54 protein-coding genes (1 of these 54 only partly in view) are annotated in these 56,194 nt (G+C 65.4%); 26 read left to right on the top strand and 28 right to left on the bottom strand.

Going from position 1 to position 56,194, the window contains the following annotated elements; translation table 11 throughout:
- The 12 genes from CRO48_RS02095 to CRO48_RS02040 all read left to right on the top strand — a co-directional run.
- On the top strand, window positions 1–592 hold the 3' end of the coding sequence (locus CRO48_RS02095; protein WP_097135933.1) for an adenylate/guanylate cyclase domain-containing protein. Its footprint begins 773 nt before the window's first position; 592 of the gene's 1,365 nt are visible here — the last part of the coding sequence; its start codon lies beyond the left edge, outside the window; its stop codon occupies window positions 590–592.
- Window position 593: 1 nt separating this feature from the next.
- Entirely contained in the window at window positions 594–1,547 is a 954-nt protein-coding gene (locus CRO48_RS02090) for a polysaccharide lyase (RefSeq protein ID WP_097135931.1), read from the top strand.
- A 149-nt stretch (window positions 1,548–1,696) separates the two neighbouring features.
- A complete protein-coding gene (locus CRO48_RS02085; RefSeq protein ID WP_097135929.1) occupies window positions 1,697–3,586 on the top strand; it encodes an ABC transporter ATP-binding protein in 1,890 nt (629 codons plus the stop codon).
- Window positions 3,583–5,493, top strand: coding sequence for an ABC transporter substrate-binding protein (locus CRO48_RS02080; RefSeq protein ID WP_097135927.1), 1,911 nt, complete (start codon window positions 3,583–3,585; stop codon window positions 5,491–5,493). Before CRO48_RS02085 ends, CRO48_RS02080 begins: the two co-directional genes overlap by 4 nt.
- A 3-nt stretch (window positions 5,494–5,496) precedes the next feature.
- A complete protein-coding gene (locus tag CRO48_RS02075; protein WP_097135926.1) occupies window positions 5,497–6,495 on the top strand; it encodes an ABC transporter permease in 999 nt (332 codons plus the stop codon).
- Window positions 6,492–7,667 (top strand): ABC transporter permease, encoded by a 1,176-nt coding sequence (locus CRO48_RS02070; protein ID WP_097135923.1) that lies wholly within the window; start codon window positions 6,492–6,494, stop codon window positions 7,665–7,667. The genes CRO48_RS02075 and CRO48_RS02070 overlap by 4 nt, the downstream gene beginning before the upstream one ends.
- 70 nt (window positions 7,668–7,737) lie before the next feature.
- The gene (locus tag CRO48_RS02065) at window positions 7,738–8,946 is read left to right on the top strand and encodes a glycosyltransferase family protein (protein WP_097135922.1); all 1,209 of its coding nucleotides are present in this window, start codon (window positions 7,738–7,740) and stop codon (window positions 8,944–8,946) included.
- Between the two features lie 6 nt (window positions 8,947–8,952).
- Window positions 8,953–10,197, top strand: coding sequence for a glycosyltransferase family 4 protein (locus CRO48_RS02060; protein ID WP_097135920.1), 1,245 nt, complete (start codon window positions 8,953–8,955; stop codon window positions 10,195–10,197).
- Window positions 10,197–11,387, top strand: coding sequence for a glycosyltransferase family protein (locus CRO48_RS02055; protein WP_097136077.1), 1,191 nt, complete (start codon window positions 10,197–10,199; stop codon window positions 11,385–11,387). The genes CRO48_RS02060 and CRO48_RS02055 overlap by 1 nt, the downstream gene beginning before the upstream one ends.
- A 366-nt stretch (window positions 11,388–11,753) precedes the next feature.
- Window positions 11,754–14,468 (top strand): ABC transporter ATP-binding protein, encoded by a 2,715-nt coding sequence (locus tag CRO48_RS02050; RefSeq protein WP_097135918.1) that lies wholly within the window; start codon window positions 11,754–11,756, stop codon window positions 14,466–14,468.
- 50 nt (window positions 14,469–14,518) lie between these two features.
- Window positions 14,519–14,980, top strand: coding sequence for a cyclic nucleotide-binding domain-containing protein (locus CRO48_RS02045; protein WP_097135916.1), 462 nt, complete (start codon window positions 14,519–14,521; stop codon window positions 14,978–14,980).
- A 379-nt stretch (window positions 14,981–15,359) separates the two neighbouring features.
- Window positions 15,360–16,277 (top strand): MBL fold metallo-hydrolase, encoded by a 918-nt coding sequence (locus CRO48_RS02040; protein ID WP_245423384.1) that lies wholly within the window; start codon window positions 15,360–15,362, stop codon window positions 16,275–16,277.
- Window positions 16,278–16,323: 46 nt separating this feature from the next.
- Here the strand turns inward: CRO48_RS02040 and CRO48_RS02035 are convergent, their stop codons facing one another.
- Both CRO48_RS02035 and CRO48_RS02030 read right to left on the bottom strand, forming a co-directional pair.
- The gene (locus tag CRO48_RS02035) at window positions 16,324–17,079 is read right to left on the bottom strand and encodes a polysaccharide deacetylase family protein (RefSeq protein ID WP_097135914.1); all 756 of its coding nucleotides are present in this window, start codon (window positions 17,077–17,079) and stop codon (window positions 16,324–16,326) included.
- Complete coding sequence (locus tag CRO48_RS02030; RefSeq protein WP_097135913.1) at window positions 17,076–18,173, bottom strand: glycosyltransferase family 4 protein; 1,098 nt, start codon at window positions 18,171–18,173, stop codon at window positions 17,076–17,078. The genes CRO48_RS02035 and CRO48_RS02030 overlap by 4 nt, the downstream gene beginning before the upstream one ends.
- A gap of 171 nt (window positions 18,174–18,344) precedes the next feature.
- Here CRO48_RS02030 and CRO48_RS02025 point away from each other — a divergent pair, with 171 nt between their 5' ends.
- Entirely contained in the window at window positions 18,345–19,319 is a 975-nt protein-coding gene (locus tag CRO48_RS02025) for a polysaccharide lyase (RefSeq protein ID WP_097135911.1), read from the top strand.
- A gap of 377 nt (window positions 19,320–19,696) precedes the next feature.
- Here CRO48_RS02025 and CRO48_RS02020 read toward each other — a convergent pair whose 3' ends face one another.
- Window positions 19,697–20,659 carry a glycosyltransferase family 32 protein gene (locus CRO48_RS02020; RefSeq protein WP_097135909.1) on the bottom strand — a complete coding sequence of 321 codons (963 nt, stop codon included), beginning with the start codon at window positions 20,657–20,659 and terminating at the stop codon, window positions 19,697–19,699.
- 196 nt (window positions 20,660–20,855) lie between these two features.
- Here CRO48_RS02020 and CRO48_RS02015 point away from each other — a divergent pair, with 196 nt between their 5' ends.
- Entirely contained in the window at window positions 20,856–21,695 is an 840-nt protein-coding gene (locus tag CRO48_RS02015; protein WP_097136074.1) for a carbon-nitrogen hydrolase family protein, read from the top strand.
- A gap of 309 nt (window positions 21,696–22,004) precedes the next feature.
- Here CRO48_RS02015 and CRO48_RS02010 read toward each other — a convergent pair whose 3' ends face one another.
- A complete protein-coding gene (locus CRO48_RS02010; RefSeq protein WP_097135906.1) occupies window positions 22,005–22,730 on the bottom strand; it encodes a hypothetical protein in 726 nt (241 codons plus the stop codon).
- 226 nt (window positions 22,731–22,956) lie between these two features.
- The gene (locus tag CRO48_RS02005; RefSeq protein ID WP_097136073.1) at window positions 22,957–23,457 is read right to left on the bottom strand and encodes a YcgN family cysteine cluster protein; all 501 of its coding nucleotides are present in this window, start codon (window positions 23,455–23,457) and stop codon (window positions 22,957–22,959) included.
- A gap of 272 nt (window positions 23,458–23,729) precedes the next feature.
- Here CRO48_RS02005 and CRO48_RS02000 point away from each other — a divergent pair, with 272 nt between their 5' ends.
- From CRO48_RS02000 to CRO48_RS01990, 3 genes are all read left to right on the top strand, one after another.
- Window positions 23,730–25,889, top strand: a complete 2,160-nt coding sequence (locus tag CRO48_RS02000; RefSeq protein ID WP_407071881.1) for a transglycosylase domain-containing protein — start codon at window positions 23,730–23,732, stop codon at window positions 25,887–25,889.
- A gap of 364 nt (window positions 25,890–26,253) precedes the next feature.
- Window positions 26,254–26,841: a DUF1214 domain-containing protein gene (locus CRO48_RS01995; RefSeq protein ID WP_097135903.1), complete on the top strand. Its 588-nt coding sequence runs from the start codon at window positions 26,254–26,256 to the stop codon at window positions 26,839–26,841.
- Window positions 26,834–27,394 (top strand): DUF1254 domain-containing protein, encoded by a 561-nt coding sequence (locus CRO48_RS01990; protein ID WP_097135901.1) that lies wholly within the window; start codon window positions 26,834–26,836, stop codon window positions 27,392–27,394. The genes CRO48_RS01995 and CRO48_RS01990 overlap by 8 nt, the downstream gene beginning before the upstream one ends.
- 211 nt (window positions 27,395–27,605) lie before the next feature.
- On the opposite strand, the gene CRO48_RS31565 is transcribed toward CRO48_RS01990, so the two are convergent.
- Window positions 27,606–27,794: a hypothetical protein gene (locus CRO48_RS31565; RefSeq protein ID WP_102025994.1), complete on the bottom strand. Its 189-nt coding sequence runs from the start codon at window positions 27,792–27,794 to the stop codon at window positions 27,606–27,608.
- A gap of 511 nt (window positions 27,795–28,305) precedes the next feature.
- On the opposite strand from CRO48_RS31565, the gene CRO48_RS01985 reads away from it, so the two are divergent.
- Window positions 28,306–29,277 (top strand): hypothetical protein, encoded by a 972-nt coding sequence (locus tag CRO48_RS01985; protein WP_141402000.1) that lies wholly within the window; start codon window positions 28,306–28,308, stop codon window positions 29,275–29,277.
- Between the two features lie 98 nt (window positions 29,278–29,375).
- On the opposite strand, the gene CRO48_RS32035 is transcribed toward CRO48_RS01985, so the two are convergent.
- The 5 genes from CRO48_RS32035 to CRO48_RS01965 form a co-directional block, all read right to left on the bottom strand.
- A complete protein-coding gene (locus CRO48_RS32035; protein ID WP_176526621.1) occupies window positions 29,376–29,525 on the bottom strand; it encodes a hypothetical protein in 150 nt (49 codons plus the stop codon).
- 46 nt (window positions 29,526–29,571) lie between these two features.
- Entirely contained in the window at window positions 29,572–29,955 is a 384-nt protein-coding gene (locus tag CRO48_RS01980; RefSeq protein WP_097135896.1) for a DUF1491 family protein, read from the bottom strand.
- A 303-nt stretch (window positions 29,956–30,258) separates the two neighbouring features.
- Window positions 30,259–31,143, bottom strand: a complete 885-nt coding sequence (locus tag CRO48_RS01975) for a calcium-binding protein (RefSeq protein ID WP_097135895.1) — start codon at window positions 31,141–31,143, stop codon at window positions 30,259–30,261.
- A 218-nt stretch (window positions 31,144–31,361) separates the two neighbouring features.
- A complete protein-coding gene (locus tag CRO48_RS01970; RefSeq protein WP_245423383.1) occupies window positions 31,362–32,333 on the bottom strand; it encodes a peptidoglycan-binding domain-containing protein in 972 nt (323 codons plus the stop codon).
- On the bottom strand, window positions 32,290–33,879 hold the full coding sequence (locus tag CRO48_RS01965; RefSeq protein ID WP_245423382.1) for a sensor histidine kinase: 1,590 nt from the start codon (window positions 33,877–33,879) through the stop codon (window positions 32,290–32,292). Before CRO48_RS01965 ends, CRO48_RS01970 begins: the two co-directional genes overlap by 44 nt.
- Before the next feature lie 506 nt (window positions 33,880–34,385).
- Between CRO48_RS01965 and CRO48_RS01960 the strand changes: the two genes are divergently transcribed.
- Window positions 34,386–34,826 (top strand): DUF5330 domain-containing protein, encoded by a 441-nt coding sequence (locus CRO48_RS01960; RefSeq protein ID WP_176526627.1) that lies wholly within the window; start codon window positions 34,386–34,388, stop codon window positions 34,824–34,826.
- 309 nt (window positions 34,827–35,135) lie between these two features.
- Entirely contained in the window at window positions 35,136–35,555 is a 420-nt protein-coding gene (locus CRO48_RS01955) for a SufE family protein (protein WP_097135887.1), read from the top strand.
- A 38-nt stretch (window positions 35,556–35,593) separates the two neighbouring features.
- Here CRO48_RS01955 and CRO48_RS01950 read toward each other — a convergent pair whose 3' ends face one another.
- The 10 genes from CRO48_RS01950 to CRO48_RS01905 all read right to left on the bottom strand — a co-directional run bounded on the left by CRO48_RS01950 (window position 35,594) and on the right by CRO48_RS01905 (window position 43,996).
- Complete coding sequence (locus CRO48_RS01950; RefSeq protein WP_097135885.1) at window positions 35,594–36,424, bottom strand: DUF6456 domain-containing protein; 831 nt, start codon at window positions 36,422–36,424, stop codon at window positions 35,594–35,596.
- A complete protein-coding gene (locus tag CRO48_RS01945; protein WP_407071880.1) occupies window positions 36,417–36,926 on the bottom strand; it encodes a helix-turn-helix domain-containing protein in 510 nt (169 codons plus the stop codon). The genes CRO48_RS01950 and CRO48_RS01945 overlap by 8 nt, the downstream gene beginning before the upstream one ends.
- A gap of 268 nt (window positions 36,927–37,194) precedes the next feature.
- Window positions 37,195–37,632: a MucR family transcriptional regulator gene (locus CRO48_RS01940; RefSeq protein WP_097135883.1), complete on the bottom strand. Its 438-nt coding sequence runs from the start codon at window positions 37,630–37,632 to the stop codon at window positions 37,195–37,197.
- Window positions 37,633–38,062: 430 nt separating this feature from the next.
- Window positions 38,063–38,401: a monovalent cation/H(+) antiporter subunit G gene (mnhG, locus tag CRO48_RS01935; protein WP_097135880.1), complete on the bottom strand. Its 339-nt coding sequence runs from the start codon at window positions 38,399–38,401 to the stop codon at window positions 38,063–38,065.
- Between the two features lies 1 nt (window position 38,402).
- Window positions 38,403–38,780, bottom strand: coding sequence for a cation:proton antiporter (locus tag CRO48_RS01930; RefSeq protein ID WP_097135878.1), 378 nt, complete (start codon window positions 38,778–38,780; stop codon window positions 38,403–38,405).
- Window positions 38,780–39,253, bottom strand: a complete 474-nt coding sequence (locus tag CRO48_RS01925; RefSeq protein WP_097135876.1) for a Na+/H+ antiporter subunit E — start codon at window positions 39,251–39,253, stop codon at window positions 38,780–38,782. The genes CRO48_RS01930 and CRO48_RS01925 overlap by 1 nt, the downstream gene beginning before the upstream one ends.
- Window positions 39,253–40,818, bottom strand: a complete 1,566-nt coding sequence (locus tag CRO48_RS01920; protein ID WP_097135873.1) for a Na+/H+ antiporter subunit D — start codon at window positions 40,816–40,818, stop codon at window positions 39,253–39,255. Before CRO48_RS01920 ends, CRO48_RS01925 begins: the two co-directional genes overlap by 1 nt.
- A 6-nt stretch (window positions 40,819–40,824) precedes the next feature.
- Window positions 40,825–41,202, bottom strand: coding sequence for a Na+/H+ antiporter subunit C (locus CRO48_RS01915; protein WP_097135871.1), 378 nt, complete (start codon window positions 41,200–41,202; stop codon window positions 40,825–40,827).
- A complete protein-coding gene (locus tag CRO48_RS01910; protein WP_097135869.1) occupies window positions 41,202–41,618 on the bottom strand; it encodes a Na(+)/H(+) antiporter subunit B in 417 nt (138 codons plus the stop codon). Before CRO48_RS01910 ends, CRO48_RS01915 begins: the two co-directional genes overlap by 1 nt.
- Window positions 41,615–43,996, bottom strand: coding sequence for a putative monovalent cation/H+ antiporter subunit A (locus tag CRO48_RS01905; protein WP_097135867.1), 2,382 nt, complete (start codon window positions 43,994–43,996; stop codon window positions 41,615–41,617). Before CRO48_RS01905 ends, CRO48_RS01910 begins: the two co-directional genes overlap by 4 nt.
- Before the next feature lie 251 nt (window positions 43,997–44,247).
- Here CRO48_RS01905 and msrB point away from each other — a divergent pair, with 251 nt between their 5' ends.
- Window positions 44,248–44,655 (top strand): peptide-methionine (R)-S-oxide reductase MsrB, encoded by a 408-nt coding sequence (gene msrB / locus CRO48_RS01900; RefSeq protein ID WP_097135865.1) that lies wholly within the window; start codon window positions 44,248–44,250, stop codon window positions 44,653–44,655.
- 358 nt (window positions 44,656–45,013) lie between these two features.
- Here the strand turns inward: msrB and CRO48_RS01895 are convergent, their stop codons facing one another.
- The gene (locus CRO48_RS01895) at window positions 45,014–45,562 is read right to left on the bottom strand and encodes a GNAT family N-acetyltransferase (RefSeq protein ID WP_097135863.1); all 549 of its coding nucleotides are present in this window, start codon (window positions 45,560–45,562) and stop codon (window positions 45,014–45,016) included.
- Window positions 45,563–45,603: 41 nt separating this feature from the next.
- Between CRO48_RS01895 and CRO48_RS01890 the strand changes: the two genes are divergently transcribed.
- A complete protein-coding gene (locus CRO48_RS01890; RefSeq protein ID WP_097136071.1) occupies window positions 45,604–46,176 on the top strand; it encodes a helix-turn-helix domain-containing protein in 573 nt (190 codons plus the stop codon).
- Window positions 46,177–46,200: 24 nt separating this feature from the next.
- Here CRO48_RS01890 and trhA read toward each other — a convergent pair whose 3' ends face one another.
- From trhA to CRO48_RS01875, 3 genes are all read right to left on the bottom strand, one after another.
- The gene (gene trhA / locus CRO48_RS01885) at window positions 46,201–46,851 is read right to left on the bottom strand and encodes a PAQR family membrane homeostasis protein TrhA (RefSeq protein ID WP_097135861.1); all 651 of its coding nucleotides are present in this window, start codon (window positions 46,849–46,851) and stop codon (window positions 46,201–46,203) included.
- A gap of 287 nt (window positions 46,852–47,138) precedes the next feature.
- Window positions 47,139–47,459, bottom strand: coding sequence for a TraR/DksA family transcriptional regulator (locus tag CRO48_RS01880; protein WP_097135860.1), 321 nt, complete (start codon window positions 47,457–47,459; stop codon window positions 47,139–47,141).
- Between the two features lie 163 nt (window positions 47,460–47,622).
- Window positions 47,623–48,033, bottom strand: coding sequence for a universal stress protein (locus tag CRO48_RS01875; RefSeq protein ID WP_097136069.1), 411 nt, complete (start codon window positions 48,031–48,033; stop codon window positions 47,623–47,625).
- 284 nt (window positions 48,034–48,317) lie between these two features.
- Here CRO48_RS01875 and CRO48_RS01870 point away from each other — a divergent pair, with 284 nt between their 5' ends.
- Entirely contained in the window at window positions 48,318–49,196 is an 879-nt protein-coding gene (locus CRO48_RS01870; protein WP_097135858.1) for a VOC family protein, read from the top strand.
- A 57-nt stretch (window positions 49,197–49,253) separates the two neighbouring features.
- On the opposite strand, the gene CRO48_RS01865 is transcribed toward CRO48_RS01870, so the two are convergent.
- On the bottom strand, window positions 49,254–49,640 hold the full coding sequence (locus CRO48_RS01865) for a DUF930 domain-containing protein (RefSeq protein WP_407071883.1): 387 nt from the start codon (window positions 49,638–49,640) through the stop codon (window positions 49,254–49,256).
- A gap of 199 nt (window positions 49,641–49,839) precedes the next feature.
- Between CRO48_RS01865 and CRO48_RS01860 the strand changes: the two genes are divergently transcribed.
- Window positions 49,840–50,991, top strand: a complete 1,152-nt coding sequence (locus tag CRO48_RS01860; RefSeq protein WP_097135855.1) for an AI-2E family transporter — start codon at window positions 49,840–49,842, stop codon at window positions 50,989–50,991.
- A 24-nt stretch (window positions 50,992–51,015) separates the two neighbouring features.
- Here CRO48_RS01860 and CRO48_RS01855 read toward each other — a convergent pair whose 3' ends face one another.
- Together CRO48_RS01855 and CRO48_RS01850 are read right to left on the bottom strand one after the other, a co-directional pair.
- A complete protein-coding gene (locus tag CRO48_RS01855) occupies window positions 51,016–53,058 on the bottom strand; it encodes a C1 family peptidase (RefSeq protein WP_176526620.1) in 2,043 nt (680 codons plus the stop codon).
- 294 nt (window positions 53,059–53,352) lie between these two features.
- Window positions 53,353–54,084, bottom strand: a complete 732-nt coding sequence (locus tag CRO48_RS01850; RefSeq protein ID WP_097135852.1) for a polysaccharide deacetylase family protein — start codon at window positions 54,082–54,084, stop codon at window positions 53,353–53,355.
- A gap of 506 nt (window positions 54,085–54,590) precedes the next feature.
- On the opposite strand from CRO48_RS01850, the gene CRO48_RS01845 reads away from it, so the two are divergent.
- Window positions 54,591–55,190, top strand: a complete 600-nt coding sequence (locus CRO48_RS01845) for a cytochrome b (protein ID WP_097135849.1) — start codon at window positions 54,591–54,593, stop codon at window positions 55,188–55,190.
- Entirely contained in the window at window positions 55,187–55,771 is a 585-nt protein-coding gene (locus tag CRO48_RS01840) for a YceI family protein (protein WP_097135847.1), read from the top strand. The genes CRO48_RS01845 and CRO48_RS01840 overlap by 4 nt, the downstream gene beginning before the upstream one ends.
- Window positions 55,772–56,194: the final 423 nt, after the last annotated feature.

Genomic DNA, 56,194 nt, shown 5'->3' with positions numbered 1-56,194 from the left:
CCGGAACGGCGGAGAGATCCTGTCCTTCATCGGCGACGGCTTCCTTGCCGTCTATCCCTGCGGCCGGCACCGCGAGCCCTCGCAGGTGGCGGCCCAGGCGGCGATGTCCGCCGTCCGCCACGCGACGATGCGCATGGGCGAGCTCAACGCCAAGCGCCGCAAGGATGGCCTCGCCGACATCCGCTACGGCATCGGCCTGCATGTGGGCAATGTCATGTTCGGCAATGTCGGCTTGAGGGACCGGCTGACCTTCTCCGCCTTCGGCTCGGCGGTCAACGAGGTGCAGCGGCTGCAGGGGCTGACGAAGAAGTATTCGAAGCCGATCGTTGCCAGCCAGACGTTCGCCACCTATTGCGGCGGCGAATGGACGACGCTCGGCGAGGAAAAGCTGCGCGGGGTCCGGCAGAAGCTGACGGTGCTGCTGCCGGGGCAGACCAACCTCAAGCTCGACCGCGCCGAAGCGCTCGATGGCGAAGGCCGCGACGGACGCTCGGAGGCCGAGCAGGTGATGCTGCTTTATCGCGACGCGCGTTCCACTCCCGGTTCGGACCGGCGGACGACCATTCCGATGATCGCTCGCGGGCTGAACTGACATGGCGGGCGGCTCTTCCCAACGGGATGATGCCGCGCAGCTCCGCCCATTCGAGACGCCGCTTTTCGACGGATTCGAAGGCACCACCTTCTCGCCCGCCGGCGGGCTCTACTATCGCGACAACCCCGAGCAGCGCGCCGGCCGCGTCGAGTTCCAGAGTGCAGTCACGCACCGCAGCGCCGGCGCACTGAAGCTCAGCGTCCGCCCGCTCTGGGGCGGCGAGAGCGGCCGCAGCGAACGGGCGGAGATCTGGGAGCGGTCGCGCCTGCGCGTACCCTATGACCGCGCCGTCTGGTACGGCTTCTCGGTCCGCTTCGCCGATCCGGTTCCGCAGGACGACACGCGTCACCTGATTGCCCAGTGGAAGCGGGAGATCGGCCCCACCGCCCAAGGCGACTACAGCCCCTTCTTCGCCCTGCGGCTCGTTCGCGGCAAGCTGTTTGCCACCGTGGAGACCATGCTACGCCCGGGCGACGGCGACGGCGACGCTGCGGGCAACGCCGATGCCGGCGCGCCCGACGCCGCCGCTCCCGTCTGGCTGCGGCCGGAGAAGCACCAGATGCGCGCGCTCGTCGCCACCGACGGGCGATGGGACGTTCTGGACGGAAAGCCCTTCGGCACACGCACCGGTCGCATCCGGGTGATCGACCGGGGCAACCGGCTGCCTGTGCCCGAAAGCGGCTGGATCGACTTTGCCGTCATGACCCGCCCGGGGCCGGACGGCAGCGGCCATGTCGAGCTGTTCGCAAACGACCGCTGGATCGTCACCGTGAAAGGGGCCATCGGCCACGACGATCCGGGGCTCGGACCGCGGCAATACTTCAAGTTCGGCCCCTATCGCGCGGCCGCGAGCGATGAATGGACGCTCTACTTCGACAACTTCCGCCGCTCGCTGAACGCGGCCGACATTCTGGGCCGCGAAGCACTGTCCGCGCTCGCTGCAGACGCCCGTTGAAAATCGCGGCCGCGCGCGTTTATGAACAGGGTTTGTCACACAACCTCAACGGCTTCGGCCTATGGCAAATGTCATGGACAGGCCCAATGGCCTCCGCTAGTCTGCTGTACTTCTGGTGGTAACAAAAAGTAACAAAGGATACTCCGGGCATGATCTTAGGGGCAGATCTGTTGCGGATAGAAGATCTCAGCATCTCGTTCGCAATGCTCGGGGGCAGGGTCGACGCCGTACGCAAGGCGAGCCTGCGGGTTTCGCCTGGCAAGGTGACCGCGCTCGTCGGTGAATCCGGCTCGGGCAAGTCCGTCCTCAGCCAGGCGGTCATGGGCATCCTGCCAAAGATCGCAGTCGCCAGCGGCCGCATCCTTTTCAACGACCCGCTCGACGACACGCAGACCGACATCCTGAAGCTGTCGCATGACGGGCCGGATATCCGCGCCATCCGCGGTCGCCGCATCGGCAAGATCTTCCAGGAGCCAATGACCTCGCTCTCGCCGCTGCACACGATCGGCGATCAGGTCAGCGAAGTGCTCACCATTCACGAGGACATGTCTAAGGACGAGCGCTACGAGCGCACCATCGAGATGCTGCGCCTTGTGGGCTTCCCCAAGCCCGAGCGCGCCTTCCGCATGTATCCCTTCGAGCTTTCCGGCGGCATGCGCCAGCGTGCCATGATCGCGCTCGCCCTGATCTGCCGCCCCGCGCTTCTGATCGCCGACGAGCCGACGACCGCGCTCGACGTGACCATCCAGGCGCAAATCCTTCGCCTGCTGAAGGACCTGCAGCAGGAATTCAACATGGCGATGCTGCTGATCACGCACGATCTCGGCGTCGTTGCCAACGTCGCCGACGAAGTGGTGGTGATCTACCACGGCGAGGTGATGGAGGCGGGTACGGTGGAGGACATCTTCCGCCGCCCGACGCATCCCTATCTGAAAGGCCTCATGGCCGCCGTGCCGCATTTCGACATGAAGCCCGGCGAACGGCTGAAGGCGTTGCGGGAGGTCCCGGTGAACGCCTCGCAGCTGCTCGGCAAGTCTGGCGGGAAGGAACCGCCGGGGCCGGAAATCCTTCTGTCGGCGCGCGACCTCTCCAAGTCGTACAAGGTCCGCAAGGCCGGCTTCTTCCGGCAGCCGGACGAGACGCCGATGCGTGCCGTCGACGGTGTCAGCTTCGACATCCGCCGCGGCGAATGCCTGGGCCTCGTCGGCGAGAGCGGCTGCGGCAAGACCACCGTCAGCAAGATGCTGATGCGGGCGGTGACGCCGGATGCCGGATCCATCCTCTTCCACGACCGGCAGGGGCCGATCGACGTGCTGCGCGCGGAAGGCGCGCAGCTGCAGCGCCTGCGCAGCAAGATCCAGATGGTGTTCCAGGACCCCGTCTCCTCGCTGTCGCCGCGCATGACGGTCCAGAACATCCTGTCCGAGCCGCTCGAGATCCACAAGCGCGGCACGCCGAAGTCGCGGCTGGAGATGGTCAGCGCGCTGATGGAGGTGATCGGCCTCAACAGCCGCTATCTCAACCGCTACCCCCACTCGTTTTCCGGCGGCCAGAGGCAGCGCATCGGCATTGCCCGGGCGCTGGCACTCGGGCCGGAACTGCTGATCTGTGACGAGCCGGTGTCCGCGCTTGACGTGTCGGTGCAGGCACAGATCCTCAACTTGCTGAAAGACCTGCAAAAAGACCTTGGCTTGACGTACCTGTTCATTTCGCACAATCTGGCTGTAGTCGACTATATGGCCGACCGGATCGCGGTGATGTGCGCGGGACGGATAGTCGAACTCGCGCCGCGTGAAATCCTCATGGGTGCGCCCGTTCACCCCTATACGAAGTCGCTCCTTGCAGCCGTCCCCTTCCCCGATCTCGATCGGCCGCTGGATTTTTCGGCGTTGCAGGCGGCGAATGCCAGCGACATGCGGAACTGGTCAGCCCCGTTCCGCGAGGACGACGACGGCCACGGCCTGGCGACCGCCGATCTCGGCGACGGCCATCTCGTGCTCGCCCGTAACAATGCGGATGTAAGAGAGTTGCGCCCGTGATCACGCGTCGAACCGTACTCGGCCTGCTTGCAGCAACCTGCCTGTCCCCGCCGCTGGCGCGGGCAGCGCTCGCCCTGCAGGAACCGGAATTCCTGAAGGAGAAGCTTGCCGACGGCACCCTGCCGCCGATGGCGGAGCGCCTTCCGAAGGTGCCGCGCGTCGTCAATCTCGCGGCGATGGACCGCAAGCCCGGGCAATATGGCGGCTCAGCGCGGATGATCATTGGCAGCCAGAAAGACATCCGCCTGATGACCATCAACGGCTATGCGCGTCTCGTCGGTTTCGACGAGCACCTGGCGCTGCAGCCGGACATCCTAGAGAGCTTCGAGCAGGTGGAAAACCGGGCCTATACGTTCCGCCTGCGCGAGGGGCACCGCTGGTCGGACGGCCATCCCTTCACCGTGGACGACTTCGTCTACTACTGGGAGGACGTGCTCAACAACAAGGAGATGCGCCCGCGCGGGCTGCCGCTCGACCTTCTGTCAGAAGGAAAGCCGCCACGTTTCGAACTGATCGATCCGCTGACGGTGCGGTATACCTGGGATGTTCCGAACCCCGATTTCCTGCTTCGCCTGGCCTCGCCGCAACCGCTGACCCTGGCGCTGCCCGCGCACTACATGAAGCAATTCCATCCGAAGTATGCCGAGCCCGAGGCGCTGAAAAAGCTGATCGAGGAAACCGGCTCCGACGACTGGACCAGCCTCCACATCGACATGTCGCGCACCTACCGGCCGGAGAATCCCGAGCTGCCGACGCTCGACCCGTGGCGCAACCTGACGAAGCCGCCGGCCGAGCAATTCATCTTCGAGCGCAATCCTTTCTACCACCGCGTCGACGAGACGGGACAGCAGCTTCCCTACATCGACCGGATCTTCCTGAACGTCTCCGCGCCGGGCATCATTCCGGCCAAGGCGGGCGCCGGCGAGACCGACCTGCAGTCCGGCGGCCTGGACTTTGCCGACTACACCTTCCTCAAGGATGCCGAGGACCGCTATCCGATCCGCGTCAGCCTGTGGGAGCGCACCCAGGGCTCGCGCATCGCGCTCCTGCCCAATCTCAACTGCGGCGACAAGGTCTGGCGTGACCTGTTTCGCGACGTCCGCTTCCGCCGGGCCCTGTCGGTGGCGATCGATCGGGAGGAGATCAACAAGGCGAGCTTCTTCGGCCTCGCCCGCGAGAGCGCCGATACCATCCTGCCGCAGAGCCCGCTCTTCAAGCCCGAGTACCAGCACGCCTGGGCGCAGTTCGACCCCGACCTCGCCGACAAGCTTCTCGACGAGGTCGGCCTGACGGAACGGCGCAGCGACGGCGTGCGCCTTCTGCCGGACGGGCGGCAGGCCAGCATGATCATCGAATCCGCCGGCGAAAGCACGCTGGAGACCGACGTCCTCGAACTCGTCACCGATCACTGGCGGCAGGTGGGGCTGGCGCTCAGCGTCCGGACCTCGCAGCGCGACGTATTCCGCAGCCGGGCGCTCGGCGGCGAGATCATGCTGTCGGTACAGCAGGGTATCGACAACGGTATTCCCACCCCCGACATGTCCCCGTCCGCCCTTGCACCGACGGGCGACGAGCAGCTGCAATGGCCGGTCTGGGGCCTGCACTACCTTTCCGCCGAGCAGAAGGGCGAGGCGCCGGAGCTGCCCGAGGCAAGAAGGCTGGTTGAGCTGATGCGACAGTGGAAACGTTCAAGCTCGACCGCCGAACGCGAGACGATATGGACGGAGATGCTGACGATCTACACCCAGCAGGTGTTCTCGATCGGCATCATCAACGGCACGCTGCAGCCGGTCGTGATCAACCGGAAGATCAGGAACGTGCCGGAAACGGGGCTTTACGGATTCGATCCCACAGCCTTCATGGGTGTCTATCTGCCCGATACGTTCTGGTACGACGGGAGCGCCTGATTGATGCTGCGATATATCCTCTGGCGCATCGCCGTCATGGTGCCGACGCTGCTCCTGATCTCGATGCTCGTATTCACCATTATCGAGCTGCCACCCGGCGACTATTTCGAGAGCTACATCTCCGAACTGCGCGCCATGGGCGAAGCTGCCGACATGGAGGAGATCGAGGCGCTGCGCGAACGCTACGGTTTCGATCAGCCGGCGCCGATCCGCTACATCCAGTGGGTCGGGGGCATGCTCCAGGGCGACTTCGGCTATTCCTTCGAGTACCAGCTGCCCGTTTCCGAAGTGGTGGGCGACCGGATGTGGCTGACGGTGCTCGTCTCCTTCGTCACCATCCTCGTCACCTGGATCATCGCCTTCCCGATCGGCATCTACTCGGCCACCCACCAGTACAGCTGGGGCGACTATGGCCTGACCTTCCTCGGCCTGCTCGGGCTCGCTGTCCCGAACTTCATCCTCGCGCTGATCCTGATGTACTTCGCCAACATCTGGTTCGGCACCTCGATCGGCCACCTGATGGACCAGAAGTACCTGAACGAGCCGATGAGCTGGGACAAGGCCAAGTCGATCCTGGAACACCTGTGGATCCCCGTCATCATCATCGGCACGGCGGGGACGGCCGGAATGGTGCGGCGCCTGCGCGCAAACCTTCTCGACGAACTGCAGAAGCAGTATGTCGTCACCGCGCGCGCCAAGGGCATGAGCCCGTTCCGGGCGCTGGTGAAGTACCCGCTGCGCATGTCGCTCAACTTCTTCATCTCCGACATCGGCTCGATCCTGCCGCAGATCATCTCGGGCGCGGAAATCACCGCGATCGTTCTGTCGCTGGAGACGACCGGGCCTATGCTGATCAAGGCCCTGCAGAGCCAGGACATGTATCTCGCGGGCTCGTTCCTGATGTTCCTTGCCTTCCTAACCGTCATCGGCGTGCTGGTTTCCGATATCGCGCTCGCCCTGCTTGATCCGCGCATCAGACTCCAGGGCGGGAGCACGAAATGACCGTATCGCTTCCCCCCTCAGGCGCGCCGCTCAACCACTACGTCTCCACCGCCCCCTTCGACCCGCATTCCGTCGAAGCGATGACGGCGGGACAGGCCAAGATCTTCCAGGCCTCGCAGCTGCGGCTGATGTGGTGGAAGTTCAAGAAGCACAGGGTCGCGCTCGCCTCGGGCATTTTCCTGCTGGTGCTCTACATGATGATCGTCATCGCGGAGTTCCTGGCACCCTACAACCTGCACACCCGCAACATGGACTTCATCCATGCGCCGCCGCAGCGCGTGCGCCTGTTCCACGAAGGACAGCTCGTCGGTCCGTTCGTCTACGGCCGCACGATGACGCTCGATATGGACACGCTCAGGCGCGTCTATGCCGACGACAAGACCAACGTGCAGCGGCTGCGGTTCTTCTGCTCGGGTGACCCCTACAAATTCTGGGGAATATGGGAGGCCAGCACCCATCTCGTCTGCCCGGCCAAGGACGGCGAGTTCTTCGCGCTCGGCACCGACCGCCTCGGCCGCGACGTGCTCTCGCGCATCATCTACGGCGCCCGGATCTCGCTGACGATCGGCCTGATCGGCATCGCGGTGAGTTTCACGCTCGGCATTGTCATCGGGGGCATTGCCGGTTATCACGGCGGCGTCATCGACCTCGTGGTGCAGCGCATCATCGAGGTCCTGCAGTCAATTCCCAGCATCCCGCTGTGGATGGCGCTTGCGGCGATCATGCCCGTGAGCTGGAGTCCCATTCTTGTCTATCTCGGCATCACAGTCATTCTCGGCCTGCTCGACTGGACCGGGCTTGCACGCGCCGTCCGCTCGAAGCTTCTGGCGCTGCGCGAGGAAGACTATGTGCTGGCGGCGCAGCTGATGGGGGCCAAGAGCAGCCGCATCATCGGGCGCCATCTCGTGCCCGGCTTCATGTCGCACCTGATCGCATCTGCCACGATCACAATACCCGGCATGATTCTCGGCGAGACTGCGCTCAGCTTCCTGGGCCTCGGCCTGCGGCCGCCGATCACGAGCTGGGGCATCCTTCTGACGGAAGCGCGCAGCGTGAGCGTGATCGCTTTTTATCCTTGGCTCTTGTACCCGATGATACCCGTCATACTTGTCATCCTGGCGTTCAATTTCCTCGGAGACGGCTTGCGCGACGCCGCCGACCCTTACAAGTAACGCGAAAATGTGCGATGCATAAGCTATCTGGAGAATTCGGTCGTTTGACCCGTACGAAGAGCCAAGTGCGATGACGCGACGTCTGGAAGACGCCCGAATTCTGATGTACAGCCATGACACGTTCGGTCTTGGCCACCTGCGTCGTTGTCGCGCGATCGCGCATTCGCTGGTGGAAGAATTCCGCGGCCTCAACATCCTCATCATCTCCGGATCCCCGATCGCCGGCGCGTTCGACTATCGCGCGCGCGTCGATTTCGTGAAGATCCCGAGCGTCATCAAGCTGCGCAACGGCGAATACACGTCAATGGAGCAGCACATCGACCTGCAGGAAACGCTGAAGATGCGGCAGGCGATCATCCGCCACACCGCCGAAAGCTTCCAGCCGGACATCTTCCTCGTCGACAAGGAGCCGATGGGGCTGCGCGGCGAGGTCGAGGACACCCTCGCCTACCTGAAGGCCAGCGGCACGACACTGGTGCTCGGCCTGCGCGACGTCATGGATGCGCCGCACCTGCTCGACGCCGAGTGGAAACGCAACGACATCATGCGCAAGATCGGGCGGTACTACGACCGGATCTGGGTCTACGGGCCGCCGGACTTCTACGATCCGCTGGTCGGACTGGACGTGCCGCCGCAGGTTCGCGGCCGCATGGATTTCGTCGGCTTCCTCCAGCGCAGCGTCTCGCACGAGCCGGCACCGGAGCACCGGCCAAGGGGCGACTACATTCTCGTGACCACCGGCGGCGGCGGTGACGGGGCGTCGCTCATCCACGACGTGTTGCACGCCTACAAGGAAGATCCGGAACTGACGCACAAGGCACTGATCGTGCTCGGTCCCTACATGCCGGGCGAGCAGCGCCAGAAGCTCCTGAAGAAGGGGGCGAAGATCCCGTACGTGGAAGTGATCGAGTTCGACAACCGCATGGAGGAACTGATCGCCGACGCCAAGGCGGTCGTCGCGATGGGCGGATACAACACCTATTGCGAGATCCTCTCGTTCGACAAGCCGGCCCTGATCGTGCCGCGGGTCAATCCGCGCGAGGAACAACTGATCCGGGCAAGCCGCGCCGCCGAACTCGGACTGGTGCAGATGCTGTCCTCCGACGATTCCTGCGATCCGCAAGTGCTGTCGCGGGCGCTGAAGGAACTGGTCCACCGCCCGCCGCCCTCGCAGACCTCGCAGGCGCTGCGACTGGAAGGGTTGCGCAACATCTCCCAGATCGTCGGCGATCTGCTGGAAGACCGCGCGCGCGCCCATCTCACCGTCGTAAAGGGCTGAGAAAACTTGAAATCGCAAAAGAAAATCGTCGTGATCCTGAAAGGGTATCCACGCCTTTCGGAGACATTCATCGCCCAGGAACTCCTCGGGCTGGAGCGGGCGGGCTTCGATCTGACGCTGATCTCCATGCGCCACCCGACCGACGCCAAGCGCCACCCGATCCACGACGAGATCAAGGCGCCGGTCCACTACCTGCCGGAATACCTATACCAGGAACCGCTGCGCGTGCTGCGCGGCATCGCCAGGAGCCGGAAGCTGCCGGGCTTCTGGGCCGCCGTCCGCGCCTTCCTCAAGGACCTGCGCCGGGATCCGACGCCGAACCGCGTGCGCCGTTTCGGGCAGGCTGCCGTGCTTTGCGCCGAATGGCCGGAGGGAGCCAACTGGCTGCATGCCCATTTCATCCACACGCCCGCCTCCGTCGCCCGCTATACGAGCATGATGAACGGCACGCCGTGGACCTGCTCGGCGCATGCCAAGGACATCTGGACCTCACCGGACTGGGAACTTGCCGGCAAGCTCTCGGAGACCCGCTGGACGGTGACCTGCAACCAGCCGGGCTTCGACCGGCTTCGGATTCTCGCCAACGGCAAGGAGCATGTCCACCTCAGCTATCACGGCCTCGACCTCGACCGTTTCGCACCGTTTGCAGGCACGCATTCGCTGCGCGACGGTTCGGATCCCGGCAATCCGGTGACGATCGTCAGCGTCGGCCGGGCCGTCGACAAGAAGGGCTACGACATACTCCTGAAGGCGCTGACGCTGCTGCCGGCGGACCTTTCGTGGCGCTTCGTCCATATCGGCGGTGGCGCCAACCTCGCGGCACTGAAGGCGCTGGCCGGGAAGCTCGGCATCGCCGATCGCATCACCTGGCACGGCGCGCTCGACCAGAAGGACGTGCTCGAACATTATCGCCGTTCCGATCTCTTCGCGCTGGCCTGCCGCATCACCGCGGACGGAGACCGCGACGGCCTGCCCAACGTGCTGGTCGAGGCCTCCAGCCAGCGGCTCGTCTGCGTCTCGACGAACATTTCCGGCATTCCCGAACTGTTGCAGGACGGCGAGAACGGCCGCGTGGTCCCGCCGGAGGACCCGGAAGCTCTTGCCAAGGCACTGGAGACGCTGATCCGCGATCCGGGCCTGCGCAAGCGGCTTGGCGACGCGGCGGAACGGCGGGTCAGGACCGAATTCGACCATCACGTCAGCATCCGACAGTTGAAGGACCTGTTCGAGACCGAGTGGCGGGCGGCGTGATGAGCGCAGCCAATCCATACGGTCTGCGCGTATTCTTCTATGTCCAGCACCTGCTCGGCATCGGCCATCTGGCCCGTGCCAGCCGCATCTCGCACGCGCTGGCCGCCGACGGCTTCGACGTGACCATGGTGACGGGCGGGACGCCGGTGAAGGGCTTTCCGGGCGCCGGCATCCGCCATGTCGAGCTGCCGCCGGTAGTCGCCGGCGACGCCGGTTTTTCCGGGCTTTGCGACCTGTCCGGCAATCCCGTCGACGAAGCCTTCAAGGCAAGTCGCCGGGAGATGCTGCTTGACACATTCCGCCAGGTCCGCCCCGATATCGTCATCATCGAGGCCTTTCCCTTCGGCCGCCGGCAGGTCCGCTTCGAGCTCATTCCGCTTCTGGACGAGATCGCGGCGATGCCCGAAAGGCCGCTCGTCCTCTCCTCGCTACGCGATATCCTGCAGGAGCGCAGCAAGCCTGGCCGCGACGAGGAGAGCGTCGCGCTGGTCAACGCGCGCTTCGACGCCGTGCTCGTCCATGGCGATCCCCGGTTTGCCCGGATCGATGACAGCTTTCCGCTTGCCGGCCGGATCGCCGGCAAGGTGATCTACACCGGCCTGATCGCCGCCCCGCCGCCCGAGCCTGCCTCCGAACGCTTCGACATCATCGTTTCGGCCGGCGGAGGCGCTGTCGGGGCCGCGCTGAACGAGGCGGCGATCGCAGCGGCACGCATGCTCGAGCCGGCGCTGCGGTGGCTGGTCATCGCCGGGCCGAACCTGCCGCAGCCGGCCTTCGACGCGACGGTCGCGGGGGCGGGCGCCAATGTCACGGTCGAGCGCTTCCGGACCGACTTCCCGAGCCTTCTCACCGCCGCGCGGCTGTCCGTCTCGCAATCGGGCTACAATACGGTCTGCGATATCCTGCGGGCAGGATGCCGAGCGGTATTCGTGCCGTTCACCGCCGGCGGCGAGACCGAGCAGACCGCGCGCGCGATGCGGCTGGAGCGGCTCGGGCTTGCAAGGACGGTGCGCGAAAGCGAACTGTCGGCTTCCGCCCTCGCCCGGGCGATCGGCGAGGCCCTGGACAGCCCGGCCTCCCCGGTGCCGCCGCTGGACCTCAACGGTGCGCAAGCCACAGCCGCCCTCCTGCACCGCCTCGCCGCCGGTGCCCCGCCCGGCGCGCTTGCCGCCGAGACCGGCAAGCGCTGAGGCCAGGGGCACGCAATCCGTGCGGATCGCCGCCGCGCATCCACGAAGCGGTGCAAGGCCGCGGCGGACGGCCTGTAGAGCCTTGCAATCAATGCAAAAACGCTTTTCACTGTGATGGGGGCTCCGAGGCCTCCCACGACGGCGATGTCCGTGGAGAGCGGCGCAGCCTTTTCATGTATCGATTTCCAACGAACGGGTTGCGATTGGGGATTTGTGACACGGCCGGTCTTTCGGGGAGCGCAAGCCATGCCTATATCGCCGGGCATACACATGATGGCGCCACCGTCCCGCATGACGGTTGCAGTTGCCTCCGACGACGGTCGACGCGCAGACCGCTCGGCTTTTTCGGCATGGAATGATCGATAGATGGAAAAAGGCCTAACCCATTACATCTGGACGCACACGCGCAGGCAGCAGCTTTGGATCCTTCTGATCGTCGCACTGTCGATGATCCCCTACTTCCTCTCCTTCGACCTGCCCAAGCAGATCGTCAACGGCCCGATCCAGGGCCAGGGGTTCGAGGGTGAAGCGGCGCGCCAGATGTTCATGCGCATCGAGTACAACCTGCCCTTTGTCGGCAACGTCGTGTTCTTTCCCGGCCTCGAGCTGAACCGGCTGCAGATGCTGATCGCGCTCAGCATGGTCTTCCTCGCGCTCGTCGTCGTCAACGGCATGTTCAAGCTCTACATCAACACCTACAAGGGCCGCCTCGGCGAGCGGCTTCTGCGCCGCATCCGCTTCGAGCTCGTGGATCGGGTGCTGCGCTTCCCACCCGCGCAGTTCAAGCGGGTGAAGGGGGCCGAGATCGCCAGCATGATCAAGGACGAGGTGGAGCCGATGGGCGGCTTCACCGGCGATGCCTTCGTTGCCCCCGCCCTGCTTGGCGGGCAGGCGGCGACCGCCCTGTTCTTCATCTTCGTGCAGAATATCTGGCTCGGCATGATCGCCGGCGTCATCGTCGCCGTGCAGGCAGTGCTGATCCCGCGCATGCGCCGCCGCCTCCTCGTGCTCGGCCGCGAGCGCCAGCTGACCGCGCGCGAACTCGCCGGACGCGTCAGCGAGATCGTCGAGGGCATCGGCACGATCCACGCCTATGACACCACCAATTTCGAGCGCGCCGATGTGGCCTCGCGGCTCGGCCGGATCTTCAAGATCCGCTACGACCTCTACCAGTGGAAGTTCCTGGTCAAGTTCATCAACAACTTCCTGGCCTCCGTCACGCCCTTCCTGTTCTACCTGATCGGCGGCTATCTGGCGCTGCAGGGCCGGCTGGACATCGGCCAGCTCGTCGCCGTCATCGCCGCCTACAAGGATCTGCCCGGCCCGCTGAAGGAGCTGATCGACTGGGATCAGGCGCGGCAGGACGTGCAGGTGAAGTACAACCAGGTTGTCGAGCAGTTCAAGGTCGACAACATGGTCGATCCGGCCATCCAGAAGATGTCAGTCGAGGAGGCCGCGGCACTGGCGGGAACGCTTGCGGCGGTCAACCTGACAATGGCCGACGACAGCGGCGCGCGCACGCTGGAACATGTGTCCGTCCAGTTCGCGCCGAACGAGTTCGTCGCAATCATCGGCGGTGCGGCAGCGGGCGGCGACGCGCTGGCGGAAGCCATCGGCCGCACCGTGTGGCCGGAGTCGGGGCGGATATCGGTTGGCGACCGGGATCTCTTCGAGCTGCCGGAGTCCGTCAGCGGGCGCCGCATCACCTACGTCTCCTCGGACGCCTACTATTTCTACGGCACGCTGCGCGACAACCTGCTCTACGGGCTGAAGCACGCTCCCCTGCGCGACGCCGTCTACGACGACGCACATCTCAACTTCCGCGCCTGGGAGAAGGACGAGGCACGGATGGCCGGCAATCCGGACTACGACGTGCACAGCGACTGGATTGACTATCGCGGCGCCGGCGCCACCGGCCCGGAGGACCTGTTCCGGTCGGTCACCTCCGTTCTCGACTGCGTCTACCTGACCAAGGACATCATGGAACTGGCGCTGCGCTCCACCGTCGACCCGACGCAGAACGAGGCGCTGGCCCGGCATATCGTCGGCATGCGCCACACCTTACGCGAAGAGCTGGACAAGGCGAACCTCAGCAACCTCGTCGTTCCCTTCGAGCCCGACCGCTACAACATCGAGGCGACGGTGGGCGAGAACCTGCTGTTCGGCACGGCGATCGGGGAGGAGCTGGTGGGCCGCGCTATCGGCCGCAATGCCTATTTCCGCGAAGTGGTCGGGCGCAACGGTCTCGACCGGATGCTCTACCAGATGGGCTACGAAATCGCTGAAAACGCCGTCGAGCTGTTCGCCGGGCTGCCGCCGGACCATCCCTTCTTCCAGCAGCTGACGTTCATGACGCCGGACGACATTCCGATGTACCAGCAGTTGCTGCAGAAGCTGAAGGGCAAGGATTTCTCCGAGACCAGCGACGACGACAAGCACAAGATCATTCGCCTGAGCTTCGCCTATATCGAACCCAGGCACCGCTTCGGTCTCCTGACCGAGGAACTGATGTCGAAGATCGTGGACGTGCGACTGCAGTTCCACGAAAACCTGCCCGATGGCCTGAAGGGCGCGATCGACCGCTACGATCCGCACAGCTACATGGCGTCGGCCAGCATCATGGACAACGTCCTGTTCGGTCGCGTCAGCCATCGCCATGCCGATGGTCCGGAGCGCGTCCGCGCGATGGTCATTGCGCTCCTCAGCGAGCCCGGCCTCTATGACGAGGTGCTGTCGATCGGGCTGGAATTCAACGTCGGCTCGGGCGGCCGCCGCCTGACGCAGGTGCAGCGCCAGAAGCTGAACATGGCCCGCGCGCTGCTGCGCCGATCCGACTACTACGTCTTCAACCGGCCGCTGCCGGCGCTCGATGCCCGAAGCCAGGAACAGATCTGCCGCGACGTGCTGGCCCTCGTACGCGACCGGGAGAACGGAAATGCCGCGGTGATCTGGGTGCTGTCGAACACCTCGCTGACCGATCTTTTCGACCGCGTGTTGATCTTCGACAAGGGCAGGCTTGTCGGGGACGGCAAACTTACGGATCTCGCAGACAATGCGACATTCAAGGAATTGGTGTCATAATAATGCAATACCGCTAAACTAGCAGGCGGACCGAGGGGACGGACACGACGATGCTGTTGAAAGACGAAGTACAGATGTTGCGGCGGGTGCCGCTGTTCTCCGGGGTGGATCCGACGAAGCTCAAGCTTCTGGCATTCACCTCCGATCGCGTACACTACGCCGCCGGCGAGATCCTGTTCCGCCAGGGCGACACCGGCGATGCCGCCTATGTCATCCTGACCGGCCGCGCCGATATCCTGGTCGAAGCTCCGGGGGGCCAGATCAAGGTCGCGGAGGTGGAGAACAATTCCATCGTCGGCGAAATCGCCATCCTGTGCGACGTGTCGCGCACCGCGACGGTGAAGGCCGCGACCAGCCTCGAGGCCTTGCGCATCAGCAAGGAGCACTTCCTCAAGCTCCTGACGGACTTTCCGGAAATGACGATCGAGATCATGCGCGAGCTCGCAAGCCGCCTGAGCCGGACGACGATGGAACTGACAGACGAGCGCGCCCGCGCCAGGAAGCCGGATTGACCCTGCCTGCCGCATATCCGGTTTCGCGCGTAAAAGCGCTCCCAAAGCTCCGTCACGGAACATTTTCGGCGGTGAAGCGTTGCAATGGCAGGCCGGAGAATGCCGCGTGCGATGACCGGCCGTCGCCACAGAAAGGCATGAGATACGCGCCTCAACTTCGTACTCGCAAAATAGTTTCACATTCGCTACGCTTGGGACAATCGTTGTGCCTGGGGCGTGGCGGGGAACTGTGGAAGGTTAGAGTGACGGATGCGCAGTTGACGGCGATCACGGGTCACGCAAGGGGCCGGTTTCGCCAGCCCGCGAGCCCCGTCGGATTGTGCATCCGCCACTCCAACGCCATCGCCAATGAAGGCGAGCTGGAAGAGGCCAGGCAGAAATGAACATGATCGGAAGGCCGCCGCATTCGCGCCGCAGAACGGAGCCGCCGCGCCAGCTCAAGAAGAGCATCGGCGCGAACGATATCCTGACCGTCAAATTCTGGGGGACTCGCGGCAGCATTCCCGTTTCAGGCGAACAGTTCGCCCGTTTCGGTGGCAACACGATCTGCGTCGAAATGCGCTGCGGCGACGAGATCCTGGTGTTCGACGCCGGTTCCGGCATCACGCCGGCGGGCCTTGCGATGAAGGCCGAGGGCGTCAAGCGGGTCGACCTCTTCTTCAGCCACTGCCACTACGACCACATCATCGGCCTCCCCTATTTCAAGCCGCTCTACAACCACGAATGCGACGTAAAAATCTGGTCCGGCCACCTCGCCGGACAGATGACGACCTGCGAGATGGTGAGCGAGTTCATGCGGCCGCCGTGGTTCCCCGTCGATCCCAGGATGTGCCGGGCGCATCTCCACTACGGCGATTTTCGCGCGGGCGACATACTCGAACCGCGCCGGGACGTGAGTATCCGCACCGGCATGCTGAACCATCCGGGCGGCGCGATCGGCTACCGTGTCGACTGGCGCGGCCGCTCCATCGCCATGATCACCGACACCGAGCATGTGCCGGGCGTGCTCGACCCGGAAGTGCTCAAGCTGATCGCGGGCGTCGACCTCTTCATCTACGACTGCTGCTACGTCGACGAGGAGATGGAGATCTTCAAGGGCTACGGCCATTCGACCTGGCAGCAGGCGATCCGGCTCGCCCGGGCGGCGAACGCCAGAAACATCGCCTTTATCCATCACGCGCCCTGGCGCACCGATGCGGAACTGGATGAGATCGACCGGCAGGCCTCGGCAGAATTCGCCGATTCCTTCTCCGCCCGCGACGGACAGGTGATCGAATTCGTCGCGGTGGACAGCTAAGGCCTTCCCCGTCGCCGGCTTTCGAATGCCGGGGCGGGTGCAACATTCAGCCGATCCCCCGCTCAGCCAGGATGGTCGACAGCGCCGCCCAGCGGCACGCCGGATGTCGCGCGGTCCGCACGAACAGCGCTTCCAGAAACGTCCACACCGCCTCGTCGTGAACGAGATGATGGGTCAGAAGGCCGAGCGTGCCCTCGCCAGCCTCGACCTGCCGCAGCCTTGCCGCCATTTCCAGCGCAAGCGTGCCGGTGTCGCGGCCGCCGCGCGTGCCGTGCCAGTCCATGACGTCGACATGGGTATTGACCGCCGGCAGTCCGCGGTCCTTTTCCGGCCCGAAGACGGACAGGGCCTGCAAGCCGATCCCGCCGAGCGATGGGATCAGGGCCGGATCGATGCGGTTCCACGGCGGCACCAGGACCGGTGTCAGGCGCGGGCCATGAAGCTGGCGGAGGCGAACGAAACCCTGCTCCAGCGAGGCCAGCACATGGTCGGCGGGTCGGTGGGCTCCAAGCTCCTGTTTCTTTTCGCCGGCGGGAGCGAAATTCTCGTGCGACCAGCCATGCACCGTCACCTCGACATGGCGCGCAGGCAAGAGCCTTTCCGCCAGCGCCTCGCCGGTGAAGGCGGGGATGACGGCGAGCGCCAAGGGCACGGAATGGTTCGCCGTCAGCGCCAGCAGGCGTTCCAGCGCCGGCGTCGGCTCGACGGCGTCGTCGTCGCGCAGCCAGAAGGTCGCCGCGCGGCCGGCCTGCCGCCAGCGGTCGAGCTCGCCCATCAGCGGCTGCCAGGCATCGCCGGTCATCCGCGCCCTCCCACGTCTTCGTTCAGGATTTCGTCCAGCCGCAGGGCAGCGCCCTCGATCGAGCATTCGTCGCTCACGAAGCGGCGCGCGGCAAGCGCCATGCGCCGCCGCTCGTCTCCGTCCGTCAGAATGTGCACAAGCGCGGCGGCGTAGGCTTCGACATCGCCGGCGGGCGTCAGCATTCCCGTCACTCCGTCGCAAACTACCTCGGGAACGCCGGCGACCCGTTGGGCGACGACGGGAAGTCCCGCCGCCTGGGCCTCGAGATAGGCGAGCCCGTAGGCCTCGCCGGTGCCGGGCCAGGCATAGACCGCCGCGCGGGAGAGGATTTCGGCGATCTCCGCCGGGCCGCATTGACCGTGCCAGACGATGCGCTCCCGAGGCAGCGGCGAGAACAGCGCCTCGACCGCGCTCCGCAGCGCCCCGTCGCCAACGATCGAGAGTGTCCACGGCAGGCTTTCCGGGAGGCGGGCGAGAGCCGCCGCCAGCATCCGGTAGCTGTCGAACTTGTCGCCGGGCCGCATCATGGCGACGGTCACGATCCGGCCGGGCTGCGCCTCCGGTTCGACCGCCAGATACGCGGACGGATCGATGAATGGCCGAAGCAACCGAAAGCGGCCGCCGGGAATGCTCTGTTCCAGCCCGTCGCGATCGCGCCTGGTAAAGCAGAGATTGACAGCCGCATGCCGGACGGTCTCCGCCAGCATCCGCTGGTTCTCCGTCCAGAGACCGCGGTTGCGGCGCTGCGAATAGGACGCTTCTGCCGTGACATAGGCGATCGCAAAACGGCGGGCGAGTTCCGGGCCGATCAGGTCCGGCGCCTTGTAGTAGGGATGATAGCAGAACCAGACGTCCGGGGCGCCGCCCGTCCGCCACAGGCGATCGATGCGTTCTATTTCCGCCGCAGCCGCAGCGTCGATCGCCGCGCGACCGTCGTCCTCGGGACCGGCGAGGAACGTACGTAGTTCCGAGGCGACGTCGACCACATGCCCCGCCCTTCCAAGCGCCGCGATCAGAAGGCGCGCCATCAGGCGGTCGCCTGAGGGGACCGGATGGTTGGGCGACTTCAGCGGCGAATGGAAGGCGATCTTCATGTCATGCCTCTTAGCCCAGATCGCCGGGATTCGGAACGCAGATGAGCATGCCCGCAATCCCCCAACCCTCAACACCTTGAAAAACACAGGACCTCTCGCACAGAATTGAATGCAATGTCGCGCCGGCGCAGATACAGTCGCCGTATCCGAACCGACAGCCAGAAAGACCCCATGGCCCTCCTTCCCCGCTCTGCCCTTGCCGCCCTCATCGTTTTCGGCACGTCGCTGGCTTCCGCTCATGCGCAGGATGCCGCCTCGACCAAGCTCTACGACGGGTTCGACGGAACGACCTTCGCCGACACCGGCGGGCTCTACTACCGCAACAATTCCGAGCAGCTGGCCGGCACCGCCACCTTCCAGAGCGCGGTCAAGCGCGTCGGCAGCGGCGCCCTGATGCTGAGCGTGCGCCCGCTCTGCACGCCCACCAGCGAAGGCTGCAGCGAGCGGGCCGAGATCTGGGAAAAGACCGAGCTGCGTGTCCCCTATGACAAGGGCGTCTGGTTCGGTTTCTCGGTCAAGTTCGCCGAGCCCATCCCGCAGAACGACCATCGCTACCTGATCGCCCAGTGGAAGCGCGAGATCGGCCCGGATGCGGAGGGCGACTTCAGCCCGTTTTTGGCGCTTCGCCTCGACAACGGCCGGCTGTTTGCCACCATCGAGGGCAATTTCCGTCCGGGAACACCGGCAGAGGAGAAGGACGGCGCCTTCACATGCCCCACCGGACAGACTTCCGTATGGCTGCGCCCGGAGGTGAACCAGATGCGCTCGCTCGTCGCCCATGACGCCAACTGGCGCCCCGAGGACGGCAAGACGTTCTCGAGCTGCACCGACGAGCTCGTGCTGACCGCCCGTGGCAATCCGCTGCCGGCACCCGATAGCGGCTGGATCGACTTCGCCATCTATTCGCACCCCGGTCCGGACGGCGACGGCCGCGTCGAGCTTTTCGCGAACGGCCAATGGATCGTCACCGCCACGGGCCTCATCGGCCACAACGATCACGGTCTTGGAGAGAACCAGTATTTCAAGTTCGGTCCCTACCGCGCCGCCGGCGAAGGCGAGTGGACCCTCTACTATGACGACTTCCGCCGATCGCCCGACTGCATCGACGTCCTGCGCGACGAGAAGGCCTGCGCGCTCGTGGATTGAGCGGCAGCGGGGAACGGTGGTGCGATCGCGGAGAAGCCCAGCACTTCGCTCTACCGGTCGAGCGAGCTTCAAAGTGGCCCCTCATCCGCCCTGCCGGGCACCTTCTCCCCGCAGCGGGGTAAAAGACGGACGACGCGACGTCATACGCCCTGCGGCGGAGTACAGGGACAACAGCGCCCGGAGAACATCAAAACTAAAGGCCGGTGCAGGTGAAAGGCATCTTGCAAAAGAAGCGGACCGCGTCCCAGCCCGCGACGCGTCCCCTCTCCCCGCCTGCGGGAGAGGGTTAGGGTGAGGGGCGGCAGCCTTTGCCACGGCTTCTGGACCAAGCGTTGCGACCCACGCGACGTGAACTCCGAAAAGCGATCGCCCGCCGCCTACCAGGGCTTCCAGGCGAGGAGCAGCCCGCCGTCGTCGCGCTCGGCCTTCTCGCACAGCGGCAGCACGGCCTCGAACGGCGTGCGGCGGGGCACGGAGCCGGCGACGATGGCCGCGTCCGCGACGGTGACAGCACCGCCGCGGCAGACGACGGTAAACAGCAGCGGGCCGGTCGACCACCAGGCGGGCGCTCCGGGCAGGGCCTGCGCGGCCTGCGGCAGGGCCTCGAGCAGGCGGCGGATGGCCGGATGCGCCGGTGGCGCGGCGATGAAGGAATTGGTCAGGAGCAGGCTGCCAGCGCCCGTCTCGCGCGGGATGTCCTCGGCCAGCGCCGTCAGTCCCGTCAGCGGCAGGAGATCGTGAAAGGCGATGCCGGGGCGTGCCGGGTACCAGTCGCAATCGAGGTAGATACCGCCGAAGCGCTCCAGGATCAGGTAGCGGGCGACGTCGACCGCGCCGGGCAGGTCGCCGATCGCAAGCATCGCCGTGAAGACGGGATGACGGTCGATGCCCTCGCGGGCAAGATCGGCCTCGCGCCAGAGGCGGCAGCCGTAGCCGTGCCGGGTGGCGTGCTCCGCCCAGGCCGCAGTCGATGCCGGCAACGCGGCCGAACCGATCCAGACCATGTGCAGCACGCGCGGCACCGGCTGGCGGCCCGCTTGGGCCAGGGCCGCCCGTTCCGTTGCCGAATAGCGGCCGAAGGGGGCGAGCACGGCCGGCGGCGGCACGAGCGTATGCTGATAGCCGATGCGCCGAAGCATGTCGCCCTGCCGCTTGGCGACCTTCAGGAAGGCCGAATGCAGCGGGCGCGGCAGTCCGAGCACCGTCGGCGGGCCGAGGAGGGCGCTTTCGGGATCGGCGGCGATCGCGTTCAGGATGTCGATCGCCGCGTCGAAACGCCCCGCCTCGCGCAGCACCTCGGCGTCCTTCAGCCGCGCCTTGAAGATGTCCCTGCCACTCATGCGCCTGCTCCCTGCGGCCGCTCCGGCCGATCGCCATGGCAACGGGCTAGCGCGGAATGGCGATGGCCGTCAACGGCGGGCCGAAGGCTGCCAATCCTACAGGTCCCGGTACCCCCACGATTGGCGGTTTCGCTTTGCAGTGATCGCATGGACAATCGTGAACCAGATGAACGAGTCGATGAACGGAGAGGCAAGCTTGAGGATCGCAGCGGCGCAGACGATCGTGACGCCGGACATCGGCGCCAATGGCGAGCACATCCGCGCCATGATGGTCGCTTCTTCGGCGGCGGGCGTGCGGCTGGTGCATTTCTGCGAGGGCGCGCTTTCCGGCTATGCCAAGGCCCAGATCGGCCATCCCGCCGAATGGGCGCGCTTTGACTGGCAACGACAGGAGGCAGAGCTGCGCACAATCGCGGCGCTGTGCGGCCAACTGCGGCTGTTTGCCGTCGTCGGAGGCGCGCACCGGCTTGCCGCTTCCGCCCCGCCACACAACAGCCTCTACGTGCTTTCCGATCAGGGCAGCCTCGTAACCCGATACGACAAGCGCTACCTCTCCAACAGCGAGCTGGACGGCTGGTATACGCCTGGAACCGAAGCCATCACCTTCACGGTCGACGGATACCGGATCGGCTGCGCGATCTGCATCGAAGCCCAGTTTCCCGAGGTCTTCGCCGAGTACGAGCGAAGCGGGGTCGATGCGGTCCTGTTTTCCTCCTATGGCATTCCCGGCCGTTTCGACACCGCGCTGCGCGCCCATGCAGGGCTGAACTGCCTGTGGATCAGCGCCGCCACGCCGGCGCAGACCGTCCCGGACCGGGCGCCTGCCGCGATCGTCGGGCCCGACGGCAAATGGGCGGTGCGCTGCCTGCCGTCGGGCGCGGCGGGCTTCGCCGAGTTACTTCTGGACCGGCAGGACCCGGCCTACGACATCGCGCTGAACAAGGCGCGTCCGTGGCGGCGACTGGCGCGCGAGGGCGCGATCTACCGGGAAAGACTGTCCGACGATCCGCGCAGTCGGCGCAGGGACGAGTTCTGAACTCGAGCAAGCCTGGTGAGATCCGTTTGCTCGGACCTGCTCTTGTGCATCGTTCTTGCAGCGCTCTTTCACGTCAGGCGACGCCGTTTCGGCTGGAGGGCGATTGCTGGCCCCCCTTTCCGGCGGCCAGCGCTTCAGGAGCGAAGAGACGCCCCGCCCGGGGCTCTTGGCGGAGACACAGCGGTTGCGGGCAGCAGCCGGCACAAACCGCAACAACCGCGGGGCAAACCCCGCGGCCGGCAACACAGTCAGCCAAGACAAACCTGTAAAAGGGCCGAGCTCGGCGCGCGTTCAGGCGGCGATCAGCGATCAACGCATGCCGCGATGCTTCCCGCGGTTAGGCATGAGCATGCGCTCGATCGTCTCCTTCTGTCCGGGCTCGAGCACCGCTTGCAGCGCCTGCTTGGCCTGCTTCAGCTTCTCGGCCTTCTCGGCCCGGTTCTCGACGCGCGCAATCATGCGGTCGAGCATGTCGAAGCCGGAGGGCCGCATGCGATCTTGGCGGGCCTCGCCGGCGGGACCGGGCGGCGGCGGCGGCGGGGTGCCGGCATCTGCACCCGCCGGTGGCGGCGGAGCCGGAGGTTGGGCGTCCCCGGGCATGTCGCCCGGGCGCGACGGCGTTGCGAAATCGACCAGTGCCGCCGTGAAGGTCCGCCAGGCGTCGAGCTGTGCGGACTTGATGCCGGCCGCCGTCTCCGCCGCCGCAAGCCGCATCGCCAGTCGCTCGCCCGACCATTCACGATGATGCCAGCGGCGCTGCCCGCGATCACGGTCGCGATCGCCGCCGCGCTCGCCCATCATCATGTGCTGGCCGTGATAGCCGCGCCCAGCCCTGTCTCCATCCGGCCTGTCTCTATCCGGCCTGGCGCGATCAGGACCGCGATCGCCCGACGCGGCAACGCCCGGCATCGGCGACATGTCGCCCTCCTGCGCAAGCGAAGGTAGCGCCGTTGCAGCGGCGAGCGGCAGGGCCAGCGCTATGACGAGCGCCTTGCGGAGCCTTCTCGAAGGGGTGGAAGTGACGTCGGTCATCATTCTGTTTCTCCTTGGGAATTCGTCCCTACCGGAGAAAGATAGAAAGCAGTGATGACCGCTCTAGGGCGCAAACATGTCAAATCGCAATCGCGCGATGAATTTCGCGTGATGATGGCATCCGGGGCAAAGTCGGATGACGCCGGCGTGAAGACGCAACGCGCTTTGGGTCATTGCTCTTGCGCATGTCGTTGTCGCAAAACCGCTGCGCACTTCTGCGCGACATGCCCTAGGCGCGCCGGCCGTCCTTGCCGACTTCGAGCGGCCAGGTGACGAGGTAGTCCTCGAAGTCCTCCACGTCGATCCCTTCCTCGCTGACCGTGCGGCCGCGCGCGGAAATGCCGGCCAGGTGGACCGTTTCGGGATCGCCGGAGACCAGCGGATGCCACCAGTATAGGTCCTCGCCGTCGCGGACGAGGCGATAGGCGCAGGTCGGCGGCAGCCAGCTGATCTCGGAAACGGACTTGACCGTCAGCCGGATGCAGTCCGGCACCGTCGCCTGGCGGTTCTCGTAGTCCTTGCAGCGACAGCTCTCGTCGTCGAGCAGCTGGCAGCGGATCGAGGTCCAGACGATCTCGCCCGTGTCCCAGTCCTCAAGCTTGTTGAGACAACAGAGCCCGCAGCCGTCGCACAGGCTCTCCCATTCGCCATCCGACATCTCGGCAAGCGTTTTGGTCCGCCAGAACGGCAGCTCGTCGCCGGCGATGTCCGCCACGACGTCCTGTTTCATCTCGGTCTTCGCGTTCATCCCTGTCCAGTGGACCCGGGCGGCCCAAAGGTCAAGCAAAAGCGCGGCCGGACGCGTTGCGGCGGCTTCATCGGGAGGGCCACGCCCGCCGGACTGTGGCCGTCCTGCACGCATGCCCACCGAACGTGGCAGCCACGGCAACGGAACGGAAACCATGCTGTTTTATCCATGGCGATTGACTGATATCGTCAAGGACAGATCGCGCGAGGGGCCTTTCGCGCGCATGAGGATGGACAGCCGTGCAGGACGACCACTTGGAAGACCACTTGGACGCCCCCGAGCCGCCGCAACAGCAGCGTCGCCGCAAACGCCACATTCTGCTGCGCATTGACAGCTTTATCGATTCGACCATCTGGAACGCCGGCTTCAGACTGGCGGAGATCTGGGAGGAGATCACGATCTTCTTCCGGCGCTTCACCGTCAAAGGCTGGAAGCGCGCCGTCTTCGAGATCGCCGGCGAGGGCATGAACCTCGGGACGGCCGGCTTCGTCCTGCTGCTCGCGCTGGCGCTGCCGGCCTTTGAGGAAACCAAGGGCAACTGGCGCAACCAGAGCGACTTCGCCGTCACGTTCCTCGACCGCTACGGCAACGAGATCGGCCACCGAGGCATCATCCACGAAGATTCCGTGCCGATCGACGAGTTGCCGGACCATCTGATCAAGTCGGTGCTGGCGACCGAGGACCGGCGCTTCTTCGACCATTTCGGCATCGACTTCCTGGGGCTTGCCCGCGCCATGACGGAGAACGCGCGCGCCGGCGGCGTCGTGCAGGGCGGCTCGACGCTGACGCAGCAGCTCGCCAAGAACCTGTTCCTCAACAACGAGCGCACGATCGAGCGCAAGATCAAGGAAGCTTTCCTGTCGCTGTGGCTGGAGGCGAACCTGTCGAAGAAGGAGATCCTCAGGCTCTATCTCGACCGCGCGTACATGGGCGGCGGCACCTTCGGGGTGGCGGCGGCCTCGCAGTTCTACTTCGGCAAGGACATCACCGATGTCGACCTCGCCGAATCCGCCATGCTGGCCGGCCTGTTCAAGGCGCCGGCCCGCTATGCGCCGCACGTCAACCTGCCGGCCGCCCGCGCCCGCGCCAACGAGGTCCTGACCAACCTCGTGCAGGGCGGGCTGATGTCGGAGGGACAGGTGATCGCGGCCCGGCGCAATCCGGCGAGCGTCATCGACCGGCAGGAGCGCACAGCGCCCGATTTCTTCCTCGACTGGGCCTTCGACGAGGTGCAGCGGATCGCCCGCCCCTTCGCCCAGCACTCGCTGATCGTGCGCACGACGATCGACATGGGGCTGCAGGCGGCGGCGGAGGAATCGGTGGAGACGAGCCTGCGCCAGTACGGCGAGAGCTTCCGCGTCAAGCAGGGCGCGCTTGTGATGATCGAAAACGGCGGCGCGGTGCGCGCCATGGTCGGCGGGCGCGACTACGGCGAAAGCCAGTTCAACCGCGCCACCAAGGCGCTGCGCCAGCCGGGCTCGTCCTTCAAAGTCTACACCTACGCGGCGGCGATGGAGAAGGGCAAGACGCCGGAGGATACCATCGTCGACGCGCCGATCACCTGGCGCGGCTGGTCGCCACAGAACTACGGCCGCAGCTATGCCGGCCGCGTCACATACATGACGGCGATCGCCAAGTCGATCAACACGATACCGGTGCGCCTGGCCAAGGACCTGCTCGGCACCGAGGTGATCGCCCAGACGGCCAAGGACATGGGCGTTGAGACGCCGATCCGCACCGACAAGACCATGCCGCTCGGCACCTCGGAGGTGACCGTGCTCGACCAGGCGACCGCCTATGGGGTGTTTCCCGCCGGCGGGCTGCAGTCGCACCGGCATGGCGTCACCCAGATCCTGAACTATGACGGCGACATTCTCTACGATTTCGGTCGCGACGAGCCACCGGCGCGCCGCGTGCTGTCGGAAACGGCCAACGCCAACATGAACAGGATGCTGGTCAACATCCCCGTCAACGGCACCGCGCGCAAGGCGGCGCTTGACGGCGGCATCGTCACCGGCGGCAAGACCGGCACCACCCAGGCCTATCGCGACGCCTGGTTCGTCGGCTTCACCGGCAACTACACGACCGCCGTCTGGTTCGGCAACGACGACTACACCTCCACCAACAACATGACCGGCGGCTCGCTGCCGGCGATGAGCTTCAAGCGGCTGATGGACTACGCCCACCAGGGCATCGAGCTGCGCCCCATCCCCGGCATCGAGAACCCCCTGCCCGGACCGGCAGCGGCCAAGACCGCCGCCGCCCCGCCCTCCGAGCAGCCGGGAGACGCGCTGCCGGCGCTGGTGCGCCCGCGCTCGCTCTCGGTCGGCGTGACGCGCCTTTTGCGCCAGATCGCCAAGGACCTGGAAAACGCCAAGCCGCTCTCCGCCGACGGACGCGTCGCAGCCCTTTGAGGGCCAGGCCGGCATGTGCCGACGTGCCGCCACGCCGTCGCTCCATTGCGGCACAACAATCTACACCCGCAGGTGCGATGGGCCTGCCCGCGGCGCGGCAGGTCACGCCGTCCGGTACGGCAAGGAAGGAAACGCCACGGTCGCGCGTCCTTCTCGCCGCCAGCGGGGAGACGGTGCCTGGCGGGGCGGATGAGGGGCTCTGTCCGATGGACTATTGAAAGGACTGCGGGCGGCGGTGCCGTGTGGTGCGTTTGGCATCGATTTCCGTAACGGAATCATGCAATGTTCCGCGCAGATGCCATCACCGGGAGCGCTTTTCGCGGCGGCGTCGATCTTTCGTCGCGCATCCAACCGGTAGGCCGCATTGTTCCGTATCCCCCTCCTCGTCGCCCTGGCACTGGCCATCACCTTCGGGCTTGGAACCTTTTCCGCCGTATGGGCGCTGAAGGCGACGATCGGCTTCGGGTCGATCGCGCTCGGGCCGTGGAACGCCTTCCCCACCGCGCAGACGAGCCGCGCCGACCCATACGCCAAGGCGCACCGTGCGCGCGACGGGGCGCTTTTGTTCGGGAGCGCCGAAGGCCTCGTCTTCCGCGCCGCCAACGACAGCGCCGGCCAGCCGCTTTCCGGCGGCTGCTCCTACGACATCGTCGGGCTGACGCCGCAGGCGCGGTTCTGGACGCTGCACGCGACCACCCCCGACGGCCGGCCGGTGCCCGTTGCCCGCGACATCACCGGCGGGCTGAACTCCTGGACGGTACTGCGGCGTCCCGACAACAGCATTGCCGTGCACGTCGCCGCCGACGCGCAGCCCGGCAACTGGCTGGCGGTGCCGCCCGGCCAACCGTTCCGGCTGGTGCTGACGCTGCTCGACACGCCGACAGCAGGCAGTTCCGGCGTGATCGACCTGTCGATGCCGGCGATCAACCGCACGGGATGCGCCAATGCGTAGCATCCTCTTTGCCACGCTGATCGGGCTCCTGGGGGCTGCTGCCCTTCACATCCTGATCATCCTCGCGGTGCCCTATTTCACCGGCAACGACGCCTATACGCGCATCTCCGATCTCGGCGAACCGCTGCGCTTCTACCCTCTGCCGAACGAGACGGTCGCCGGCGGCGGCCTGATCAACGACGATCCCGAGATGCGGCTGGCGGTGTGCGCGCTTTCGGTGGCTGAAAACCCGGTGCGCCTCTATGCGCCGCCGGGCGTGCCGTTCTGGTCGGTCGGACTTTTCGACAGCGCCGCCAACGAGGTCTTCAGCATGAACGACCGCACCGCCGTGGCAGGCGCGCTCGACGTGGTGGTGGCAACAGCGGTCCAGCTGAACGCCATCCGCAAGGCGCTGCCGCAGGCGCTCTCCCAGTCGATACTCGTGGAAATGCCGGACGAGGACGGCTATGTGGTGCTGCGCACCTTCGTGCCGACCGCAACGATGGACGAGGCCGCGCGCGCCTTTCTCGCCAACGCCGCTTGCGAGGCGATCGACCAGGGCACGCTCGAATGAGAGCGGACCGGACTCCGACTTTCTTCTGCGAGATCAAATGGAAAGGTCTGCCGGCGCTGCATGCCGGCGATTCCTGCTGAACACAGCCGGGAAACAGATCGCCACTCGCGACCTCCGTGAAACCGCGCCCTCGCGGCGGCATCCTTCAGCGCCGTGCCTCGCCCGCGGGACGCAGGCGCGCTCATGGTGGCGCATCGTCCGGCCGCTTCGCCTATCGGCGCGCGTCCTTGCCGGTTTCGCTGTTGCGGCGCCCGGCACGGGTTTTGGCCGCCATCGCCGGGGTAAGCTTTTCGTAGCGCACGCCCGTGAAGAGCAGAACCGCCGCGGGCACCTCGTGCCAGAGCCTTTCGCGTCGCGGCATGCGCGACAATCTTTCCTGCAATCGAACCACGTCTGCCATTCTCGCCTCCTAACAAGAATCTAGACGGATGAAGTAACGCACAAATTTCATCCTGCCCGCCTATCGGGCCAGTGCCACCGAATCCGTCCCGATTGCAGCAATGAAAACGCAGAACACAAATGCCGCAATCGAACCCTGAATGATCGAGGGTCGATGAATGTTTCCCGATGCGGGAAAGAATCTCGCCCCTACCAGTCAAAGCGTATCCGATGCATCGCACCTTGCCTTGTACAGCTATCGCGGAAACCTGTCGCGACACAGTCCCGTGAAACCGCCTGGATGGTAGCATGGCTTGCATGCGCGCAGCTGCCCATCCCTATGCCTGAAGCGTAATGCCATTACGGTTAACATCTTGCTAATTCTTTTCGTCTAATTGTTGTCCATCAATCGGTTCAAGCGGCTGCGGTTCTCTCAAGGGCCGCCCACCCGCGGCAGTCCTGCCTATCCGGACCCACAGGCGGCCCGGCCCGGCAGGCACCGGGAACGGCTGCATTTGCGTAAAGAGTGGTGCGTGGTGGGGGACAGTTTTCGCGAACTCGAAAAGCCGCAGGCAGGCCGGCTCAAGGACATCGTCCTCATGGCCACCGTATCCGGTTTCGAAAGTCTCGCTCGCCCTTCCCGTTCCGATCTGAAACAGTTTCACGAACTCTTCGTCCCGCTCTACCTCGCCTCCAGCGACGAGGCACGGCGGCAGGCGGTCGCCGCCCTGTCGCAATGCGCCGTGCTGCCCGAAGAGCTTTCCCACTTCATCGCGCGCGAGCCGATCGCAATCGCAGCGATCTTCCTGACCCGGTCGCAGGCGCTGAGCCAGCGCGTGCTTCTGGAGATGCTGCGTGAGGCCTCGCCCGACCATGCCCGCGCGATCGAGCGGCGCGACGACCTCTCGCCGCAACTGATCGAGGCCCTCGTGGGGCTGCACCAGGCCCAGCGCAGCCGAAGCACCCAGAACGCTCCCGCAGACACGGCGACAGCAACCGAAGCGAACCGGCAGGCGCGCGAGGAAGAGCTGCGCGAAGAGATCAAGGCACTGGCGCGCGCGCAGATGCCGCAGGACACAGGCATCAAGCCGCTTGCACCCGTCGAGGACGCGCATCTGGCGCTGATCGTCCGGTTCGCCCGCGCCGGCGAGACCGGCATGCTGGGCGTCGTGCTGGCCGACGCGCTCGACGCCAGCCAATGGCTCAGCGAACGCATCCTGCTCGACGTCTCCGGACGGCAGCTGGCGACCGCTTTCGTGGCGCTCGACGCACCCCGTGCCGACAGTTCCTATGTGCTGCTGCGCCTCTATCCCCATCTCGCGCAGGCCAGCGGCAGTGTGCGGCGCGCCGATCTCCTGCTGTCCGGCCTCGACCGCCCAGCCTGCATCGAGCGGGTCGAGAGCTGGCGACGGGCGGACGCCTACACGCATTCACCGCAGCCGCGCACGGCGGCAAACTCCGACACCGGCGACTGGCGCAAAGACAACGCCGCGCGACGCGCCTGACGACCGGCAGCGGCGCACATCAGCCCTGACGGCGCGGTGACGCGCGGACGCGGACGACGAAGACCGGCAGGCGGTTGGATGTCGACGCTGATGGCCGGTCAGAAGATGCGGCGTTCCGTCCTGGCGTCGCGCAGGTCGGCCGCGACGGCGGCATACATGGTGGCGACGAACATCGCGGCGATGAGAACGGCGAGCGCGGGCAGAACGACGAACATGGTGGCGGCTCCGGCGAGCGGGACTAAGGACATGCCCGCTTCTGAGCGCCGTTGTGGCACGGTTCTGCCTACCAGCCGGTTACCGGCGGAACAAAGAATCCTTGGGGTCGATTTTCTTTTCGTCCGTCTCGGCCAGATCGATCAGATCGCCGATGTCATCGGCCTCCAGCGCGACGATCCAGAGGTCGGGGTCGAACCGCAGCTCGCGCTCCAGCGCCGCTGTGACGTCCTCGCGGGCGCTGTTGTGCAGGCGCCGCTCGAACAGCCGGCGGGAGCCGTCGTCGTCATCAAAGAAGCTTTGCGGTGCGGGCGCGTAGAGCGTCTCGGTGCCGTCGCGAAACGACTGGCGGATGAAGATCGCGCCGCCGTCGGACGCTCCCTTGCGTTCGATCGCGGCGAAATCGCCGCGCGCAAAGACGTTGCGGACCAGGGCTGAGGCGAAGATCTCTGATTTCAGGCGCATCCAGCCTCATACCGGTCATCGCCCGCCGAGGCAACGGCTGGCGCGGTGCCCGGACTTTGCGGGACGGCGGCGGCTTTGGCACGTCGCCTCCCGGCCTGCCGGCCATTTTCCCCAGGACGGGGAGAAGACAACCGTCACCGCCCTGCCCGAGCGAAGCCCCCGATGGAGAGCGGCGAGCGAAATTCTCGGCAGGGAAGCCGGGTTGAGCCCTCCCCCCTGCGGGGAGGGTTCAGAGCGCCTTTCCCTGCGATGGCTTTCGCCGCCCGCGTTTTCAGATGCAGCGATTCCCGCCGCGCTTTGCCCTCAAAGTATGAAATCGGATGCCTTCAGGTCGATCGACGCGTCGATGACGATGGCGAATTCGGCGGCCTTGTCGGCATCCACGTTGCCGTAGACGAAGGTATCGCCGCCCTTCTTCTCGTAGCGGATCTGGCCTGCGGCCGTGAACGCCTTGGTGCCGATGAAGGCGAAATCCTGGTCGCCGGCCTTCTTGGTGTCGGCATCCATCACGTCGAGCTGGATCTTGTCGTGCTGGGAGCGGCTGAAATCGAGGATGATATCGCGGCCCGACGAGGATAGCGGGCTTTCCTCGGGAACGACGAAGAGGAAGAGGTCCGCGCCGGTGCCGCCGCTCAGCACATCGCGGCCAAGTCCACCGTTGACGACGTCGTTGCCGCTGCCGCCATAAAGCTTGTCCTTGCCGTTGCCGGCAATCAGCCAGTCGTCGCCGGCATCGCCGTTGAGCGTGTCGTTGCCGTTAGAGGCGAAGATGCGATCGTCGCCTTTGCCGGCCTTGAAGACGTCGTTGCCGTCATAGCCGTAGAGCTGGTCGGAAATGGAGGAGCCGATCAGGGTGTCGTCGTCCTTCAGGACGACCATGCGCATGCCTTCCCAGCCATAGGCGTTGATGGTCTTCTGCAGCGTAGCCGCGGATACCGAAAGCCCGGTGAACTCGTTCAGCTTCGCGCCGTCGCGGCTGTAGAAGACGATGGACTTGATCGTGCCGCCGGTTGGCTCGCCGTCGGCGTCCACCTTCAATCCCTTGCCGGTCACGCTGAACTTCACCCCGTTGGGCGCCACCATCGTCACCTTGGTCGAGCTGTGGCTGTACGCCCGCATCTCGCCGAACCATTTTTCGTCGAACGTCCCGTAATCGCCGAGAGACGCAAACCAGGTAACTTTGGCCATCAAATTTCTTCCCGTATCGAATTGAACCCAAACCTTAAGAACGGCCGGCGGCTCGAAATATTCGACCGCAGGAGGGCATAAAGGCTGGCGGTGCGACCTGCGACGATGCCAGTCAACAAGGAACGGAGGGGACGAGGCTGTGACCGGACAGGAACCACGCGCTTTCGATGCTTTCAGCCATCACTGGAAGCAACCGTTTTGCGCTCTTGCCGGGATCCTCAGAGCGCGCCGATTTCCTTGAGCTTGCTCAGCACCAGCTCGTTCGGCTCGCCGGTGGCGGGCAGACGGTAGTGCTTCTCGAAGGCGCGGATCGCCTCACGGGTCTTCGCACCCGCGACACCGTCGACGGCGATATCGGCATAGGCGATGTTGCTGAGCCCCTTCTGGATCTTCATCACCAGAGCGCTTGACTGGGCGCTTGACTGGGGTGAGCCTGACTGGCGTGAGCCTGACTGGGAAGCGCTTGACTGGGCCGACTGCCCCGCTGCGGCGGGTCTGGGTGCCGGGCTTGCCGGCAGCTCGGCTTCGGCGGCGCGGATCGCCGCGGCGATCGGGTCTATCGCCGTACCCGTATCCTTTTCCGCCGCCGTCTCGACCGGGCGCTCCGTCGGCAGCACCGCAACCTCGCGCGGCGCGGCTGCGCCGCCGAGCTCGACCAGCAGGTCCTCGCTCGGCTCGCCTGTCACCGACAGACCGCGCGCCTGCTGGAAGCGACGGATCGCATCGGCCGTCTCCTTCTGCATGATGCCGTCAGGGTCTGCGGCATAGAGGCCCTGGCGCGCAAGTGCGGTCTGGATGTCAAGCACCAGGCCGGAGACTTGTCCGGCTTCGCGGGCCGGCGCCTCGTCGCCCGCCTCCCCTTCGCGCTCGATGACGAAGGTGGTGACGTCGGAGGGCGGCTTGCGGAGTGCGGAAAAGCCGAGCGTGTTCTGCGCGGTGCGGGTCTTCATGATCGGCGAGGGATGGCCGCCCGGCTGGTACCACAGCGCATTTGCCGCGACGAACGAGAAGACGACGGCAAAGGCGGCACCGCCGCCGATCACGGACGGATGGCGTGCGGCGAACGCTCCGAGCGCGACCATGGAGCGCTGGAGTATACCCGTTGATGGAGCCTGCCGCTTGCGGGCGCCGGCATTGCGCCCGCGGTCAGGCTGTTTTCGCGCGCGTGCCGTCATGGCCCCTGCCTTCATAGCCTGTGTCCTTGTCAGCTTCTGAGGAAGCACCCTCCGTCATCTGCATGCGTATCGCATCGTTCCGCTCGCGGGGAAACAGCCGCGGCGGGAATTCCCCGGCATTGACCACAGCGCCGGTCTCGCCCGCGCCGGCCGCAGCCGCGCCGTCGGCGGGAATGGTGATGGTGATGCGGGTGCCCTCGCCCGGATCGCTGTGGATCACAAACGTGCCGCCATGCAGCGCGACCAACCCCTTGACCAGCGACAGGCCGAGACCGGTGCCCTCGTACTTGCGCGTATATTCGTTTTCCACCTGAACGAAGGGCTGGCCTATCAGATCCAGCTTTTCGGCGGGGATGCCGATGCCGGTATCGCTGACGCTGAGGACGAGATCGCGGCCCTTGCGCGCAGCCTCGATGGTGACGATGCCGCCCTTGTCGGTGAACTTGATGGCGTTGCCGACGAGATTGATCAGGACCTGCTGCAGCGCGCGCTGGTCGGCCACGGCCTCGCCGATGTCGTGCGGCACGCGGCTGGTCAGGCGCACACCCTTCTGGCGGGCCTGCAGCGCCAGCATCTGCTCGCAGGCGTTGACGCTGTCGGCGACCGCAAACGGTTCCAGCAGCAGCTCGTAGCGGCCCGCCTCGATCTTGCTGACGTCGAGCATGGTGTTGACGACCGACAGCAGGTGGCCGCCGGACTGATGGATCAGCGCGACGTATTCGCGCTGGCGATCGTTCTCCAGCCGCCCGAAGTACTCGCCGGCCAGGATATCGGAAAAGCCGAGGATCGCGTTCAGCGGCGTGCGCAGCTCGTGGCTGACGGCGGCGAGGAAGCGGGTCTTGGCGTCGTTGGCCGATTCAGCCTCGGCGGCCTTGCGGGCGCTGTCGCTGCGCAGCCGGGCCTCCTCGGAAATGTCGCGCGACTGGGCGACGATCGAAGCCAGAAGGCCGGCTGTGTCGCGAACGGCCGTCATCTCGGTGCGCACGTGCAGGAACTGCCCGCTCGCCTCGCCGGCACGCCCCTGTTCGAGGCGGACGTCGATGCGCGCATGAGCTTCGCCCTGGCGCAGCCGGTCGATCGCCTGGAGGAAGCCCAGCCGGTCGGACACGTGGATCTGGTCGATGAAACCGCGGCCGAACGGATCGCGCATCGGCTTCAGCAGCGCCTCGCGGTCGCGTCCGTGGACGGCGGTGACATGGCCGCGCGGATCGTGGACGGTGACGAGGCCGGCGAAGAGATCGTAGGTGCCGGCCGGATCGGGCGCGGGGCTGATGGCCATCTGAAGCCTTTGGCCCGAACGGCGGCGCGAGACGAGGGAAGCCGCAGCGGTCGCCAGCAGGCCGCCGGAGGCAGCAAGGGCCGCACCTGCCGGCAGCGCTGCGGAAACCGGCATGACAGCGCAGAGCGCAAGCGGCAGCACGGGTACGGCGACCAGCGAGGACAACAGAATCGCGCGCAGGCCCGCCGGCGATCCGGCGTCCGTGCCGGCCGCACAAAACTCACCCGTAACAGCAGCCGCAATGGCTGCCATCCTGTCAGCGATGTCACTCAGAAGACGCACGCAATACCCTGCCGTCTGTTGTTCTTTTATCTGGTCGCAGAATCGCACCGGCGACTTAGAAAAGGATAAACATCGACGGTCCGAAAGCCCCCGAAAGGGCCGAAAAAGCCTGTTTCAAAGCGATACGGGCGGCATTTGAACTTCGTGGTTAACGGCGGGTAAGCGTTTCAAAATGCGGCATTTTTCCGTTCGCGTTAACCTGTGTGCCGCGCCGGTCGACGGTGAAGGCCCGGTTCTTCGGAGCTTCGTCTCCCAACTCCTGCCACGATGCTTAACGACGATCGCTAAAATTTGCGAGAAATGCCCGACAACGGCGCTTCCTTCAAATTTTATGCAAATTTGAGGAAAACCCGAGTGATTCCGGAAAAGGGCCATTTTCCTGTCCCGCGTATTCTCGCATCAACAAACGGCAGCGGCCGAAAGAGTCGCGCCGGACGGCAAGGACGCCAAAGCCACTCCATAGACAAGAGAGTGGCAGGCGCCGCAGACTGAGGATGGGCACGACGATGTGGTTTCTGATCAAGGGAGCGTTCTGGTTCTCGCTTGTTCTGGTGCTTCTGCCGCTGTTCGACAGCGAGTCGACGCAGAAGCTCGAACACGGGCCAACCATGGAACTCGGCAATACCGTGAACGCGGCGAGCGAAGCCATCCGCTACCTTTCCGATCTGTGCCTTGAGAAGCCCGACGTCTGCCAGAAGGGCGCCGAAGCCTTCGTGGCGCTGGGGCACCGGGCACGCGAAGGCGCGCATGTGGCCTACAAGCTGCTGGACTCCCAGTTCGCCGACCCGGCCGAACAGCCCGGCGACACAGCAACCGCCCTCGACCAGCCGATGCCCGCACTTTCCGTGCCGGCCGCCGAGGAGGCGCACAAGGCCGCAGGTGAGCCGGACGGCGTCGTCACCGGCACCATCGCCGTTCCCTCGCGCCGTCCCGACCCGGTATCCTGATATCTTCCATTACTGCCTGAACTGTCGCTGTTTACAGCCGCCGCGAGGATTGCCCATGCCTCGCGGCGTTTTTTTTTGGCGCCGGCGCCCGCACAGCTGCATGGTTCAAATCGCAGGTCGACTGCATCATACCAATGATCGATGATGTGCGGCCTCCATCCGGTCATCCGGCAAGGAAAAGACCGGAGCGGACCGATTGGCCCGGAAGCGGTTGTCGCCTGGCCGGAAACCTAAATCGATCCGGCGCAATAGGTTACTATCGTCGATCATTGGTATTATATGTGGCGGCAGACGACAACGGGACACGACATGACAGACCTCGCCCAGATCATCGACGACTTCGCCTTTCTCGACGAGTGGGAGGACCGCTATCGCTATGTCATCGAGCTCGGCAAGGCGCTGCCGGAGCTCAGCGAAGACAAGCGCGCGTCGGAAAACAAGGTGCAGGGCTGCGCCAGCCAGGTCTGGCTCGTGACCCATTCGGACGGCGGCAGCGACCCGGTCCTGACCTTCGAGGGCGATTCGGACGCGCATATCGTCCGTGGCCTGGTGGCCATCGTTCTGGCTGTCTATTCCGGCAGGCACGCGTCCGAGATCGCCCGCACCGATGCGCTGGACGTCTTCAACAAGATCGGCCTCGTCGAGCATCTCTCCTCCCAGCGCGCCAACGGATTGCGCTCGATGGTGCGGCGCATCCGCGAGGAAGCGACGGTGCGTGTCGCCGCCTGAGACGGCAGCGACCTTCGCTCACCTCATTTCCGTTCGGCTCAATCCGCCCGGCCGAAGCGGTCGGCCATGTCGGGCCGGAAACCCTCCGCGCCCCAGCTGTGGCTGCGCCGCTGCGGCGGTGGCGCGGGCGCGTAGTGACGTGACAGTGCCATCAGGGCCGCGCGCAGCATCAGCTTGGCGGAACGCACGGGCCACTGGCGTTCGCGCTCCACCGTCTCCAGCCCCTTCATGAAGCAGCAGACGTCAAGGGCGACGCCGGCAAGCTCCGGCCCCATCGCCTCGATGGCAGCCTGCAGGCGCTGCCGAGCTGCCACCGCCGTATCGGAGATCTCGCGCGCCTGACCCAGTTCGCCGCCATTGCGCCCGGCAAGACGCGGTTCCCAGCTCATCGTCAGCCGCGGCTGCAAGCCGCACCGCAGGAAATCGCGCGCGAGGCGCTCGCCGGCGGCAACGGCACTCTCGCCGAGATAAGGCGTCCCGGCCTTGTCCTTCAGGCGCGCCAGCGCCGATAGCGGCGATTCCAGCTGGTTGACCCGCACCGCCTGGCGGCCGGACGCGGTATCGACCGTGCGCGCGGCGATGTCGCGGTGCTGGTCCTGATAGCCCTCCACACCGGCCAGAAGGCGGCGCAGATAGGTCCTGGTTCCGGCTGCGGCCGACAGCTCGTCGCCGTTCCGGACCGCCAGCCCGAGCCGGACCGCTTCGCGCACGACGTCCGCGGCGACGGTCGCCGTCCTGCCGCCTTCGGACTTGAGGCTGAGGGGGTCCCCGGCGCCGAGCTTCGCCTTTCCGGCGGTCGCCAGAAAGCGCAGCAACGCTGCGAGTGGCCTGCCGGCGGGTGCAGGCATCGCGGATTTTTTCTCATTCATGCTCGACCGCCCCGGCGCTTGCGAAGATCGAAAGCGCGATGCGCTCAACGGTGGCGACGAAATCGTCGAAAGCGCAGTCGTCACGCCGATCCTCGACGGCGTTGCAGGCGTGGCTGACCGTGGTGCGATCGCGGCCGAAGGCGGCTGCGATCTCCACGAAGGAGATCTGGAGCGCCACATGGCAGACATACATGGCGATCTGGCGGATATGCGCGGCCGCCCGGCGGCTGTTGCGCCTCCGCATCTGCCGGTCGCTCGCCAGCGCCAGAAGCTCTGCGACCAGCTGACGGACGATACGGCAGACCGAGCGCACGGCCGGTTCGGTGCAGTCGAAAGCGCCGTCGCCGGATTGCATGACCGACAGAAGCCGGCTTCGGCGCGCGCCGAAGCGTGCCGTTCCGCGGGATCGGCGGGGTCGCTTGGCGGTGCGGCGGACGACGCCTTCGGGGGCCGCAGGCGCTGCAACGGCGGTTCGATGTGGGTCCGGCTCAGGATCGTGCATGGTGCTCACTCCGTTATAGGAATTTATTCATACACCCTACGCAGGAAGCGGGGATGAATGAAGCATCGCAGCACAACCCTTCATTGAAATCATAAGGAAATTGTAAACAAACATCCCCGAAATAGGCTTTTTTTCCTTTCAAGGGGCGTAAAAAAACCGGGCGCGACGGCCCGGTTCGGTTCTTGCGGCTTCCTCATGCAGGCGGGTGGCCCGCGCATCGGGGAAGCCTTGATGGTAGTGACCGCGCTTGGAAACACGCGATTGCGCGTCAGCGGCGGGCCTTGCGGCGCTGACCGAGGCCCATCTCCTTGGCCAGACGCGAACGCGCCTCGGCATAGGCGGGCGCAACCATCGGATAATCGGCAGGGAGGTCCCACTTCTCGCGGTACTCCTCCGGGGTCATGCCGTAGTGGGTCATCAGGTGGCGCTTGAGCGACTTGAACTTCTGGCCGTCTTCGAGGCAGATGATAAAGTCGTTCTGCACCGACTTGCGGATCGGCACCGGGGGCTTCGGCTTTTCAGCCGGCACAGGCACCTCGGCAACAACAACCGGTTGCGACGTGTTGTTCAGTGCGGTGTGTACATCGGCGATCAAAGTCGAAAGTTCGGAAACGGGGACGACGTGGTTGCTGACATAGGCGGCAACGATGTCGGCAGTCAATTCTACCAGCAGATTAGAGCCGTTGCCGTCGGAAATCTCAGTCATTTTCTTCTCCTGTCGGTTGAACCGCCCATCGCAAGGCATGCGAAGGCGGAACAAACTGCGATCTTACGCAAAGCTAACCTTGTCAGGGCTGGGTGAACCTGTCCGAGTCCTTGAAAGGACCTCCCCCGGGCGGCAGATTTCACAAATAGCTAATATTACTTCCGTTTCCGAAGCGCCCCTCACCGATCCAAATCTTTGCCACAACCGTACCCCAAAAAGAGCACTTTAGAATGATCGCAACTTAGACTGGAGCTGGTCGCGCAAGTAAAATCAACACAGCAGCTTTACTTGAAGTGGCATAACATCGTTTTTCGCAAAGTCCAATATTATTTTGACACAGATCAAGTGATTCTTGTACATCCCCCATTCGGGTGAAGCGGCAAGAAAAATATGTCCCATCGGAGGTGCTGCATCGCAATGTATCGGCAGCTCAGTTCTTGGCCTTGTCACGCATGTCGTCGCACACCGCGCCGCGCGCCAACCGGTATCCTGCAAGGTGCGCCGCCTTGGCCACGAGATGCGCTGCCACGGGCGCCGTCAGGATGAAAAAGACCACGCCGGCGAAGGCGCGCGCGAAGGTGGCGAACTCCCCCGAATGGACACCGGCGGCGATAAGCATGAGGCCGGAGCCGACCGTGCCGGCCTTGGAGGCGGCATGCATGCGCGTATAGACGTCGGGAAGACGCACGATGCCGATGGCAGCCAGCAAGGCAAAGACACCCCCAGCCACCAGCAGCACGGCAACGACAAGAGCCAGCAGAATATCCATCTCAGCGCCCCCTTCGCCTGGCGGGCGAACGCTTCCGCCGCTGTTCGGGCGACTGCGCGCCGCGCGCAGCCGGGGAAGCCAGCGGATCGCGGTCGTCCTCCGGCATGCCCTGGCTGAGGACGAAGCGGGCAAGCGCCACCGTCGCCAGGAAACCGACCAGTCCGAGCGATATGGCGATGTCGACGTAGAGGTTGAAGCCCGTCTTGATCGCGACCACGGCCAGGAAGCCGATCGCGATCGCCACCAGCATGTCGAGCGCGACGATCCGGTCCGGCAGCGTCGGCCCCTTGATCACCCGCCATGCGGTGAGAAAGAAGGCGACGCACATCAACAAGAGCGCGAAGGAGGATGCGGCAAGGACGATCGTCTGGGCGGTCATCAGCGGAGCGCCTCCAGGATTTTGCGCTCGAAGCCGTTTGCGATGTCGCGCCTGGCGGCCACGGGATCGGAACAGTCCAGCGCGTGCACGTAGAGGAAGCGGCGGTCGTCGGAGACGTCGACCGACAGCGTTCCCGGCGTCAGCGTAATCAGGTTCGCCAGAAGGGTGATCTCGATGTCGCGGTCGACCGTGAGCGGGAAGGCGAAGATGCCGGGCTTGAGCACCATGCGCGGCCTTACGACGAGGACGGCGACCCGAAAGGCCGACAGCGCCAGTTCCTTGACGAAAAGGGCTGCGAGCGCCAGAAGCCGCAAGGGACGGAAAGCCGTGCGGTTGCCTGCGAAATCGCGGCGGATGAGCCAGAGCGCCAGAAGACCGAGCACAAAGCCGAGGATCACGTTGAGCGGCGACAGGCTGCCGGTGACGGCCGCCCAGACTACCGCGAACACCACTGCGGGAATGACCAGCTTCATCATCGCGCTCCATGCGGGAAGACGGAATCGACATAGGCGGAGGGGTCGGCCAGCAGGGTCGCCGCCGCCTGGATCTGCGACAGCAGCGGATCGGGGAACAGGCCGACCAGCACGGTGACGAGCACGAGTGCGGAAAGCGGCAGGACAACTGCGGCCCCCGGCCCTGCACCCGCGCCCGCCCCCTCGCCTGCCGGCGCGGCCGATGGCCGCCAGTAGGCCAGCGCCCAGACGCGACCGACCGCGATCATCGTCAGGAAACCGGTGAGAAGGACCGAACCCGCCAGCCACCATGCGCCGATATCGATCGCGGCCTTTGCCACCATCACCTTCGGCCAGAAACCGGAGAAGGGCGGCATGCCCGCGACCGACAGGAACAGGATAAGCGACAGGGCGGAGAAATAGGCCGCGCGACCATAAAGCCCCCCCGCCCCGTTGAGGTCGAAGGTGCCGGACAGCCGGCCCGCCACACCGCTGGCCATATAGAGCGCCGTCATCACCACCATGGAATGGAGCGCATAGAAGATCGCGCCAGCGACGCCGGGGCCGCCCACGGCAATGCCGGCCAGCATCACGCCAATGCCGGAAACCACGAGATAGCCGAGCAGACGGCGGATGTCGCTCTGGCCGATGGCGCCGAGCGCGCCGAGAAGCATGGTCGCAGCCGCTGCCACCGCGATGACGAAGCTCAGTTCCTCCCGCTCGACGGGAAACAGCATGACCATGACACGCACGAGGGAATAGATACCGACCTTGGTCAGCAGCCCGGCGAAGAGCGCGGAGACGACGATGCGCGGGGTATGATAGGAGGCGGGAAGCCAGAAATTGACCGGGAAGGCGGCCGCCTTCATGCCGAAGGCGAGGACGAAAAGGGTGGCCAGCGTCATCAGCGGCAGGTCCGCCCGGCGCTCGGCCGCCTTGATGGCGATATCGGCCATGTTGAGCGTGCCGAACAGCCCGTAGAGATAGCCGACCGCGATCAGGAACAGCGTCGTCGCCACGAGGTTGAGGAAGGCATACTTGACCGCGCCGTCGATCTGCTTCGGCTCGGAACCGAGCACGAGCAGCCCGAAGGACGAGATCAGCAGCACCTCGAACCAAACATAGAGATTGAAGATGTCGCCGGTCAGGAACGCGCCGGACACGCCCGCCATCAGCAAGAGCAGGAACGGATAGAAGCCGTAGCGGCGGCCGGAGCCGTCGATGTTCTGCACGGCGAACACGCCGCCGGCCAGCGCCACCAGCGCGGAGAACAATGCAAACAGCGCGCCGGTGAGATCGGCGGTGAAGGCGATGCCGAAGGGCGGCAACCAGCGCCCCATCACCATGGTCAGCGGACCGCCATCGACAACGCGCCACAGAAGCAGGCCGTCCAGCACGACGAGCACGGCAAGCGCCAGGATGGCGAGCAGCGGCTGGATGTGCAGGTTCTTGCGCAGCATCAGCAGCACGGCGCCGCTCGTCAGGCACCAGACGACCGGCAGGATCACCAGCCAGTCGGCAAGCGGGGCCGGCGCCAGGACGAGCGCGGCAGACAGATCGATCGCGGAACCAGCGGGTGCGGCCATGGGGTATCAGTATCCGGTCGGAGGCGCGCTGTCCGCCACGGGCTCGGCGACGCGCATGTCATTGGCGTTGTCGGTGCCGAGATCCTGGAAGGCGCGATAGGACAGCACCAGCAGGAAGGCGAAGAACGAAAAGGAGATGACGATCGCCGTCAGGATCAGCGCCTGCGGCAACGGGTTGGCGGTCACGGCCACCTGCCGGTCGAGGCCGGCGGGAATGACCGGCGGCACCTCACGCAGGATGCGTCCGCTGGTGAACAGCAGCAGATTGACCGCATTGCCGAGGATCGCGACGCCGAGGAGGATGCGCACGAGAAACTTCGACAGCATCAGATAGATGGCAGCGGCGAAGAAGACGCCGACGAGGAGGGAGAAGAGTACTTCCATCAGATATCCTCCCTCTCCAGCGCCAGGGCGATCGAGGTGATGGCGCCGACCACGACGAGATAGACGCCGAGATCGAATAGCATCACGGTGGAGAGCGGGACCTCGACGCCGAAGAGGCTCGGATAGATCCACAGCCCCGTCAGGAAGGGAACGGCTGCGAGCATCGAGACCAGCCCGGCGACACAGGCGAGCAGCAGGCCGAAGGCTGCGATCGCCATCGGATGGAACCACAACGCTTCGCGCACCGGCTGGATTCCGCGCGCCACCCCGTAAATCGCCATCGCCGCGGCCGCGATCAGCCCGCCGATGAAACCGCCGCCGGGTTCGTTGTGGCCGCGCAGCAGCACGAACACCGAGAAGAGCAGCATCAGCGCGGTCAGGAAGGGGGCGAGCGTGCGGAAGATGACAGTATTCATCGCTGCGTATCCCCTGCTGTGGCCTTCTTTGGGCCGGTGGCTGTCGCGGCAGATCCCGCGACCGACTTGCGGATGCGGATCAGGGAGAGGATGGCAAGCCCGGTCGTCATGACGACGGCGATCTCACCGAGTGTGTCGGTGCCGCGGAAATCGACGATGATGACATTGACGACATTGGCGCCATGCGCGATCGCCTTGGAATAGAGGTTGAAGAACTCCGTCAGGACGGGATCGAAGCGGCCCTGTGTGACCTTCAGCAGATAGAGGGAGAAGCCCAGCCCGCAGGCGATCGCAAGCGCCGCATCTGGCAGTTTCTGCGAAAGCGGGCGGGCATCGCGCGGCTGCAGGTGCAGCCGGGTCATCACCAGCGTCAGGATGACGACCGACAGCGTCTCGACCATGAACTGGGTGAAGGACAGGTCGGGCGCGCCGAACAGCAGGAACAGCAGCGCCACGGCGAAGCCCTGGATGCCGAGCGCGAGGATGGCGTTCAGCCTGTTTGTCGCCGTCAGCACGCCGAAGACGCCGGCGATCGCCAGCGCCATTACCGCGAGTTCGTGGAACTGCGCATCGGCCGGCCAGATCGGCAGGCGCGGCCACTCGCCGTACCAGGCCAGCGGCAAGAGAAGTGCTGCTGCGACGACGGCGAAGGTTATCGTGAGGTAGACTTCCATCCGGCCGGGCTGCAGCAGCCGCGTCAGCCGGTGCGAGAAGCGCACGAGGCCGGCCATGAACTGGTCGAAGCCGCGGTCCGGCCCCCAGCCGATGTCCTCGACCAGCCGGTCGGCAGCGAGCCGTGCGCGATCCAGAAGCAGGAAGAAGGCGACGCCGAGCACAATGGTCACGGCAGACAGGAGCAGCGCAAGGCTGACATGCGGCATGGCCGAAACGGTCACCACCTGCGGCTGTCCGGCAATCGCGGACGCCAGCGGTGACGTGACAAGCGCGTGGACTTCAGCCGAGATCAGGCCGGCCGCAAGGCCGCAGACCGCAAGCAGCATCGGGCCGAGCCAGAGAAGCGCCGGCCCCTCGTGCGGCGCCTTCGGCGTCGCAACGCGGGGGCCGAGGAACGGCTTCAGGGCGATCGCGAAGGCCACCGCGAACATCAGCGCGTTGCCGATCACCGCCGCCAGCATGAACGCCATCGACCGCAGGCTGCCGCCCGAAAGCGCCACATAGACCTCTTCCTTGGCGAGGAAGCCGAAGAAGGGCGGCAATCCACCCATCGACAGCGCCGCCAGGAGCGCGGCTGCGAAGGTCAGCGGCATGGCGCGACCAAGCCCGCCGAGCCGGGTGATGTCGCGCGTGCCGGTCTCGTGGTCGACAAGGCCGGCAACCATGAAGAGCGCGCCCTTGAACAGCGAGTGCGCCACCAGATAGAGGGCGGCGGCTGCCGCCGCGTGTTCCGAGCCGAAGCCGGTCAGCATGACGAGCAGGCCGAGCGAGGCGACGGTGGTGTAGGCCAGCATGAGCTTCAGGTCGGTCTGCCGGATCGAGAGGACGGCGCCGACGAGCAGCGTCAACCCGCCGAAGGCCGGCAGGATCGTCTCCCACGGCGTCGTGCCGCCGAGCACGGGATTCAGGCGCATCAGCAGATAGACGCCGGCCTTCACCATCGTCGCCGAATGCAGGTACGCGGAGACCGGGGTCGGCGCCTCCATCGCGTTCGGCAGCCAGAAATGGAAGGGGAACTGCGCGGATTTCGTAAACGCGCCGCCCAGCACCAGCACCAGGATCGCGACGTAGAACGGGCTTGCGCGCACTTCGGGGCCGAAGGACAGCAGCAACGACAGCTGGGTGACGCCGGTGACGTCCCAGATAACCAGCAGCCCCGCGAGCAGCATAAGTCCGCCGCCGCCGGTGACGACCAGCGCCTGCAGCGCAGCCCGGCGCGATGCCTCCCGCGCATGATCGAAGCCAATCAGCAGGAAGGAGGTGATCGAAGTCAGTTCCCAGAAGACGAACAGCATCAGGAAGCTGTCCGACGCCACGAGGCCCAGCATGGCGCCCATGAACATCAGGATGAAGGAGAAGAAGCGCCCCTGATGCGGGTGGCCCTTCAGGTAGGCGCCGGAATAGAGGACGATCAGCGCGCCGATACCCGAAATCAGCAGCAGGAAGGTCAGCGAGAGACCGTCGATCAGCCAGGAAAAGCTGACATTGTAGTGCGGCACCCACATATAGCCGCCGGTGACGATCTCGCCGCGGCCGATTTCCGGCAGGAGTTGCGCGAAGTGAACGAAGATCGCCAGCGGGAAAAGCGAAAGCGGCAGGGCGGCGCGAGAACCAAGCAGACGGGTAAGAAGGGGTGCGGCCAGCGCGCCCGCAAAGGGCAGACAGAAAGCGACGAACGTCATGGCCATCATGCCTGATTGCATTCCTTCTCCCCAACCACGCTACTGCAGCGCGCCTTCGGACGTGCCGGTCACCCCTTGCCCCGCACCGATTGCCGACCGTAGGACCTTCGTCTCGGCGACAGTCGAATGCCGCGCTACGGCTCGGCGAACTGATTGCGAGCCTGTATGGCCGAAATCCTCCTGCATGGAAAGCAACGACCAGACATTTTGGCGAACACATCCATGTTATTACCCGCTTTTGCACCCTACATAGGGGGCCGAAGGAGACGCCCATGAGTGAGAATGCAAAGCTGAAGGTTTTCAAGACGGACGAGGAATGGCGCCAGTTGCTGACCCCGGAGCAATACCGCATCACCCGCGAGCACGGCACGGAACGGGCGTTTTCCAGCCCGGATTTCGACAGTTCGAAGACAGGCACCTATCGCTGCGTCTGCTGCGATCGCCCGCTCTACAGTTCCGAGGCGAAATTCAATTCCGGGACCGGCTGGCCGAGCTTCACCCAGCCGATCGAGCCGGGTGCGGTGACGAGCCACCGCGACCTCTCCTACGGCATGAACCGGATCGAGATCCGCTGCGCGGACTGCGACGCCCATCTCGGCCACGTCTTTCCGGACGGCCCGCCGCCGCATGGCTTGCGTTTCTGCATGAACGGGGTGGCGCTGACGTTCGAGGAGCGATAGCCGAAAGGACGAAAATCCTTTTCGGTTCAGCGCGCTGGCTTGCGACGTTGAAAATCTGATTCCGGGGCGGAGCTTCTGCCCCGTCGAACGGGCACGGCATCACGGAAAGATTTACACTACGCGACACCAGCGTTGCATGAGTATGAGACCTCCCGCTTCCGCCATTCCGGCCCCGAGCCGGAATCCACCCGCCTTGCGTCCGCAAGGCAAAAAGATTCTCTTGCGATCAAAGACCTGATCGCGCTGGTTCCTGGCTCAAGGCCGGGAAGACGGAAGCATGTAGCTTCCTGAATCACGACGACGATCGAGACCGTCCCGCCAACCTCTTGATGTCGTATCCTTCTGAAAACGATTCAGCCTACGCCACCAAGTTCCTGTTTTGCATGGGATGTTGCACGCAGAGTTCCATGCAGGTCAGGTCCAGCCAGCGGCCGAACTTGGTGCCCACTTCGCGGAAGCACCCGACGGTGCGGAAGCCAAAACTCTCGTGCAGGCGGATCGACGCCTCGTTTTCCGCCTCGATGCCCGCGATCATGACATGGATGCCGGATGCGCGCGCGCGCTCGATCAGCGCGCCGAGCAGCGTGCGGCCGATGCCGTTGCCCCGGGCATTCCTGTGCACGTAGATGGAATGTTCCGCCGTGTGGCGATAGCCGTCGAAGGCGCGCCAGTCGCCATAGGAAGCATAGCCGACCACCGCACCGTCCAGTTCGGCGACGAGCACCGGGAAGCCGCGGTCGCGCCGGCCGCGAAACCATTCGAGACGGTTGTCCAGGTCGACAAGGGTCTCGTTCCAGATCGCGGTCGTATTGGCGACGGCGTCATTGTAGATCTCCATGACGGCCGCCATGTCCTCTTCCCGCGCATCGCGGATCAAGACCGCCGGTGCCGAAACCTCCTGTGCCATTGCCGCTTGCTCCTTCGTTTTCCGTCTACTATTGTTACGTTATGTCCACTTTAGCAGACGACTTCGACCAGAGTCTAGGCCTACGCGTCCGCACCGAAAGGGAGGCGCGCGGATGGTCGCTGAGCGACCTGTCCGAACGCGCCGGCGTCTCGCGGGCGATGATCCACAAGATCGAACGCGGCGAGAGCAGCCCGACGGCAGCGCTGCTCGGCAGGCTGTGCGCGGCGTTCGGCTTTTCCGTCTCCACCCTGATCGCCCGGGCGGAGGCGGGCGCCGAACGGCTGATGCGCCTTGCCGACCAGCCGGTCTGGGTGGATCCGGAAACCGGCTACCGGCGCCGGCAGGCTTCGCCCGCCGCAGCGCCTGCCGAACTCGTCGAGGTCGAACTTCCGGCCGGCGCCCGCGTAGCCTACCCCGCGGCCGCCTTCGCCTTCCAGCGGCAGATGCTGCGCGTCATGGAGGGAACGCTGACCTTCGTCGAGGGCGAAACGGTTCACCGCCTTGCCTCCGGCGACTGCCTGGCGCTGGCAGCGCCGGTCGATTGCGCCTTCGTCAACGACAGCGAGGAGACCTGCCGCTATCTGGTGATCCTGGTGCGCGGCGACCGCGGCTGAATTGCTCGCCGCCCACGGCTCCGTTCACGCACTGACGCAGGTGACGACGGCCGAATAGTGGACGCCGGCAGCGGCGACCACGAAGCCGTGCCAGATGGCGTTCTGGAACCGCAGGCTCTGCCAGACGTGGAAGATCACGCCCACCGAATAGAGCAGGCCCCCGATCAGGATCAGCGTAAGCGTCGTTTCCGGCAGGATGGCACGCAGCGGTCCGGTGGCAAGCACGCCGCTCCATCCCATGGCGAGATAGAGCAGGATCGCCAGCCGGTCGTACCGCCCGGGCAGCAGGAACTTCATCGCCACGCCGGCAACGGCGATCAGCCAGACGGCGACGAGCATGCCCATCAGCAACGGCTCTTCCAGGCCGCGCTGGAGGAAGGGCGTGTAGGTGGCGGCAATGAGAACGAAGATGGCCGAATGATCGAACCGGCGGAGTTGCCATTTGAGCTTCGACACCGGCCAGAGATTGTAGGCGAAGGAGATGCCGAGCGACAGAAGCAGGCCCAGGCCGTAGATGGCGGCTGCGGCCAACTGGCCGCTTGTCGTCCAGACCTTGGCATAGAAGAGGAGCGCGGTTACCCCGATGAGAGCAGATATGACGCCGACGCCATGAACGATGCCATCGGCAATCAGTTCATGGCGATCGTACTGCCATCTGATACCTTCGATTTCCATGCGACCCGTTCCACGCGGTACACAGCGGACGACTAGACTTCGAAGGCGCGTCCGGCAGGTCGGGACCATCGGCGCCATGCTGCTGCCCCACTCCTTTCCCGTTAGGAGTGCCCCTGTGAAGGCCCATCGAGCTGGAAGCATCGTGCCAATTGCCGCCGTCATCATCAAGCCGCCGAGTAGCCGGAAGGCCGGCATGGGCTTCACTTTTGGTAACGTGCGTAACGGTTCGCAAACGGCCGATGCGCAACGCATGGCTGCGCACGGTGCGCATTCGTCTGCATGTGCCCTCAGCGCTTGATGCACTCTTCGCAGAGCGCGGCATGGGGAACGGCGGCCAGGCGCGCCGGCGAGATGGGCTGCCCGCACTTGGGGCAGATGCCGAAGGTGCCGGCCTCGATGCGGTTGAGCGCGGCATCAATGGCGGCGAGTTCGCCAAGCCCCGTGTTGCCGATCTCCTCCAGCACCTCGTCGTTCTCGCGCTCGGTCGCGCGCTCCTCCGCGTCCGGATTGGGGGTGGCCTCGAGATCGCTCTCGATCCTGTGCAGCAGCCGATAGAGCTCGTGCTTGCGGCCGAGAAGCCTGTCTTTGAATTGTGCGGTATCAAGCATGGCCTGTCTTTCCTTTTCGAAGGGGGTCCGCGCAGTCCGAGGCCGGGCGCGGCTATGGCCTGGAGGCGCGTCGCGGCAAAATTCCGCTCTGCCCTCGGCCTGTTTGTTCTCGTCTCTCTCCGCCTGTCCTGCGAAGCCTGGCGTTCCGACTTGAGGAACTTTCCTAACGATCGACGAGCACGGATGTCGGCGAATGACGCACGACCCGGTCCGCAGTCGAGCCTAGCAGGTAGTTTGCCAGTCCCGGACGGTGAGATGCAACAACGATGAGATCGGCCTTGTGTTCCTCGGCCGCAGCAATGATCTGTCCGGCGCCGGCGCCATAGCGGATGTCGATGAGGGCGGAAATGCCCATTTTGTCGCGCAGGCGGGCCAGCCGTTCCTCGGCCTGCTTGATCTCCGTCTCGACGAGTGCAGCGGGAAATTCGATGGAGATGTAGCTGGTCGCGATCTCGATGACATTGACCAGAACGATCTCGCCGCCGTCCGCAAGCAGGCTCTTCGCCCGCTTGAGGATCTGCTCCCCGCGTTCCAGCTGGTCCATTGCTATGGGAACGATGATCTTCCTGTACATGCCCGGCCCCTTTCCGCCTTCCTCTTCCTTGCGCAAGTTGCCTTTCGAGACTGCGCGCCGCATTGACGAGGATCAAGCCGAAACTGCAGCGCCGACCCCGAAGTGACGCAGGGTTGCAGGCAGCCGGCGACGAGCAACCCGGATCGTCAACGGCACGTTGACGAAATATCGCCATTTCATCATCTTTCGCGAACGATCCGGCGCCTCCATATTCGGCAACGGGAAGCAACGCCTATCATATGCGCCGCGTTGTCCGGCCCCAGATCATTCGACGGAGGACTTTCATGACCGAAGCCATTGCGCTCAACGCGCCCACACACGCCGTCAACATGCCGGCGCATGTGGAGCATGCGCATCTGCTCGTCACCGATCTGCCGGCCACGTCCGAATGGTATCAGAAAATGATGGGCCTTGCGGTGCTGGAACGGTCCGCTTCCGGCCATACGCTCGGCGCCGGCGGGCGCCCGCTGCTGACGCTGACGACGGATGGCAAGGCCGTGCGCGCATCCAGGCGCGCGCCGGGCCTCTTCCACAACGCCTTTCTGCTGCCGAGCCGCAAGGAGCTTTCGCGCTGGCTGGCGCATGCCGCCCATAATGGCGTGCAGTTGACCGGTGCCTCCGACCACCTCGTCAGCGAGGCGATCTATCTGGACGACCCGGAAGGAAACGGCATCGAGGTCTATCGCGACCGCGGCCGCGACGAATGGAACTACAAGCCCGACGGGATGGTGGAGATGGCGACGTTGCCCCTCGACCTGCAACGGCTTTACGACGAGGCACCGAAGGGCGAACGCTGGGGCGGCATCCCGGACGATTCCGCGATGGGCCACATCCACCTGCAGGTGTCCGACATCCCCCAGGCCGACGCCTTCTTCCGCGACGTGCTGGGGCTCGACCTGATGGCGCGCTATCCCGGCGCGAGCTTCTTCGCATCCGGCAAGTATCACCACCACATCGGCGCAAACGTCTGGAACTCGCGCGGCGCGCCCGAGCGGGACGCAGCGATGACCGGTCTTGCCGACTACACCATCCGCTTCAGCAGCGCCGGCCGGCTGCAACAGGCGGTCGAGCAGCTCGACGCGCTGGAAATCGCCACGACCCGCAGCGGCGACACGGTTTCGCTGATCGATCCCTGGGGCATCGGGCTGCGACTGTCGGCCTGATCAGGCCGGCATCGCCCGCCTGCCCTTCCGCGCCGGCGGCGTCGAAGATCGCCGGTATCAGTCGTACAGATAGTGCGCGTCCCAGTCGTCACGCGGCACCATGTCGCCGATCCTGTACTTGAACGCGGTCACGTCGAAGTGGTCGTCGGAGGTCTCGCACTTGAAGGCGAGGCGATACCATTCGCCCTTGCTCCGAAAGACCGCACCCTCCGTCTTGAGCTTGTTCCCAATGGTCTTCGGGTCGCCGAACGAATAGGCGATCACCTTGTCCGGCTGGTAGCCCTTCCCCGCGGCCTTGATGCGGTCCATAGCTTCCATGTCGCAGCGCTGCTCGAGCCGGGTCTGGGGGTCGAGCTTGGCCAGCTGGCTGCGGATTCGCGCGTCCATGGCGTGCGCGTTCATGGCAATGGCATTGGGCGCGATCGCACAGGCGGACGCGAACAGTGCGGTGGCAATCTTCATACGCTGAATCACTCCGATGCTAGGCATCGCCGCTCCTGCGACGGAAATGGGGCAAGAGAGAGTCAACACTTGGAATTGTCCGACTTTTGCACAGAAGCCGACATCACAGCCCGCGCGCGGGGCACGCTGGAACCGGAACCGCGGTGCCGCGTTGTCGTGTAATTGAGGGAAAGTCGCGCCGATGCACAAGCTCGTAACCAGGACATTGCAGGAGGTCGCCCAAGAGAGCGCCCGCAGGAGCGATGCAGAGGCTGCAAGCCTCGAGGCAGCGCTGGCGCAAGAGCGGGCGCCGCGGGGCTACAAGGGGCTCGATCTGACTGTACGGTGGGCGGTGATCGGCATCTTCGTCATCATGGCGATGAGCGCGATCTCGATGATGGCCCACATCCTCATTCCCCTGACGCTCGCCGTCGTCACGGGCCTCATTCTGGCGGTCGCGGCCGAGAAGCTGCACGCTCTCGGCATCCCGCCGCTTCCGACCGCGCTGCTTCTGGCGACCGCCTGCGCCACCGGGGCGTTCTTCGCCATCGCCGCCCTGTCGGGTCCGCTGATGCAACTCGCCTCGGAGGCGCCCAGCATCGTTAATGCGACGATCGAGCGGGTCACGCCTCTTCTCAACAAGCTGGAATGGCTGCACATCGATCCGCGCAGTTTCGGCGCCGGATCGGTGACGCTGGACAGCCTTCTGGAAAAGGGCGGCAGTCTGCTCGGCATCGTCACCGTCGGCGTGACGCCGGCGCTGCTGCAGGTGCTGATCTTCTTTGCAGCTCTCGTTCTCTTTCTTTCGGGCCGGCTGAAACTGCGGCGCATGCTGATCCTGGCCTTCCCGCAGAGAAGCCAGCGGCTGGCGGCGATCCGTGTGATGAATGCCATCGACCGCGCGCTCGGCTATTATTTTGCAACCGCCGCGCTGGTCTATGGTGGGCTCGGGCTGATTACCGCCCTGATCGCCTTTGCCGGCGGTCTGGGAATGATCTGGATGTGGGGGCTGTTTGCCTTCCTCACCTCGTTCGTGCCGTTCGTCGGCGTCACGGTCATGACGCTGGCGCTCGTCGCCGGCGGGCTTCTCGCCCATGACGGCATGATCGCGGCGCTGTCTCCGGCGCTTGCCTATTTCTGCGTGCACCTGCTGATCGAGAACTTCGTCCTGCCGGCCGTGATGGGGCGGCGGTTCGAGGTCAACGCCTTCATCATCTTCACCGCCATCATCTTCTGGAGCTGGATGTGGGGTGCGGCGGGCGCCATGCTGGCGCTGCCGCTGTCGATCATCGGCATGACGATCGCCGACGAACTTCGCCCCGGCCGCAAGCAACAGCCGTCGCTTCCGGGGTGAGCCGGTCGGGCGCCAGGCGCGCCGTCAGAAGCCGCTCAGATCCGTCACCGGATGGGCGGGGTCCTTGCCGATGATGCGACGAAGCGTGTCGTTGATGACGGCCACGTCGTTGTCGAAACTGCCATGCGCGGCGTCGATCTTCCGCCCCGGCGCCGTATCGACCTGATCGGCCGCGAGACTGGCAAAGGCCACGCCATGCTTGTCGACGAGGGCCTGCCATTTGACGAGCGGCGAGGCCTTCTTCCTCGGATCGAAATCCTTGTGGAACGTGTCCTCCTTCAGCGCCTTGTCCCACCAGGCCTTCCAGGCCAGTTGAAGACCGAGCAGCGGGGTCTTGTGCTCCCGTTCGAAGGCGCGGCAGACGAGATAGAGTAGCGATTTGCCATAGGGACCGACGGTGTCGTTTTTCTCGATCCGGTCGTCGAGGAAATGTACCAGCATGCTCGCCTTCGGCATCACGCCCGCCTTGAAGGCCGGGCCATAGCTGTCGACGGCGAAATCGACGGTGGCCGCGGGCGCGAAAAGGGTCGTCGTGGTGATCTTGATGCCGCTCGCCCTGCCGAGCCGTTTCAGGAGATGCCCGAACAGGATTGCGCCGGCGGAGTGGGCGACGACATGGATGGTGAGTTCGGGGCAGTCGGCCGCAAGTCCACCCAGAATGGAGGCGACCTGTCGCATGCCGCCCTTGCTTTCAGCGGAATAGGCGGCGTTCTCCTTCATTTCCGTCCAGACGGCCTTGCCGCCGCCGACGCGGGCCGCAAGCTCCAGCGAATTGTCCTTCTGGTCGTCCAGCCAGTCCAGCATGGACTTGCCGATCTCCCTGACCGACCACTCCACGCGCTCCTGCTGCAAAGGCAGCAGGTCCTGCAGGATGTTGAGGATGGTCTCGCCAAAGCCGGTGCGCCAGACGACGAACACCGGGTGCAGACCGTTGCGCGCGAAGGCGGGACCGAGCACCGACGCCCGGACGATCCCCGCCTGCTCGCTGTTCAGCCCGCCGTGCAGATAAAGCACCAACGTCTTGGTCCCCTGCTTGTAGGCTTGCTCGACTTTCGTCTTCAGGACGTATTCGAGGTTAGCAGCACCGTCGCGGCACTCCGGCAGGCGGCGCATCGGCGTGCCGTCATTGCCGAGCACGACCGCATGCTGATAGCAGGTGGCGTTGTCCCACAGGGGCCGGGCGGCGGTGCTGGCGGCAACCGTGTGCGCGGTTGCCGAAGCCCGGTCCTGCAGGGAGACCGGCGAATAGGCGACGACGGATTGGTCGACGAAGACGGGCGCGCCGGCAGCAGCCACCCAGGCGTCGAAGCCGCCTTCCACCCAGTCGGCATAGCTGAGCCGGGCGAAGCCGCCGTAACCCCAGTCCGTTCCCCACGAATTCTGGACGATGAAGCCGCGGCGGTCGTATCCGACCAGCGCAAACGCGTGACCACCCACGAACTCGCCGGTGCGGCGCGCAATGACGGCGGCCTCGATCGTCTCGACACGGCCGATATCGAACCAGCCGGCGTGGATGCGCGCGGAGGCATAGACCGCGCCGCATTCTCGGATCGCCGCCTGCATGTCGTTCAGCGACTTCGCATCGACCCGGTAATAGGCGCCGAGCGGCCGCTCGGTCGCGTCGTTCGCCCAGCCGTCCTTCGGCGGGATGAAACGCTTGCCATAGGGCCAGAGCGCCTCGTCGCAGACACCGTGCTTGTGCCAGCCCTTCATCGCACCACGGCAGCTCGATCCGTCGTAGTCCTCGCCATCCCACTCGTCATAGAGCCTTGCCAGCTCATAGAGCATGCGCGGGCTGACCCGGGCGGGCAGCGCCTCCCCCGCCGTCGAATGCCGCCAGTAGAGAAAGTTGATCATGGCGGCGAGTCCGAAGCCGGTGCAGGCGCCCTCGCTGAACTGGTTCAGCACGTAGGTCCGTGCGTACTCTTCGAAGTAGCGGTTGATGTCTTCGCGCAGGGGATATTCCGGCGGCAGAGGCCGCAGCGGCGGCAGATAGGGCCTGTCCCGGAAATCCACGCGATCCGGCCGCGCATCGAGAAGCCTGCCTGCGAATTCGAACTGCCCCATGTCCCTCTCCATGTGCTTTTGAACCGCTCAGGAAGACAACACTAGCGAAATGGTGCATTCAGTCAATCTTGCAATCAAAGATTGTGTAACCGGAACGAGATCGACCTTGCGGGCCAGGTCGGCTCACAGGCACGAAACCAGCGTTGCAGGGTACGGTACCTCCCGCCTCCGTCATTCCGGCCCCGAGCCGGAATCCAGCCGCCTTGCGGCCGCAAGCGAAAGGAATCTCGTGCGATCAAAGACTTGATCGCGCTGGTTCCCCGGCTCAAGGCCGGGAAGACGGAAGCGGGTAGATCAAAGCGCCGGCTGCGGCGCAACGGCGTCAGCATCGGAAAGACGGACGAACCGGACGCCCCGCGCCTTCAGCGCCAGAATGCCGCGCGCCACGCCCTCGCCTGCCGCATGGGTCGGCTGGTTGATGTGGGCGATGACGACGTCTCCGTCGCGGGCGGCGCCGATGCGGCGCTCGGCAGCTCTCGCACCCAGCAGCGAGCCGTCGTCGCCGTTCAGCGAGTAGCCGGCGATCCGGTAGCCGAGGCCCGAGATCGCGGCGATCGAAGATGCGGTATACTTGGCCGTGGCACCGCGGAACCAGTGCGGCGGCGGCGCGCCTGCGGCGACGATCGCCGCCCCGCCGCCCTCGACCTCGCGCGCCACCGCCTCGGGAGAACCGGCCGCGGTGATGCCGTAGACGGCGGTGGGATAGTCGACGGGCGGCACGTGCATGGCGCCGTGGTTCTCGATCTCGAACTGATCGGGATGGGCAAGGAGGATCGCCGTCGCCTGCGGATTGTGCTTCAGCCAGCGCGCCGTCACGAAGATCGTCGCCGGAATGTTTTCGCGCAGCAGCACGTCGAGGATGCGCCGGTCCACCTTGCCCATGCAGGCGTCGAAGGTCAGCGCCACCCGCGGCGGCCCGCCGTGAGACCTGGCGACGGTCAACTCGGGCTCGACAAGCCGCGGCCCCGCTGCGACTGGCGCTGCGAGCGCAAGGGTGAAGGCAAGGGAAGCGAGAGAACGATGCATGGCGGTCTCTTAAAGTGCGGCTGCGGACGCCGCCATATGCCACATTCCATGGACCACGAAAACGCCCGGACCGTGACGCCGGCAGGATTGCGGCGCAATCGGACAGAAACGGTTAGAGTGTTCAAGCAGGACCGACGGAGACGCCCGGTCGAGGGAATAATCCGCCGCGGCCGGTTGTCTCCTGAAGCGGCACAGACGTTCGGAGGGCATTCGGACAGGTGGCATTCGAACAGGCGGCGCGGCAGTCATGCCACAAGATGTCGGGTCCCTCGAGCCGGTCCCTTGGAGGCCAGCCCGAAGGGTCAGGCAGCAAGGCGCCCGTTCGCGGCCCAGCCTGGATGACGACGCAGCGCGGGCGTTGGCAAGACACAGCGGGCGGGTCGGTGCGGCCTGGCCTGCCCGTGGCGCTCCGGATTTGCTCGAATACCACACCGGCTCGCGCCGCACCGGGTCGTGGGGATGTTCCGGCCGTTGCGCGGCCGGCCGCCGGCATGGAGGACGATCGCATGCGCAAACAGCGGGACGACGGCTATGGCATCGTTGCGATCTGCCTGCACTGGCTGATTGCCGCCCTCGTGCTGGGGCTCGTCGCGCTGGGGTTCGCCATGCGACGCGCCGGCATCGACCCGGCGCTGCAGTTCTCGCTCTACCAATGGCACAAGTCGTTCGGCCTGCTTGCGCTTTCGCTCGCCGGCCTGCGTCTGCTCTTGTGGCTTGCCGCCGGCCGGGTTGCTCCCGATCCGGACCTCGGCATCATCGAGCGGCGCGCATCCACGGCAACGCATCTGCTTCTGGGCCTCCTCTGCCTCCTCGTGCCGCTTGCCGGCTGGGCCGTCGCTTCGACAACGACGCTGAACATCCCGACCTTCCTGTTCAATATCGTGGTGATCCCGCCGCTGCCGATGGCGCGAAGTGTTGACGCCGAGGGCTTCTGGTCCTGGGTACACGCCACAACGGCCTATACGCTGCTGGGCCTTGCAGCGCTCCATTCCGCAGCCGCGCTTTTCCATCATCTCGTCCGCCGCGAAGGCGTCCTCATGCGCATGCTCCGCAGGCGGGCGGTCGAGCCAGCACCCCCTCCCGCAAACGAAGGACGCGAGCGATGAGACACGTCGCCCTCATGGTTGCAAGCCTCGCCCTCGGCCAGATCCTGCTGCCCCTGGCCGCATTTTCGAAGGCCCCGGCTCTGTCCCAGGCGGCCGGAACCTATGAGGTCAGCGGCACCTCGCAGATCCGCTTCTCGGTGGACCAGATCGGCGGCGGCGGCATCAATGGCCGCTTCACGAAATTTTCGGGTCGGTTTCGCATCGACGGCAGGAGGATCGACGCCTCGACCATCTCCTTCACGCTCTACCCGCAGAGCGTCTCGACGCAGGAGCGCCGCATGGAGGACTTTCTGCGGTCCAGCGCGGTCTTCGATGCCGATGCCTATCCGACGGTGACCTTCCGTTCGACGGCGGTGCGCCAGACGGGCGACGACACGGCGGTGGTCGACGGCATGCTGACCGCCCGCGGCATCACCCATCGCGAACAGTTTTCCGTCCGGCTGCAGGGCTTCAACCGCAACGACATCGCCTTCAACGTGACCGGCAACGTCTATCGCTCGCGCTACCGGATGGACGTCGGCACGCCGATCTACCTGAACGTCGTCAAGTTCGACATGGACATACGCGGCGTGCGGCAGTGAGGGCGGGTGGTGCGAGGGCGGTGGCGCAAGAGTGGCGCCGCCAGGGTGGGCGCTGCGAGGGAGGCATCGTGGACGCGCGAACGCCGCGGCCGTTCCTCCACGTCCCACGCCCCTCACGGTCCACGCCGCACGTCCCACCCTCCCCCGTCATACCGGCCCCGAGCCGGTATCCAGCCGCGCAAGTCCTTGCGCGAGAAAAGCATTTTTCGCACCGCGACGCGATGCCGCTGGACCCCGGATCAAGTCCGGGGTGACGGAGGGGATCTTAGCGCGGCTGCGGCAAAAGACCCGCTCCAGTCGGCGTTTCGGCAGGCGCCGGCAACGCCGGCATCGGCGTCGAAAGCACCATCATCGGTCTTGCCCCGAACCAAAGCGTCTTGATGCGCGCGGCCGCTCTCTCTATCTCTTTCGTTCCCGCCGCAC

The sequence above is a fragment of the Rhizobium subbaraonis genome (assembly GCF_900220975.1).
In the GTDB taxonomy this organism is placed as follows: Bacteria; Pseudomonadota; Alphaproteobacteria; order Rhizobiales; family Rhizobiaceae; genus Mycoplana; species Mycoplana subbaraonis.
This window is presented reverse-complemented; position numbering and strand designations above follow the sequence as displayed.

What these genes read in the sequence shown, in the direction of transcription:
- CRO48_RS02090 (WP_097135931.1), top strand. Translation starts at nt 594, where the DNA reads ATGGCGGGCGGCTCTTCCCAACGGGATGATGCCGCGCAGCTCCGCCCA.
- CRO48_RS02085 (WP_097135929.1), top strand. Translation starts at nt 1,697, where the DNA reads ATGATCTTAGGGGCAGATCTGTTGCGGATAGAAGATCTCAGCATCTCG.
- CRO48_RS02075 (WP_097135926.1), top strand. Translation starts at nt 5,497, where the DNA reads ATGCTGCGATATATCCTCTGGCGCATCGCCGTCATGGTGCCGACGCTG.
- CRO48_RS02070 (WP_097135923.1), top strand. Translation starts at nt 6,492, where the DNA reads ATGACCGTATCGCTTCCCCCCTCAGGCGCGCCGCTCAACCACTACGTC.
- CRO48_RS02065 (WP_097135922.1), top strand. Translation starts at nt 7,738, where the DNA reads ATGACGCGACGTCTGGAAGACGCCCGAATTCTGATGTACAGCCATGAC.
- CRO48_RS02055 (WP_097136077.1), top strand. Translation starts at nt 10,197, where the DNA reads ATGAGCGCAGCCAATCCATACGGTCTGCGCGTATTCTTCTATGTCCAG.
- CRO48_RS02050 (WP_097135918.1), top strand. Translation starts at nt 11,754, where the DNA reads ATGGAAAAAGGCCTAACCCATTACATCTGGACGCACACGCGCAGGCAG.
- CRO48_RS02045 (WP_097135916.1), top strand. Translation starts at nt 14,519, where the DNA reads ATGCTGTTGAAAGACGAAGTACAGATGTTGCGGCGGGTGCCGCTGTTC.
- CRO48_RS02040 (WP_245423384.1), top strand. Translation starts at nt 15,360, where the DNA reads ATGAACATGATCGGAAGGCCGCCGCATTCGCGCCGCAGAACGGAGCCG.
- CRO48_RS02035 (WP_097135914.1), bottom strand. Translation starts at nt 17,079, where the DNA reads ATGACCGGCGATGCCTGGCAGCCGCTGATGGGCGAGCTCGACCGCTGG.
- CRO48_RS02030 (WP_097135913.1), bottom strand. Translation starts at nt 18,173, where the DNA reads ATGAAGATCGCCTTCCATTCGCCGCTGAAGTCGCCCAACCATCCGGTC.
- CRO48_RS02025 (WP_097135911.1), top strand. Translation starts at nt 18,345, where the DNA reads ATGGCCCTCCTTCCCCGCTCTGCCCTTGCCGCCCTCATCGTTTTCGGC.
- CRO48_RS02020 (WP_097135909.1), bottom strand. Translation starts at nt 20,659, where the DNA reads ATGAGTGGCAGGGACATCTTCAAGGCGCGGCTGAAGGACGCCGAGGTG.
- CRO48_RS02010 (WP_097135906.1), bottom strand. Translation starts at nt 22,730, where the DNA reads ATGATGACCGACGTCACTTCCACCCCTTCGAGAAGGCTCCGCAAGGCG.
- CRO48_RS02005 (WP_097136073.1), bottom strand. Translation starts at nt 23,457, where the DNA reads ATGAAACAGGACGTCGTGGCGGACATCGCCGGCGACGAGCTGCCGTTC.
- CRO48_RS01990 (WP_097135901.1), top strand. Translation starts at nt 26,834, where the DNA reads ATGCGTAGCATCCTCTTTGCCACGCTGATCGGGCTCCTGGGGGCTGCT.
- CRO48_RS31565 (WP_102025994.1), bottom strand. Translation starts at nt 27,794, where the DNA reads ATGGCAGACGTGGTTCGATTGCAGGAAAGATTGTCGCGCATGCCGCGA.
- CRO48_RS32035 (WP_176526621.1), bottom strand. Translation starts at nt 29,525, where the DNA reads ATGTCCTTAGTCCCGCTCGCCGGAGCCGCCACCATGTTCGTCGTTCTG.
- CRO48_RS01980 (WP_097135896.1), bottom strand. Translation starts at nt 29,955, where the DNA reads ATGCGCCTGAAATCAGAGATCTTCGCCTCAGCCCTGGTCCGCAACGTC.
- CRO48_RS01975 (WP_097135895.1), bottom strand. Translation starts at nt 31,143, where the DNA reads ATGGCCAAAGTTACCTGGTTTGCGTCTCTCGGCGATTACGGGACGTTC.
- CRO48_RS01970 (WP_245423383.1), bottom strand. Translation starts at nt 32,333, where the DNA reads ATGAAGGCAGGGGCCATGACGGCACGCGCGCGAAAACAGCCTGACCGC.
- CRO48_RS01960 (WP_176526627.1), top strand. Translation starts at nt 34,386, where the DNA reads ATGTGGTTTCTGATCAAGGGAGCGTTCTGGTTCTCGCTTGTTCTGGTG.
- CRO48_RS01955 (WP_097135887.1), top strand. Translation starts at nt 35,136, where the DNA reads ATGACAGACCTCGCCCAGATCATCGACGACTTCGCCTTTCTCGACGAG.
- CRO48_RS01950 (WP_097135885.1), bottom strand. Translation starts at nt 36,424, where the DNA reads ATGAATGAGAAAAAATCCGCGATGCCTGCACCCGCCGGCAGGCCACTC.
- CRO48_RS01945 (WP_407071880.1), bottom strand. Translation starts at nt 36,926, where the DNA reads ATGCACGATCCTGAGCCGGACCCACATCGAACCGCCGTTGCAGCGCCT.
- CRO48_RS01940 (WP_097135883.1), bottom strand. Translation starts at nt 37,632, where the DNA reads ATGACTGAGATTTCCGACGGCAACGGCTCTAATCTGCTGGTAGAATTG.
- mnhG (WP_097135880.1), bottom strand. Translation starts at nt 38,401, where the DNA reads ATGGATATTCTGCTGGCTCTTGTCGTTGCCGTGCTGCTGGTGGCTGGG.
- CRO48_RS01930 (WP_097135878.1), bottom strand. Translation starts at nt 38,780, where the DNA reads ATGACCGCCCAGACGATCGTCCTTGCCGCATCCTCCTTCGCGCTCTTG.
- CRO48_RS01925 (WP_097135876.1), bottom strand. Translation starts at nt 39,253, where the DNA reads ATGAAGCTGGTCATTCCCGCAGTGGTGTTCGCGGTAGTCTGGGCGGCC.
- CRO48_RS01920 (WP_097135873.1), bottom strand. Translation starts at nt 40,818, where the DNA reads ATGGCCGCACCCGCTGGTTCCGCGATCGATCTGTCTGCCGCGCTCGTC.
- CRO48_RS01915 (WP_097135871.1), bottom strand. Translation starts at nt 41,202, where the DNA reads ATGGAAGTACTCTTCTCCCTCCTCGTCGGCGTCTTCTTCGCCGCTGCC.
- CRO48_RS01910 (WP_097135869.1), bottom strand. Translation starts at nt 41,618, where the DNA reads ATGAATACTGTCATCTTCCGCACGCTCGCCCCCTTCCTGACCGCGCTG.
- CRO48_RS01905 (WP_097135867.1), bottom strand. Translation starts at nt 43,996, where the DNA reads ATGCAATCAGGCATGATGGCCATGACGTTCGTCGCTTTCTGTCTGCCC.
- msrB (WP_097135865.1), top strand. Translation starts at nt 44,248, where the DNA reads ATGAGTGAGAATGCAAAGCTGAAGGTTTTCAAGACGGACGAGGAATGG.
- CRO48_RS01895 (WP_097135863.1), bottom strand. Translation starts at nt 45,562, where the DNA reads ATGGCACAGGAGGTTTCGGCACCGGCGGTCTTGATCCGCGATGCGCGG.
- CRO48_RS01890 (WP_097136071.1), top strand. Translation starts at nt 45,604, where the DNA reads ATGTCCACTTTAGCAGACGACTTCGACCAGAGTCTAGGCCTACGCGTC.
- trhA (WP_097135861.1), bottom strand. Translation starts at nt 46,851, where the DNA reads ATGGAAATCGAAGGTATCAGATGGCAGTACGATCGCCATGAACTGATT.
- CRO48_RS01880 (WP_097135860.1), bottom strand. Translation starts at nt 47,459, where the DNA reads ATGCTTGATACCGCACAATTCAAAGACAGGCTTCTCGGCCGCAAGCAC.
- CRO48_RS01875 (WP_097136069.1), bottom strand. Translation starts at nt 48,033, where the DNA reads ATGTACAGGAAGATCATCGTTCCCATAGCAATGGACCAGCTGGAACGC.
- CRO48_RS01870 (WP_097135858.1), top strand. Translation starts at nt 48,318, where the DNA reads ATGACCGAAGCCATTGCGCTCAACGCGCCCACACACGCCGTCAACATG.
- CRO48_RS01860 (WP_097135855.1), top strand. Translation starts at nt 49,840, where the DNA reads ATGCACAAGCTCGTAACCAGGACATTGCAGGAGGTCGCCCAAGAGAGC.
- CRO48_RS01855 (WP_176526620.1), bottom strand. Translation starts at nt 53,058, where the DNA reads ATGGGGCAGTTCGAATTCGCAGGCAGGCTTCTCGATGCGCGGCCGGAT.
- CRO48_RS01850 (WP_097135852.1), bottom strand. Translation starts at nt 54,084, where the DNA reads ATGCATCGTTCTCTCGCTTCCCTTGCCTTCACCCTTGCGCTCGCAGCG.
- CRO48_RS01845 (WP_097135849.1), top strand. Translation starts at nt 54,591, where the DNA reads ATGCGCAAACAGCGGGACGACGGCTATGGCATCGTTGCGATCTGCCTG.
- CRO48_RS01840 (WP_097135847.1), top strand. Translation starts at nt 55,187, where the DNA reads ATGAGACACGTCGCCCTCATGGTTGCAAGCCTCGCCCTCGGCCAGATC.